The sequence below is a fragment of the Curtobacterium sp. MCLR17_055 genome (assembly GCF_003234305.1).
In the GTDB taxonomy this organism is placed as follows: Bacteria; Actinomycetota; Actinomycetes; order Actinomycetales; family Microbacteriaceae; genus Curtobacterium; species Curtobacterium flaccumfaciens.
This window is the reverse complement of the sequence record NZ_QKSX01000022.1, coordinates 1-53,148: the sequence shown is the minus strand read 5'-3', so window position 1 is coordinate 53,148 and position 53,148 is coordinate 1. Positions and strand designations below refer to the sequence as shown.

Genomic DNA, 53,148 nt, shown 5'->3' with positions numbered 1-53,148 from the left:
CCAGAAATTCCAACCAGGTACGCCCGATTCGACCAGCTACGCCCGATTCCACCCGGCCCGGCCCACGCCCGCACCCCCACACCCACACGCAACACGGCGCCGGACGGAACGCACCCGTGTCCCGTCCGGCGCCGCGGTCTCTCCCCGACCGAACGCCGGACCCGCTGCCTCAGGCCCGACGCACGCGCAGCGTCACGATCTCGAACGGACGCAGGGTCAGCACGACCGGCTCCCCGGCCGACCACGAGCGCTCCAGCGGCCGCTCGAGCAGGTCGACCTGCGACACCGACGCGACGTCGAACCCGAAGGCGACCCCGACGTCCGTCGCCCGGCCCCCGAGCCCCTCGTACAGGCGCACGACGACGTCTCCGGAGCGGTCCTCGGCGAGCTTGACGGCCTCGACGAACACCTGCGGCGACGACACCGTGACGAGCGGCGCGACCTCGGCCGACCCGGGCACGCTCCGCACCGGCAGGTTCAGCCGGTACCCGGAGTCGGCGGCGTCGAGCACCGAGGCCCCGATCCGCAGCACCGTCCGGAACACGTGGTGCCCCTGGTCGGCGTTCGGGTCCGGGAACGTCGGCCCGCGCAGCAGCGACTCCCGCACGAGCGTGGTGATCCCGCCGTCCGGCCGGGTCTCGCGCGTGATGTCGTGGCCGTAGGTCGAGTCGTTCGCCACGGCGACGCCGAACCCGGGCTCCGCGACGTGCACCCAGCGGTGTGCCGAGGTCTCGAAGCGGGCGTGGTCCCACGAGGTGTTCTGGTGCGTCGGCCGGTCGATGTACCCGAACTGGATCTCGCTCGAGGCCGACGACGCGAGCACGTCGATCGGGAACGCGAGCTTCAACAGCTTCTGGTGCTCGTGCCAGTCGACCTCGGTCTCGACGGTCAGCTCCGGTTCGCCCTGCACGGCGGAGTAGCGCGTGGTGAGCGTCGACGATCCGAAGGACCGTTCCACGACGAGCGAAGAGCCGTCGAACGAGACGGACGACGCCGACAGCACCGTGCCGTTGCGCTGGTACGCGCGGTCGATGTCCCAGGCCTCCCACTGGTTCGGGGTGTCACGGAACACCGTGTACTCCGCCGCCGCAGCGCCTGGTGCGATCGCGTCGCGTCCGGTGGCGTGGTCGACGAACGAGACGACGTGGCCTGCAGCGTCGATGGTCGCGGTGACGACGCCGGTGTCGAAGACGAAGCGGTCGCCGCTCCGGACGGGAGGCACGGGTCGCGGCGCGTGGACGACCGAACCTGCCAGGGCGGTCACGTCCCCTGCCGCGACCGGCGAGGCGTTGAAGCGCACGACCGACGCGGCGTCGTCGGCGGTGCCGGCTGCGGCGCCGCTGACGGCTGCGCTCCCGCCTGCGGCGAGCGCCGTCGTCGCGCTCCCGATCAGCCCCTCGAGCACCTCGGCGACCCGGGCGTACTGCTCCTCGGCGTTCTCGTACACCCACGCGATCGAGGACCCGGGCAGGATGTCGTGGAACTGCTGCAGCAGGACGGTGTGCCAGGCGTCCTCGAGTTCGGCGTACGGGTACTCACTGCCGAGCCGGACCGCCGCCGTCGCCGCCCAGAGCTCGGCTTCGCGGAGCAGGTGCTCGGAGCGGCGGTTGCCCTGCTTCGTGCGGATCTGCGACGTGTAGGTGCCGCGGTGGAACTCGAGGTACATCTCCCCCGACCAGACCCCGGGCGTCGGCAGCTCGGCTTCGAGCTGCTCGAACACCTGTGCCGGCGTGCCGAGTGTCACGTGGGGCGACCCGTCGAGGTCGTGCTGGCGGTGTGCGGCGCCGACCATCTCGCGGGTGGGACCGCCACCGCCGTCGCCGAAGCCGTACAGCAGCATCGAGGTGTTCGCGGTGCCGCGTTCCTTGTTGTTCCGTTCGCCGCGGCGCAGGTCGGCGGGCGAGACGTCGGAGTTGTAGGTGTCGGCCGGGGGCAGGTGCGTCAGGACGCGCGAGCCGTCGATGCCCTCCCAGTGGAACGAGGTGTGCGGGATGACGTTCGTCTCGTTCCACGACGGCTTCTGGGTGACGAACCACTTCGACCCGGCGGCGCGGACGATCTGCGGCAGGGCGCCCGAGTAGCCGAACGAGTCGGGGAGCCAGGCCTCGGGGGTGTCGATGCCGAACTCCTCCAGGAAGAAGCGCTTGCCGGCGACGAACTGGCGGGCCAGGGCCTCCCCGCCGGGCAGGTTGGTGTCCGACTCGACCCACATGCCGCCGACCGGGATCCACCGCCCTTCGGAGACGCGCTGCTTGATGCGGGTCCAGATGGACGGGTACTCGTCGCGGATCCAGGCGTACTGCTGCGCGGACGAGCAGGCGAAGGTGAAGTCGGGGTCGCGGTCCATCAGGTCGAGCACGTTCGAGAACGTCCGGGCGCACTTGCGCTTCGTCTCGCGCACGGGCCACAGCCAGGCGGAGTCGATGTGGGCGTGCCCGACGGCGATCGCGCGGTGGGCGGCGGGGCTGGCGGGGACGGCGAGCACGGGCGCCAGGACCTGCCGGGCGTCCGCGGCGGTGCCGGCGACGTCGTCCGGGTCCAGGGCGTCGGCGGCGCGTTCGAGCGCCCGCAGGATGTCGGCGCCGCGGGTGCCGTCGGTGGGGAGCTCGGCCATCAGCCCGCGCAGCACCCAGAGGTCCTGCTGCAGTTCCCACACGGTGTCGTCGCGCTCGACGACCTCGAGGGCCTTCAGGCGGTAGATCGGGTCGTCGCCGGCGGTGGAGCGCGAGCCGAGCGGCGTCGCACCCTGGAACGAGTCGCCGCCGATGTCCGGGTTCGCCCCGGCCTCGATCCAGAGCTCGAAGGACTCCCCCGGGCCGACCTCGAGCGGCACGGTGTCGTTCCGCGGCTCGATCGCCTTGATCGTGGAGCCGTCGGCACGGAACGCGAGTCCCTCGGCCTGGAACCCGGGCTGCCGCTTGGTGAACCCCAGGTCGACGAGGAGCTCGGCGGTGGTCCCCGGCGCGGTGCCGAAGTCCGCCGGCACGGTCCCGGTCACCCGGAACCACGTCGTGCCCCACGGGCGTCCGCCCCAGTGCGACCCCACCGTGAACGGTGTGTACGTCTCACCCACGGCGGCGTCGAACGGCACCGGTTCGCCCGGCACCTCCCACGCCTCGATCGTCACCGGCGCCGAGCGACGGAGGACGGCGGGATCGACGCGGTCGCGCACGAGGCGGGCGATCCGGGCCTCGACGAGCGGTTCGTCCTGGTGCATGTGCTTCCTTTCTGGTTGCAAGACACCGGTGTTCGCGAACGGAACCGCGGTTCGCGGGTGTTCGACGCGCGAACACCGGTGTCTTGCGGGGCGTGGACCGGCGGATCAGCCCTTGATGCCGCCGGCGAGGGCGTTGCCGCCGCCGAGGCCTCGGGACACGATCACGTAGAGGGCGATGACGGGCACGGAGTAGACGATCGAGAACGCGGCGAGCTGGCCGTACGCCACCGCCCCGTTCTGCCCGAAGAAGTTGAAGATGCTCACCGCGGCGGGCACCTTCTCGGGCGAGAGCAGCAGGACGAACGGGACGAAGAAGTTCCCCCACGCCTGGATGAACACGAAGATGAACACGACCGCGATGCCCGGACGCATGAGCGGGATCACGATGCGGGTCAGCGTGGTGAGCATCGAGGCGCCGTCGGTCCACGCCGCCTCTTCCAGCGAGATCGGCACCGAGTCCATGAAGTTCTTCGCCATCCAGATCGCCATCGGCAGCGACGTGGCGGCGAGGAAGAAGATGCAGCCCCACACGTTGTCGATGAGGTTGAGCGACACGAACAGTGCGTAGACGGGCACCATCATCGCGGTGATCGGCAGACCGGTGCCGAACAGGATGCTGTACAGGAACGGCTTGTTGACCCGCATCTTGTACCGGGACAGCGGGTACGCGGCGAGCAGCGCGAACACCACGGTGACGACCGCGGTGCCGCCGGAGAGCAGCAGGCTGTTCGCGAGCGGGATGAACGACAGCTCGGGGGTGAGCACCTTCGCGAAGTTGTCGAGCGTGAACTGCGAGGGCAGCTTCACCGACAGCGAGGCCTGGGTGTCGAACGAGGCGAGCACGAGCCAGAGCAGCGGCACCGCGAAGCACACCGCGATGACGAGCAGCACGACGTTCGACACCCACCGCATGGTGCGGCCGCGCGGGGACGTCATGTGCATCGACCCCGGTGCGGTCACCGAGCGGGTCGTGGTCTGGTCGAGGGACGGGGCTGTCATGGCCATCAGTCCACCTCCGGCTTGAGGGCCCGGATGTAGATGATCGAGAAGACCGCCCCCACCACGAGCAGGATGGTCGCGATCGCGGTCCCGAAGCCGAGCTGCGAGAACTTGAACGCCTCCTGGTACGCCAGGATCGGCAGGGTCGACGAGTTCGTGCCCGGACCGCCGCCGGTCATCACGAAGATCAGCGTGAAGACCGACAGGGTCTGCAGCGTCGTGAGCATGAGGTTCGTCGAGATGCTCCGGCGGATCACCGGGAGCGTGATGTAGACGAGCCGCTGCCAGCCGGTGGCTCCGTCGACCTCGGCGGACTCGGTGATCTCCTCGGGGACCTCCTGCACGGCGGCCGAGTAGACGAGCATCGAGAACGCGGTACCGCGCCAGATGTTCGCCAGGATCACGGCGAGCATCGGGTACGTGTAGAGCCAGTTCGCGCCGGTGATCCCGATCGACGCGAGGAACGTGTTGAGCGTCCCCTCGTCGTTGAAGAACGCGTACGCCGCGAAGGACGCCACGATCTCCGGCAGGACCCACGCGGCGACCACGAAGGTGCCGACGATCGCCCGGACGGCCTTGTTCGCCGAGCGCATCAGCAGGGCCAGTCCGAGGCCGAGCACGTTCTGTCCCACCACGGCCGAGGCCAGCAGGAAGACGACGGTCAGGATGACGGACTTCGGGAAGTCCGGGTCCTGGAACAGCTCGACGTAGTTCTGGAACCCGACGAACTGCTGGTCGGCCGCGCTGGCGCCGGTCAGGGCCGAGTTGGTGAACGACCCGTAGAACGACGAGATGACGGGGCCGAGCAGGAAGATGACGAGGAGGACCAGGGCGGGCAGGAGCGGGACCGCTCGTCCGACGTTCCGCAGTGGTCGCCGCTTGCGCGGCACGGGTGGATCGGTGCGCTTCGGCGCACCGGGCGCCGACAGCGTCGGCGCGAGGGGGGTGCTGGACACGATGGGTGCCTTCCGGGTGCGGAGGGGTTCCGAAGGTGGGGAAGGACGGACGGGAGGCGCGGCGCGGGACCGCCCCGCGCCTCCAGTCCGTCAGTGGGTGACGTCCGTCAACCAGCGGAGACGGTGTTCTCCTTGCCGACCACCTGCGTGACGGCCTTGTCGTAGGCGGCAGCCGCGTCCTTCGGCGACTGCTGACCGGTCATGACCGCTTCCATCGCGACCTGGATCGCGTTGGACACCTGCGAGTAGTCACTCGTCGCCGGGCGGAAGTTGGTGTTCTCCACCAGCCCCGAGAAGAACTTGAACGTCGGGTTCGCCGCCGTGTAGGCCGGGTCGTCCGCGACGTCCTTCCGGACGGCGATCTGGCTGTTCTCGGTGTCGTACTTCAGCGAACCGTCCTTGTCGAGGAAGCTCGTGATGAAGTCGAACGCCGCCTGCGGGTTCTTCGACTTCGCGCCGACCGCCAGGGTCCAGCCGCCGGACATCGAGTTGTAGCCGGGAGCCTGCCCGTTCTGGGTCGGCATGGGCGCCTGGCCCATCACGTCGTTCCACTCGGGCCACGGCGCGGTGCCGGACTTCAGCCACGTGCCGGACTGCCACGAACCGTCCAGGTCGATCGCGAGCTTGCCCTTCGGCAGCCACGTCTGGGCGATGGTCGTGCCGACGTTCGTGTCGAGCGCCTGCTGCGGTGTCGGGCCGAGGCCGCCCTGGTAGACGTCCTTCACGAACTTGAGCGAGTCCTCGAACTGCTTCGAGCCGGTGACCCACTTCTTGTCCTTGTACAGGGTGTTGCCGGAGCCGTCGGCGCCGTACAGGAGCATCTCGAAGCCCTGCATGGTCGAGGCTTCGCCCTGCGCCTTGCCCGAGTAGATGTTGAACGGGATGACGTCGGGCTGCTTCTCCTTGATGGTCTTCGCCGCCGCGAGCACGTCGTCCCACGTCTTCGGCTTCCACGGGACGTCGAGCCCGGCCTTCTTGAAGATGTCCTTGTTGTACCAGAGGGCTCGGGTGTCGGTGCCCATCGGGACGCCGTAGATCTTGCCGTCGTCACCCTGCCCGGCCTGCTTGGCGTTGTCGAAGAACTGGTCCCACTCGTCCCACTTGTCCGTGTACTTGTCGAGTGGCAGCAGGTAGCCCGCCTCGGCATCGGCCTTGACGAGGAACGTGTCCTCGTACATGACGTCCGGGGCGGTGGCCGGCGCCTTGTTCATGAGCGCGAGCTTCGTGTAGTAGTCGTTGCCCTGCGCCTGGATGGGCACGAGGGTGACCTTCTTGCCGGGGTTGTCCTTCTCGTACTGCTTCTTGACGACCTTCATCTGGGCGTCGAGCTGCTGGAAGGCGCCGAACTTCTGGTACGCGATCTTGATCGTGTCGCTCGAGGCGGACCCCGAGCTCGAGCAGCCAGCCAGACCGACTGCGGCCACGGCCACAGCTGCGAGTCCGGCGATGATGCGGGTGCGTTTCATCGGTGCTCCTTTGCACGGGTGATGTCCGCGGGCACCATCGCCCGCGCGCAGGATTAGTCCACCGTATTGACTTAAACCTGTCAAGGAGTTTCTCGGGTGGATCCGGGCGTACCGAGCGGAATCGGGCGTACCGAGCGGGATCGGGCGTACCGGGTCGGAAGTTTCGACCAGGTACGCCCGATTCCGCTTCCCATCGCGTGCGTTCTGGGAAGGAACGTCCGTCAGGAGATCGGGGTCGCGCTCCCCGTCACCGTGATCCCGCCGGCCTCGGGCACGTCCACGAGCAGCAGACTCGGACGCCCGACGTGTCGCCCCTGCCGGATCGTGATGCGGTCGCCCGGCTGCACTGCACCGATCTGCCGCAGGTACGCCCCGGTCGACGCCGCTGCCGATCCCGTTGCAGGGTCCTCGGTGATGCGCCCGGCGGGGAACAGGTTGCGCGCCTCGTACTCCCGGTCGCCGGTGCGGTGCAGCACCGTGACCGTCCCCGCCCAGCCGGCCTCGCGCTTGAGCTCGGCGAGGGGCCCCGGCGCGAACCGGAACTGGTGGAACAGCTCGCCGTCGTGCAGCACGAGCACCGGGTGCCAGTTGCCGGCGAAGGACTCCAGCACCGGGAACCCCGGAGCGATGTCCGCCGCCGAGAGCCCGAGCAGGTCGAACAGCCGCGCCAGCAGGGCCGACTCGATGTCCCGCGTCGCCGGCTCGACGCTCGTCATCGCGACCTGCACCGCTCCGTCCGCACCGACCGTGGCGTCGAGCGCGACCTCGCCGGCCAGGGTCGTGAACACCCGGCGGCCCGGCCCCTCGCGCTCGGCCAGCGCGACGGCCAGGGCGACGGTGGCGTGCCCGCAGAACGGCACCTCGGCGCTCGGCGAGAAGTAGCGGACCCGCGGCCCGGTCGACGTCGCACCCACGACGAATGCGGTCTCGGGGTACCCGACCTGCCGGGCGATCGCGAGCATCCGGTCGTCGGACAGTCCGGCCGCGTCGAGCACGAGCCCGGCGGGGTTGCCACCGCCCGGCTCGGCGGCGAAGGCGGTGTACCGGAGGATCTCCTGCTGCATGCCCCGACGCTACTGCGGTGTCACGACGGGGTGCGCGGGCCGATCACCGACGGGTGGCCCGGACTGCTGCGGCGCCGCGGGTGGCTCCGAGGGCAGCGCGAGGAACACGGCGAGCACGATGTAGCCGGCGGGCACGAAGCAGAGCAGGACCCACCACCCGGAGCGGTTCGTGTCGTGGAGCCGCCGCACCGCGATGGCGATCCAGGGCAGCAACGCCGCGAGCCCGACGACCACGAAGACCCCCAGTGCGATCTGGGCGAAGACCGGCATCGACGTGAGCAGGAACCACCAGACCGGGAACGGGTTGAAGGACTGCATCGCCTGGTCGAGGACGCGCGCTTCCTCCGGGCTCGGCATCGGTGGGGGCGTCGTGAAGAGTCCGATGCCGTACACGATGTTGATCGCAGCGGAGATGATCGCCCACCACAGCGCCCACCACCAGAACTCGGCACGAGCGGCACGACCGCGGAACACGACGTACCCCCGCCAGAACCGCGAGAACGAGGCGGGGAAGGTGGCCTGGTGCCAGGGGACCCCGACCGGTGGCTGCTGCGTCTGGTGCACCGAACCTGCTTACCGGGGCGACCTGGGCACTCCTGAGCACTCCTCGGCAGGCCCGGCGTACTGCGGCGCCCGGGTGGGGGTAACCCCCGACCGATTCCGGGTGCGCACGTGATGTTTCAGCGTCGCCTCCGTCGTGAGACTGGATCCATGAGCACCGACACGCGCCCCACCACCGCCCGCCGCACCCTCCGGATCGCCCTCGCCTCCACCGCCGCGGTGTCCGCCCTGCTGCTGACCGCCGGCTGCAGCGCGATCCAGGACATCGTGCCGAACAAGACCCCGCAGAAGCACTTCGACGCGTACTCCGACGCTCCGCGCTCCGGGGAGTCCGAGGACCTGGCCTTCTTCATGCCGAAGTGGGTGCCGGAGGACGCGAAGGACATCGACGTCCGCCTCCACGTCTCGCAGCCCGGGTACGTCATCGGGTTCGCGTCGAAGGACGGCGTCGACGTGGACGACTGCACCCCGCTCGACGAGTCGTACGGCGGCACGGCGATGACCGCGGACTTCCTGCCCGAGGAACTCCCGACCAAGGGCCTGGTCACCTGCGGCGACGGTCGCGCGGTCACCGAGATCGACGGCCGCTGGTACGGCTGGACCACGAAGGACGCCATCCCGGGTCAGGACGACACCCAGACCATGCACGGCACCGAGCACTGACCGCAGCCACCCACCGGCCTGGAGGCGCGTGGCGGCCCCGCCCCGCGCCTCCCGTCCGTCGCGCGGTCGCGCCCACCGCGCATGGGTGAGCAGAAGACGTCGGGTCCGCACCGCGAACCCGACGTCTTCTGCACACTCATCGCCCCGACGGGGGGCGTGGGGACTACTCCGCAGCCACAGTCCGACGTCGGCGACGCACGATCAGCACACCCGCACCCGCCGCGAGCAACAGGAACGCCACCAACGCACCGGCACCGAGCCCCGCAGCACCCGTGAACGCGAGCTGCCCATCCACGGTGATCGTGATCGGGGTCCACCCGATCAGACTCCCGTCCGCAGCCGTCACCGCCAGACGGTGCGCACCAGCCACCGTGTCCGCCGGGATCGTCACCCGAACCGTCCCGTCAGCAGCCACCACAGCCGTACCGATCACGGTCGGCTCCGAGAACAACCACACGTTCACGACGTCACCGGCAGACGCGGTGCCGACCGTCACCGTGATCGTCTCCCCCGCACGAGCGGTCGCCGGAGCCGACACCCCACCACGGTTCCCCTCCGTCAACAACGACTCCGACGGCGCCACCGGAACGACCGGGGCAGCCGAGGGACCCGGGGTCGGGACCGCGGTGGGCGTCCCACCCGGGGTCGGCGTCGGCGTCGTGCCGCCGTCGCCCGGGGTCGGGGTCGGGGTCGGCGCCGGCGTGGGCTCCGTGCCCGGGTCGGTGTCGCCGCCCTCGCACGGGTACGTCCCCGCGCGGAGCGAGAACCCGTCCGTGTCGTTGTCGTCCGCGTAGAAGGTCGCACGCTCCCCGTCGGTGCAGACGCCCGAGATCGCGAAGCCCTCGTTGGCGAGCGTGCGGTCGGCGGCCGACGGCGCCTCGTACAGCGTCGAGGCGGCGAAGGCCCCGTCGGTCACCTCGTACAGCGCGGTCCGACCCGAGCACACCTCGTCGCAGACCACCCAGAGCGCGTCGAGCGTCGGGTCGAACTGCACGTCGGCGACGACGGCGAGCGAGGTCGCGATGGTGGCGACCCGCGCCGAGGACCCGTCGTCCATCAGGGCGTAGGCGTACACACTCGCGGTGCCCTCGACCCCGACGAAGAACAGCCCCTCGCCGTGTCCGGCGTAGCTCGACGGTGCGTAGGCGGCGCCGGTGCGCTCGTCGGCGAAGCCGTGCGCGGTGAGCCAGGTGTCCGGGATCCAGGTGACGCCCTCGAGCCCGGCGTTCGCGCCGAGCCCGGGGAAGTCCGCGGCGAGGTTCCACTCGTCCGTGGCCCGCAGGGTGGCCTCGGAGCCGTCGGTCGTGGTGTAGCGCAGGACCGACGGGCGGCTCGTGCTCGACACGTCGTTGTTGCGCTCGGTCGACACGTAGACGGCGCCGGGGTCGTCGCTCGTGACGGTCACGCCCTCGGCGTCCGGGGTGCCCGTGCCGTCGGCGTAGCGCAGGTCGGTGCCCGCGGCGTTCGACGGCGCCCAGCCGCCCGCGCTGTCCGAGGTCAGGTGGTAGAGCAGGCCGTCGCCGTTCTGCACGGCCCAGAGCTGCCCGTCCCGCGAGCTCCCCGAGGTCGTCCAGTCGAGGCCGCTCAGGTCACCGGTGAAGGTGTCCTCGTCGTCGAGCACGGTCTCGTCCGGGCCGCCGGGCCAGGCCTCGGCGGTGACGACGCCGGCGAACCGGTTCGCCGCGCCCTTCGTGGGTGCCGCCGTCTCGGCGAAGTCGCCGGTGCCGTCAGGGTTGCGGCCGTACGTCGTGCTCGCGTGCGCCGTCCACGAGGTCGAGTCGACGACCGCACCGCGGGCGTCGAAGAGCCGCACGGAGTCCGCCTTGCCGAGTCCGAAGCCGAACGCCGCCTCGTCGAGGACGGTGAAGCCCCCGGCCGCGACGGTCGTGCCCGCGGGGATCGTGTACGCGTGGTCGTCCTCGCTGTCGCGCAGTACGTACCCGCCCAGGTCGACGGTGGTGCTGCCGGTGTTGGTCAGCTCCACCCAGTCGCCGGGGGTGCCGTCCTGCGACTCGACCTCGTTGATCCGCACGGGCGAGGAGCAGTCGTTCGCGGCACCCTTGGTCGAGGACGTGGTGTCCACGAGCGGCCCGACGCCGTCGGCGCAGCGACCGTAGGTGACACCCGCGTGGGTCGTCCAGGCGTACCGGAGCACCAGGTCGCCGGCGGGGTCGTAGAGACGCACGGTGTCGGCGCCACCGAGCCCGAAGTCGAAGCCGGGGGCGGTCGCGGACAGCTGATCGACGACGAAGTAGCCGCCGGCGGCGATCGTCGAGCCGCTGGGCAGCACGTACGCGTCGTGCGAGCCGTCGGAGTCGAGGAACGCGTACCCGGTCAGGTCGATCGCGGTGCCCGAGGTGTTCCCGAGCTCCACCCAGTCGGTGTCGTCGCCGTTCGACTCGACCTCGTTGACGACGAGGCCGTTCGCCGCGACGGCGCCGACGGCCGAGTCGTCGTCACCGACGGCCGCGAGGGCGGGGCTGGCGGTGACGACACCGGCGACGACGACCAGGGCGGTCGCGACGGCGGCGCCGATGCGAAGGGTGAGCGGGCGCAGGGTGGGCGGGCGCAGGGCGGGAGCGCGCATGCAGGGTCCTTCTCGGGGGAGCGAGCGGGCGGAGACCTGCACGACTGTTCAGCATCCACGCGACCGGCCGGTGGCCGTCGGGTGAACGGGCGGTGTCCCGGGTCGCGCCCGGCGCCCTGGACGCGCGGCGTGCGGACGGGAGGCGCGGGGCGGGCCCGCACCGCGCCTCCCGTCCGCCCTGCGGTCACGCTCACCGCATCCGGTGCGCAGAAGACGTCGGGTCCGCACTGCGAACCCGACGTCTTCTGCACACTCGTTGCTCGAGGTGTCAGCGCTCGGTGACCTCCGAGAAGTCCGGCGTCCCGTCGGGCAGCGCGGGTAGGGGCGTGCCGTCGACGTAGCGGGGCCAGGCAAGGGCGCGGGAGGCCGACGGACGGGACGCGTAGCGACGCCCGTCGGACGCGACGACCGTCTCGGGCGCGGGGCCGGGGGTGGAGGCGCGAGCGGGAGCGGGCGCAGGAGCGGGCGGCAGCGGCACATCGGGTGCCCGTGCGGGAGCGGCGGGCGTCGGCGTCGCGCTCCACGCCGGCTGCTGCTCGGGCACCGGCCACGTCGCCGACGGCAGCGTGGCTCGCGGACGGAACAGGGCGTTGCTGAGGGGCACCACGACGGTCCCGAGCAGGTCGAGGATCACCACCACCCAGACGAGCCGCCAGTAGCCGCGGGCGTAGTCGACGTCCGGCGCGAGCAGCGGGATCGAGAGCAGTAGCGCGAGCAGGGCGATGACTCCGACGGTGGCCTTCGCGACGACCTGCAGGACGGGCGTCGGGTACCGGCGGTGGATCACGAGGAGCAGGTGGACGTGCAGGAGCGCCACCCGGGCGACGCCGACGAGCCAGATCCAGTGCCAGAAGTGCTCCAGGACGAACCAGATGCCGTCGCCGGAGACGCCCGTCGGCACGATCCACACCTTGTACAGACCGGCGACGAGCAGGTACATCGACGTGGCGATGCTCGCGAACGCGAATATCCCGGACCGCCTGGACGAGACGTCGGCGTCGTACCAGGACAGCAGCGCGAAGACGACGACCACGACGATCGTCAGGAGCAGCTGCACCGCGACCCTTCCGAAGTCGCCGAGGAGCACCGCGGCGATGCCGACCAGGCCCGCGGCGACGACCGCGCCGATGATCGTCCGGAACACGAGCGGGCGCACCCTCGCCCACCGCGGGTCCATCGTGCCGTCCGTGTCGTTCGCGCTGTCCGTGGTGTCCGTGCTGTCCGCGGTGTCCGTGCTGTCCGTCATGTGTCCCCCGTCGATCCCGCACACCTGGCGGCTGCGTCGGATCGCAGCGTAGCGGGCCGGGGCGGAGTGCTCCGGCCGAGCAGGGCGCCGGTCGACGGCGCCGTGCCGTCAGCGCCGGATGAGCAGGGTGCTGGCCCGCGGCGAGAGCGCGGCGTCGAGCACCAGGCAGGCGGCACCCACGGCGGCGACGTCGGCACCGCGGTCGCTCTCCACCACCTGCACGGCGTGCTTCGGCACGAGCAGCGGCGACCCGACGATGGCGGTCCGCGCAGCTGGCAGGGCAGCGCTCGCGATGCGTGACCAGAACGGGCCGCCGAACACCACGCGGTCGATGTCGAGCAGGTTCACGATGAGGACGACGGCGTTGCCCATGACGGTGCCGGCATCGGCCGCGAGCGTGACGGCGGTGTCGTCCCCGTCCGCGATGGCCGCGGCGAGCTCGTCCCATGCGGCGTTCACGGCGTCGACATCGGCGGCGTCGGTGGCGTCGGTGGCATCGGCGGCGTCCGTGGCATCCGCACCAGCACCCGCCCCGCCGGACAACGCGAGCCCCCGTGACCGCGCGACCCGCACCAGCCGGTCCGGCGCGACGGCTGCACCGACCTCGCCGCGCGTACCCGAGCCGTCCGGGGTGCCCGCGAGCGACCCCTGGTCGACCATGATGTGCCCGGCGTCGCCCGCGTTCGACCCCACCCCGCGCACGGGTTCGTGGTCGACGACGAGACCGACGCCGAACCCGGTGCCGAAGTACACGAACGCGAAGTTCCGGGCCGAGGACTCCCCCGCCAGGAACATCTCGCCGACCGCGGCTGCCGTGACGTCCTTCTCGAGCAGGACCGGGTAGCCGGTGGCCTCGGCGAGCGCATCGCGCAGCGGCACGTCCCGCCACCGGGGCAGGAACGGCGGGTCGACCACGATGCCGGCCTCGACGTCGATGGGTCCGGGGCTCGCGATCCCGACGCCGAGCACGCTGTCGACGGCCACCCCGGCGTCGGCGACGAGCCCGTCGACGGCCGAGGCGATGGTGCGCACCACCTCGGACGGGTCGTCGGCGGTGGGGGTCGAGGTGGTGGACGCGGCGACGACGGTGCCGGCGAGGTCGAGCAGCACGTAGGTGACGACGGCCGGGTCGACGTGCACGCCGACCGCGTACCGGCTGCCCGGTTCGAGCCGCAGGATGGTGCGGGGCTTGCCGCGGCCGGACACGACGGTGCCGGACTCGACGATCATGCCGGCCTCGATCAGGAACCGGGTGACGTTCGACACCGTCTGCGCGCTCAGTCCGGTGCGGGCGGCGAGTTCGACGCGGCTCAGGCCGTCGGGCGAGCGGCGGACGGCGTCCAGGACCACGGTGCGGTTGAACCCGCCGATCGACGGGAGGTTCGCTCCGCGTCGATGCTCTGCCATGCCGCGACCATACCGCGACGCCGCTCGGGCACCCGCTCGCGTGGTCCGGTCAGAGCGCCCTGTCCTGGATCAGCCCGCCGGACGTCCGGTCGACGACCGCACCACGAGCGAGACCGGGAGCGTCGCTCCCTGCAGTGCCCCGTCGCCGATCGCCGCGAGCAGCCGCTCGACGGCCACGGTGCCCATCAGCGCGGTCGGTGAGTGCACGGTCGTCATGGGCGTGGGCAGCTGCGCCACGACCGAGATGTCGTTGTAGCCGACGATCGACAGGTCGTCGGGCACGCGGAGACCGCGTTGCCGCGCGGCGCCCATCACGCCGATCGCCGCGGTGTCGTTGACGGCGAAGATCGCGGTCGGCGGGTCCGACAGCGAGAGCAGCGTGTGCGCGCCGACCACGCCTCCCTCGACCTCGAAGTCGCTGTGGACGACGAGCGCGTCGTCGACGGCGAGGTCCCGCTGCTCGTGCGCCAGGCGGAACCCGGCCACCCGCTCCACGGCGGTGCTGGCGTGGCGCGGACCGGCGATGACGCCGATGCGGCGGTGCCCCAGCGCGAGCAGGTGTTCCGTGGCCATCCGGCCGCCCTCGACGTCGTCACCGACCACGGCGGGCATCCAGTCGCCGGGGTGGCGGTTCGTCGCGATGACCGGCACGGGGAGGTCCGTCAGCCGAGGGTTCGGGGACGACAGGTGGAGCGAGCTGACGATGAGGCCGTCGACCTGTCGGGAGAGCAGGAAGTCGACCGCGTCCAGTTGCGCGCCCATGTCGTCCGGGGGCGTCGTGAGCAACAGCTGGTACCCGGCAGAGCGGGCGGCCGACTCGACGGACTGGCAGATCGTCGCGATGACCGTGTCGGCGAGCCGTGGCATCACGACGCCGATGGTGTTCGACCGCCGGGTCCGGAGCGATGCTGCGAGTCGGTTGGGGCGGTACCCGAGCTCGGCCGCCGCCGCGATCACCCGCTGCGCCGAGGCGCTCCACCCCTTGGTCGGCTCCGCCTGTCGGAGCACGCGCGACGCCGTCGAGATGTGCACGCCGGCGAGCGCAGCGATGGCCTGCAGGTTCACGTCACCACGACGATCCTGCTGACCGTGTCCGGCCGGGTCGTCGCTCGTACTGCCCATCCGTCGAGTCTAGGTGACAGATCGTCGTCACACCGTGCGGCGCGAACGTTTGCAGGCGCCCCGCCCGACGCCAGCCCGGACGAGCCGAAACACACTGGTTACACGGTTGGACGTCGATCGAAACAGTCGACTGTCAGGATTCCGGTCAATGCAAACGATTGCACGAATTGCAGCAACGACGAGAGACGGTGTCCCATGGTGAAAGAGATCTTCGTGTCCTTCGGCGTCGACATCGACGCGGTCGCAGGCTGGCTCGGCTCCTACGGAGGGGCGGATTCCCCCTCGGACATCCAGCGCGGGATCTTCGCGGGACAGACCGGCGTCCCACGTCTGCAGAAGGTGTTCGACCGCGCCGACATCGCAGCGACCTGGTTCATCCCCGGCCACTCGCTCGAGACCTTCCCGGACCAGTGCAAGGCCCTGTTCGACGCCGGCCACGAGATCGGTGCGCACGGGTACAGCCACGAGAACCCCGTGGCGATGACCGAAGCGCAGGAGGACGCGGTGATGGAGCGCTCGGTCGAGCTGATCACGCGACTCACGGGTCAGCAGCCGACGGGCTACGTCGCGCCGTGGTGGGAACTGAGCAGCTACACGCCCACGCTCCTGGAGAAGTTCGGGTTCAGCTACGACCACAGTCAGCAGCACAAGGACTTCGTCCCCTACTACTCGATCGTCGGCGACCAGTGGACACCGATCGACTACTCGCAGGACCCGCACACGTGGATGACGCCGCTCGTCCACGGGAGCGAGATCGACCTCGTCGAGATCGCGGCGAACTGGTACGTCGACGACCTGCCCCCGATGATGTTCATCAAGTCGAGCCCGAACAGCCACGGCTTCGTCAACCCGCGCGACGTCGAGCAGATGTGGAAGGACCAGTTCGACTGGGTGTACCGCGAACTCGACTACGCCGTCTTCCCGATCACGATCCACCCCGACGTCTCCGGCCGGCCGCAGGTCCTGCTCATGATCGAGCGGCTCATCGAGTACATCGGGGGCCACGAGGGCGTCCGGTTCGTCACGATGAACGAGATCGCCGACGACTTCCGCGTCCGCTTCCCGTTCGCGCAGCCCGAGCGCCCACGCGAGTACTGATGTGCGGCGGATGTGGCGGCAACGGCGGGCACCGTGACTGGTACGCCGCCGGTGTCGAGGACACCCCCGCGGCGCGCAAGCGGGCGCAGCTCCGGCTGGCCGCCTGGGCGACCCGGCTCTTCGCGGACGATCGGATCCGCGTCCACGAGGTCCCGGGCACCGTGCGGCTCGTGATCGTCGGGCCGACCGGCAAGCGCGTCGTGGCCCAGGGCGTCGACGGGGTCCTGGACGCGGTCGAACAGGTCGGCGCCGGGCGCACGGACTGGACGGCCGTCGCCACCCGCGTCCGCAGGGCCGACCCGCGTGACGACACCGACTGGGAACACCGCAGCCTCGCCCGCGCGGTCGATCGACGAAGGGACACCCTGCCGTGACGGACCCCACGCTCCCCCGGATCGTGTACCTCGCCCTCGGCGGGACCATCGCGAGCGCCACCTCGGGCGATCCGCGCGACTGCGGCGCCGTTCCGCGGATCGCAGCCCGCGACCTCCTCGCCGGTGTGCCGGCCATCGCGCAGGTCGCACGGGTCGAGGCCCGCCAGCTCGGCATGGTGCCCTCGCCCTCGCTCGACTTCGACGACGTGCAGCGGGCGCTCGACGCCGCTCGGGACGCCGTCGGCTCCGGAGCCTCGGGCGTCGTGCTGTCGCAGGGCACGGACACCATCGAGGAGACCGCGTACCTGCTCGACCTCGCCTGGGACCGCCCCGAGCCCCTCGTGGTGACCGGAGCGATGCGCCACGCCTCCTCGCCCGGTGCGGACGGCCCGGCGAACCTGTTGGCGGCCGTGTGCGTGGCCGCGGCACCGGCAGCAGTGGGACGTGGCGTCCTCGTCGTGCTCGACGACGAGGTGCACGCCGCCGGGACGGTCCGCAAGACGCACACCTCGTCGACCGGTGCCTTCGCCTCACCGGGTTCCGGTCCGCTCGGACGGGTCACCGAGGGCTCGCCCGTCTTCCACGCTCCGGCGTCCCGAGCGCCCGCGCTCACCACACGCGTCGCACCGCTGCCTCCGGTGGCCCTGCACCGGGTCACCCTCGCCGACGACGGCCGGGTCCTGTCGACCCTGGACGGACTCGGGTACCGCGGCGCGGTCATCGAGGGCTTCGGCGGCGGGCACGTCGCCGAGCGCACGGTCGACGCCGTCCGCGCACTCGCCGCGCAGATGCCGGTCGTGCTGGCGTCGCGGACCGGCGCCGGTGCGACGCTCACGACGACGTACGGCTTCGCGGGCGGCGAGATCGACCTGCTCGGCGCCGGACTCGTCCCCGCCGGCAACCTCGACGGCCTCAAGGCGCGTCTCCTGCTGGCTGCCCTGCTCGCCCTCGACGCCCCGGACGACCGCATCCACGCGGCGTTCGCCGCCCACGGCCGGGGCTCTCCCCCGACCGGCCACCCCTGACCGCACCCACGCTCCGCCTCCGCCCGTCAGCCCGCGCCGCGACACCGTCGCAGCGCCGCACCGCCGTACCGAGAGGAAGACCATGTCCACCACGACCATCCACGAGCCCGAGGACCTCGAGCTCGCCACCGGGACGTTCCCGACGATCGGGCCGAAGGAGACCAAGCGCGGCGCGACCCTGGCGTTCTTCGCCTGGACCCTCGCCGTCTACGACTTCATCATGTTCGGAACGCTCCTCCCCCGCATCGCCGAGGACTTCGGGTGGAACGAACAGACCGCCCTGCTCGCGAACACCCTCGTGAGCGTCGGTGTCTTCGTCGTCGTCGTCCTCGTCGGTCTGTTCGTGGACCGACTCGGCCGGCGCCGCGGCATGATGATCACGATCGGTGGCGCGGCCCTGTCGTCGCTGCTGACGGCGGCGTCGACGGGGGTCGCCTCGCTCGTCGGCTTCCGGGCCCTGAGCGGCTTCGGGATGGCCGAGCAGTCGGTCAACTCCACCTACCTCAACGAGGTCTTCGCGCTCACCGAGCTCGAGGGCGTCAAGAAGCGTCGCGGCTTCTTCTACAGCCTCGTCCAGACCGGGTGGCCGATCGGTGCGCTCCTCGCCGCCGCGTTCATCGCCGGCATCAACGGGCTCTTCGGACAGGAGTCCTGGCGGCTCGCGTTCCTCATCGCCACCGTTCCGGCACTGTTCGTGCTGTTCCTGCGCAAGGGCATCAAGGAGACGCCGCAGCACCGTCTGAACACGTACCTGCGGCAGCTGCGGAAGTCCGGTCGCACCGAGGAAGCCACCGAGGTCGCCGCCCGCTTCGGCATCGTCGACGAGGGGCCGAACCCGCTGCGGGCGATCTTCGGCCGACGGTACGCACGCAACACCGTCGTGCTCTCGATCGCGTGGATCGTGAACTACTTCGGCATCACCACCACGAGCGTGCTCGGGACGACGATGCTCGAGGGCGTCAAGGGTGTCGACGCGAGCATGTCGCTGCTCATCATCGTGCTGTCGAACGTGGTCGGCGCCGCCGGCTACCTGTTCCACGGCTGGCTCGGCGACATCATCGGCCGCAAGACCACGATCGTCGTGGGCTGGGTGCTCGCAGGTGTCTGCTGGACCCTCTTCGTGCTCGGTCCGGACGACTTCGGCTACGTCCTGGTCACGTACATGCTGACGCTGTTCTTCCTGCTCGGACCGTACGCGTCGCTGCTCTTCCTGCAGGCGGAGTGCTTCGACTCGAGCTGCCGCGCCACCGGGTCCGCGTTCGTCACCGCGATGGGCCAGCCCGGCACCATCATCGGCTCGGCTGTGCTGACGGCCCTCGTCGCCGGGAGCATCGGGCTCGGCCCGGCCGCCCTCATCGTCGGTGCGGGCGGCATGGTCCTCTCCGGTCTGATCATGCTCGGGACGAAGCGCGTGGCGGTGATCGACCATTGAGCGCCACGACACCGACCGGCGTGTACTCCGAGTTCTCGGGGAGCGTGGTCGTCATCACCGGCGCCGCGAGCGGGATCGGCGCGGCCCTCGCCGTGCAGCTCGCCGAGTACGGCGCGAACATCGTCATCCCCGTGTTCGCGGGTGACCCGCACGATCCCGCACCCGTCGTCGACGCCGTCGAGGCCGCCGGGGGCAGTGCGCTGACGGTCACCGCGGACGTCCGCAGCACCGAGGACGTCGACGCCGTGTTCCAGGCGGCCGTGGACCGCTGGGGTCGCGTCGACCACGTGGTGGCGGGAGCGGGGGTCCTCCGTCGGCAGCCGCTCGACACCATGACCGACGCGGCGTGGGACGACATCCTGCAGGTGGACCTGCACGGTGTGATGCGCACGCTCCGGGCCGGTGCCCGGCACCTCGACCGGGGCGGGTCGATGGTGGCCGTGTCCTCGATCGCGGGCGGGGTGTACGGCTGGGTTGCACACAGCCACTACGCCGCGTGCAAGGCTGCAGTGATCGGCCTCGCCCGGAGTGCGGCAGCCGAGCTGGCGCCGCGCGGGATCCGGGTGAACACCATCGTCCCGGGGCTCATCGAGACGCCGCAGTCCTCGGACGCCCAGAACTCGCTCGGCCCGGCGGGCCTCGCCGCCGCGGGTGCGCGGATCCCGTGGGGTCGTGTCGGCTACGCCGACGAAGCCGCCGCGGCCATCCGGTTCCTGCTCAGCCACGAGGCGCGCTACGTCACCGGGCAGGAACTCGTCGTCGACGGCGGCCTGACCATCTTGATGGCCGACTGATGAGCGACGGGACGGTGTTCGACCTCACCGGGACGACCGCCCTGGTGACGGGTGGCGCGAGCGGCATCGGTCTCGCGATCGTGGAGACCTTCGTCGCCGCCGGAGCGCGGGTGGTCGCCGCGGACCTCGACGCCGACGGCCTGGCGGACCTCGCCGAGCGGCTGGGCGTCCGGACCATCGTGCTCGACGTCACCGACGAGGACCGGGTCGAGGCCGCCGTGGCGTCGGTCGACGAGGAGTCCGGCGGGATCCAGGTCCTGGTGAACGCCGCCGGCGTGCTCACGCAGGCCCCGCTCGAGGAGCTCACCACCGCTGACTGGGCGCGCGTCATGGCGATCGACCTGACCGGGGTCTTCCTGGTGATGCGAGCAGTCGGTCGGCGGATGCTCCGCGACGGGCACGGGCGCATCATCAACCTCGCCTCCCAGCTGGCGATCAAGGGCGGCTCCGAGGTCGCGCACTACGCGGCCGCGAAGGCCGGCGTCATCGCGCTGACGAAGAGCGCCGCGATCGAGTGGAGCGGACGAGGCGTGCTCGTCAACGCGATCGCACCCGGCCCGATCGTGTCGCCGATGACGGACCGGATGACGGCGCAGTGGCGGACGGACAAGGCCGCGGAGCTCCCGATCGGACGTTTCGGGGTCCCCGCCGAGGTCGCTCCGACCGCGCTGCTGCTCGCGTCGTCGCCAGCGGGCGACCTGTACACCGGGCAGACGCTCGGCCCGAACTCGGGTGACGTCATGCCGTGAGCACCACACGCCGGTCGGCCGCCCGGTTCCGCCGCGGCAACGGTGCGGTCTCGGTCTGCCGTCGTCACTGGCTTCCGCAGGGTCTGCACCGTTAGCCTGGCCGCATGTCCGACCTGCGCCTGGAAGAACTCTCCGCGAAGACCGCTGCCGCGGCCAACTCCCTGACGCTCAAGCCGGGCCAGGAACAGTTCGTGCAGCCGACCACCTACGGGGTCGCCGAGTCCGACGTCAAGCCGAGCTCCGCGTGGACCCGTGTCGTCCTCGACGACGACGAGGTCCTCGGCCTGATCATCGGTTCGTTCGACGCCGACAACGCGCAGGAAGAGCTGCGGAGCTGCATCTGGCGCGTCAACGTGGCGGCGAGCGCGCAGGGCCGGGGCGTCGGTCGCTTCGCCGTGCACGGTCTGGCGGACGAGGCACGCAGCCGCGGGTTCGAGCGGCTGACGGTCGTGTACGAGCCGGGCGGCGACGACAGCCCCGAGGCGTTCTTCCGCGCCGTGGGCTTCGAGGTCGTGCGCGAGACCCAGTACGGCGACCACTTCGCGGTCCTGACGCTCTAGCACTCCCCGTACGACGTGCCCTCCGACGACGTGGCATCCGACGACGCCCCCGTCGACTTCGGCGCCGCCGTCGCCGAGGTGGTGCGGATGATCCCGCCGGGTCACGTCATGACGTACGGCGACGTCGCCGCAGCCCTCGGGTCGCGGGCGTCGCGTGCCGTCGGCAAGGTGATGGCGCACGAGGGCGCCGACCTGCCGTGGTGGCGCGTGGTGCGCGCGGGTGGGCACCCGCCGCTGCACCACGAGGCCCGGGCGCTCGAGCACTACCGCGTCGAGGGGACGCCGCTCGTGCAGGGGACGACGGCCTGGAGGCTCGACATGCGTCGTGCCCGCTGGTCACCCACCACGGACGCGGACGACCCGTTCTGATCCCCGGCCGCGCAGGCCGGCCCGCCAGGGTGCTCCGCCAGGGTCCACCGTCAGCGGTCGAAACGCGCACCCTTCGGGTTCGCGGGCAGCAGGCACAGCACGTACACGATGAGTGAGCCGAGGCCCGGCAGCACGTGCAGGAACTGCCAGAAGCCGGACAGGTTGGCGTCGTGCAGTCGTCGGGCGCCGAGGGCGAGGGAGCCGATGAGCGTCGCGAGCACCCACAGCATGAACAGGTACGAGCCGACGGGGTTCTCGAGCACCGGGGTGTCCGGCGTGAACACCTGCGGCACGAGCTGCAGCACGAGCCCGATCGCGAACGACGTCAGCCACCACCACCAGAACTCGGCGCGCGATGCCCGTCCGGTGAACACGGTGCACTTCCGCCAGAACCGTCGGACGGCCTCGGTGAAGGGGGCACCGTAGAAGGGGTCGTGCAGGGCGACGCCGCCGGGCTGCACCACGCTGTCGTTGCTCATGGAGCAAGCCAACCACGTGGTGCAGCCCGTTCGGGGCCTAGACGAGCGAGTCGCGCCAGGCCGCGTGCAGCTGGGCGAACCGCCCGGTGCCGGCGATGAGGTCGGCGGGGGTGCCGTCCTCGACGATCCGGCCGTGTTCCATCACGAGCACCCGGTGGGCGATCGCGACGGTGGACAGTCGGTGCGCGATGATCACCGCGGTGCGGTCGGCGAGCAGGGTCTCCAGGCCCTCCTGCACGAGTCGCTCCGAGGGGATGTCGAGCGACGCCGTGGCCTCGTCGAGGATGAGCACCTTCGGGTCCGCGATGAACGCCCGCGCGAACGAGAGCAGCTGCCGCTGACCCGCCGAGACACGGCCACCGCGCTTGTTCACGTCGGTGTCGTACCCGTCGGGCAGCGCCATGATGAACTCGTGCGCGCCGACGGCCTTGGCCGACGCCTCGATCTCCTCACGCGACGCACCGGGCTTGCCGAGCGCGATGTTGTCCGCGACGGTGCCGGAGAACAGGTAGGCCTCCTGCGTGACCATGACGATCGCGCGGCGCATGTCCTTCGTGTCGAGGTCGCGCAGGTCCACACCGTCGAGCTTGACCGAGCCCTGGGTCGGGTCGTAGAAGCGCGCCATGAGCTTGGCGAGCGTCGACTTGCCGGCACCGGTGGACCCGACGAGGGCGATGGTCTGCCCCGACGGGATGTGCAGGTCGAACTCCGGCAGCACGACCTTGCCCTTGTTGTAGGCGAAGACGACGTCGTCGAAGTCCATCTTCCCGGTGGCGTCCGCCAGACGGGTGGGCTTCACGGGGTCCGGCACGCTCGGCCGTTCCTCGAGGACACCGGAGATCTTCTCCATCGCCGCCGAGGCCGACTGGTACCCGTTGTAGAACATCGCCAGTTCCTGCGCCGGGTCGAAGAAGCGCTTGGCGTACAGCGCGACCGCGAGCAGCGCACCGACCTCGAGCGTCCCGCCGACGATCCGGAAGCCGCCGACGATGACGACCGCGGCGAGTGTGGCGTTGCCGATGAGCACGAGCACCGGGTCGAAGGTCCCGAACAGGTTGAACACCCTCGTGTTCGCCACCCGGTAGTCCTCGACGTAGCCGCCGTACTCGTCACGGTTGCGGGACTCCTTGCGGAACGCCTGCACCGCCCGGATGCCCGTCATCGTCTCGACGAAGTGCACGATGACGCGCGCCGAGGTGACACGGGTGGAGCGGAACAGCGTCTGCGAGTTCGTCTGGAACCAGCGGATCAGGAACCAGAGCGGCACGAGCGACACCGCGAGCACGAGCCCGGACGTCGGGTCGAGCAGCACCAGGGCCACGGCGGTGAACGCCATGTACAGCACGCCCTGGATGAGCTGGTTCAACCCGGAGTCGAGCAGCTCGCGGATCGAGTCGAGGTCACTCGTCTGGCGCGAGATGATCCGGCCGGACGTGTAGGTCTCGTGGAACTCGAGCGAGAGCCGCTGCGTGTGCAGGAACACCCGCTTGCGCAGGTCGAACAGGATCGCCTGGCTGATCCGTGCCGCGAGCACCGTGTACCAGGCGGTGAGCACCGCACCGAGGACGGCCACGACGATGTACGTCGCGACGACCCCGAACGCCGGCACCCAGTCGTTCTGGTCCATCACCGCGGGCAGGGCGTTGTCGATGCCCCACGCGATGAGCGCCGGACCCGCGACGGTGCCGGCGGTCGAGACCACGACCACGATCCCGAGCAGCACGAGCCGGAGCTTCAGCGGTGCGGCGAGGGACCCGAGCAGGGCGAGGGACCGGCGCCGCAGGCGCTTGCTCTCGGCCTTCGTGAAGTCCTCACGCTCCTCGCCGCGCACGCCCATGGTGGTGATCGAGGCGGTGACGGGGGCGGCAGCCTGCTCGTCCGGAGCTTCCTGCGGGACGGACGCCGTGCCTCCCGGCAGGTTCTGGTCGGTCTGCTGGCTCATGCCATCGCCTCCTGTCGTGCGGTCGCGTCGTCGTCGTCGAGCGACGAGATGACGTAGCGGTAGTGCTCGTTGGTGGCCATCAGGTCGTGGTGGGTCCCGACGGCCGTGACGACGCCGTTCTCCATCAGGGCGACCCGGTCGGCCAGCGTCACCGTCGACGGACGGTGCGCCACGATGAGCGACGTGGTGTCGGCGAGCACGCGTCGCAGGCCCGCCTCGACCCGCGCCTCGGTGTCGACGTCGAGCGCCGACAGCGGGTCGTCGAGCACGAGCACCGACGGCCGTGCGGCGATCGCGCGGGCGAGCGCCAGGCGCTGGCGCTGCCCACCGGACAGCGACAGCCCCTCTTCACCGACCCGGGTGTCGACGCCGTCGGGCAGGTCGTCCACGAAGGACGCCTGCGCGATGTCGAGCGCCTCGCGCATGAGCGCTTCGGCCTCGGCACCCTGCACGTCCGGTCGACCGAGCAGCACGTTCTCACGCACGGTCGACGAGAACAGGGTGGCGTCCTCGAAGGCGACGCCGACGTGCCGGCGCAGCTCTTCGCGGGTGAGGTCGCGGATGTCGACCCCGTCGATCGTCACCGAACCGCCGGTCACGTCGTACAGACGCGGCACGAGCGAGAGCAGCGTCGTCTTGCCGCAGCCGGTGAGCCCGACGAGCGCCATGGTCTCGCCCGGCTGCAGCTGCAGTTCGACGCCGTTGATCAGGTCCGGGTACTGCGGTGCGGAGTCCTGGTACCGGAAGTGCACGCCGTTGAACGACAGCGCACCGTGCGGCTCCGCGATCGTCTTCGGGTGCTCCGGGTCCGTGATGGTGTTCTCGGAGTCCATGACCTCGAAGAAGCGGTCGACCGCAGTGCGGGTGTCGAACGTCATCGAGAGCAGGAAGCCGATCGACTCGATCGGGAACCGCAGCACCGTCGCCGTCGCGAAGAACGCGAACAGCTGCCCGACACTGAGCTGCCCCTGCGACGCCAGCCAGATGCCGGCGAGCAGGCACAGCGCGAACGCGACGTCCGGCACGAGCAGCAGCCACAGCCAGATGCCCGCGATGGCCTTCGCCTTCTTGATCTCGGTGCCGCGCAGCGCCTCGGCCTGCTCGCTGAACTCCTCGAGCTTGGCGCCGCCGCGACCGAACGCCTTGAGCACGCGGATACCGTGCACCGACTGCTCGACGCTCGTGGCGAGGTCACCGACCTGGTCCTGGCTGCGGCGTGCGACAGCGGAGTACCGGCGCTCGAACAGCAGGCCGTTGATCCACAGCGGGATCGACGCGATCAGGAAGATCAGCCCGAGGATCCACCCGAAGGTGAACAGCACGACGAAGCCGACGACGATCGTCACGATGTTCACGACGAGCAGGACGACGCCGAAGGCCAGCCAGCGCCGGATCAGCGACAGGTCCGACACGGAGCGGGACAGCAGCTGCCCGGACTCCCAGCGGTCGTGGAACGCGACCGGCAGGTCCTGCAGCTTCGCGTAGAGCGAGTTGCGCATGCTGGTCTCGATGCGGGTCGAGGGGCGCATCACCAGCCGGCGGCGCGAGGCGATGAAGAACGCCTCGAGCACACCGAGGGCGAGCACCCCGAGCCCGGCGGGCCAGATCTGTGCCGAGTCGCGCGACGACAGCGGACCGTCGACGAGCCACTGCAGCACGTAGGGGATTGCGAGCGCCACCAGGGAGGCTCCCATCGCTGCGGCCATGCCGCCGATGAGGCGCCCCTGGTAGGGCTTCACGTAGGGGTAGATCCGCGCGATCGCGCGGAAGGTGGACGGGCGCGCCGTGGTGGGCGACTTGGACATGCGTTGCGTCCTCATGCGTCTGCCGGGTCCCCGGGTCGCGCTGCGCGGTGCTTGCTCGCTGCTTGCTTGCTTGCTTGCTGCTTGCTTGCTTGCTCGCGTCGCGCGGCTTCGGCCTGGAGGCTCGGTGTGGCGTTGCGTGGTGATCATCGGCCGGGCGCGTGGTCGCGTCTCCGCCGTCACTCGCGTGACGTCGGTCGGGCCGGAGGCACCGAGGGACAGTCGTCCCCCGGGTTCAGGCGGGTGGTTCGCGGACGCCGGTGGTGCTGCGTCGCGGGGCCGTGGGAACGGCCCGACTAGACGGCGGCCGCGGCGCGGGGCCGCGGTGCGATCAGGGATCGCCGTGCGGGAGTGGTCCCCACGACGGACACGAGACCTGCACGGGCGGCCGTCGCCACGGTTCCGGTCATGTTGTCCATCGTCACTCCAGTCGTCGTCTTCGTCACCGTTGTGTCCGCGGTGCCGCCGGTCCCGAGGGATCGTCGGCTGCCTGCCGCGGAGCCTTACAGACTATTCACAGTGACTCACGGCGCGCAATGGTTCGTCACCGATTGTTCACATCAGTGGAAGAAGTGGCGCTCGCTCGTGAAGTACATCGTGACGCCGACGGCCTTCGCCGCGGCGATGACCTCGTCGTCGCGGACGCTGCCACCGGGCTGCGCCACCGCACGGACACCGGCGTCGAGCAGCACCTGCAGGCCGTCGGCGAACGGGAAGAACGCGTCCGACGCCGCGACACTGCCGGTCGCACGGTCACCGGCACGGTTCACCGCGAGGTGGCAGGAGTCGACCCGGTTGACCTGGCCCATGCCGACACCGACGCTCGCGCCCTGGTTCGCCAGCAGGATGGCGTTCGACTTCACCGAACGGCTCGCACGCCACGCGAAGGCCAGGTCGGCGAGGGTCTGCTCGTCGGCGGGCTCGCCGGCGACGAGGGTCCAGGTGGCCTGGTCGAAGCCCGTGAAGCGGTCGGCGTCCTGCACCAGGAAGCCGCCGGAGATCTGCTTGACCTCGCGGTCGGCGAGCGCGAAGTCGGCCGGCAGCGTGAGCAGGCGGATGTTCTTCTTGCGCGACAGGATCTCGAGCGCCTCGGGGTCGAACCCGGGGGCGACGACGACCTCGGTGAAGATGTCCTTCACGGTCTCGGCCATCGCCACGGTGACCGGGCGGTTCGCGGCGATGACCCCACCGAACGCCGAGAGCGGGTCGCAGGCGTGCGCGGCGGCGTGGGCCGAGGCGATCGGGTCGGCGGCGTCGGCCGGGGCGATCGCGATGCCGCACGGGTTGGCGTGCTTGATGATCGCGACGGCGGGCTCGTCGAAGTCGAAGGCCGCACGGACCGCTGCGTCGGCGTCGACGTAGTTGTTGTACGACATCTCCTTGCCGTGCAGCTGCGTCGCCTGCGCGATGCCGGTGCCGTCCGACGTCGTGTAGAGCGCCGCGGCCTGGTGGGCGTTCTCGCCGTAGCGCAGGGTCGCCGACAGCTCGGCCTCGACCGCCAGGTGCTCGTCGAACGCACCGGGGGTCCGGATGTCGCCGGCGGTCGTCGGGGCCGCGGCGGCGGTGACGACGTCGCTCGCGAAGTAGGACGCCACCGCGGTGTCGTAGGCGGCGGTGTGCGCGAAGGCCTGGGCGGCGAGGCGCTTCCGGAGCTCGAGCGTGGTTCCGCCGGCACGGACGGCCTCGACGACCTCGGGGTAGGACGCCGGGGAGACGACGATCGCCACGTTCGGGTGGTTCTTCGCCGAGGCACGGACCATCGCGGGGCCGCCGATGTCGACGTTCTCGACCACGGTCGCGGTGTCGGCACCCGACGCGACGGTCTCGACGAACGGGTAGAGGTTCACGACGACGAGCTCGAACGGCGCGATGTCGAGGTCGGCGAGCTGCTGCTCGTGCGACTCGAGCCGCAGGTCGGCGAGCAGGCCGGCGTGCACCGACGGGTGCAGCGTCTTCACGCGACCGTCGAGGGACTCGGGGAACCCGGTGACGCTCGCGACGTCGGTGACGGCGTAGCCCGCGTCACGGATGGTCTGCGCGGTGGAGCCGGTCGACACGATCTCGACCCCGGAGTCGGCCAGGGCGCCGGCGAGCTCGAGCAGGCCGGACTTGTCGCTCACCGAGATGAGTGCACGGCGGACCGGGACCACGTCACGGTCGCGGTAGAGGCTGGGGTCGGCTGCGTGCACGCTCATGCGCTCGGGGTGCCCTTCAGGTCGGTGGTGCCGTTGGCGATGTCGAGGATGGTCTGGATGAGCAGGCGGCGCTCGACCGGCTTGATGCGGTCGTGCAGCGTCGACTCGGTGTCGCCCGGCAGCACCGGGATGCGCTCCTGCGCGAGGATCGGCCCCGTGTCGACGCCGTCGTCGACCGCGATGACGCTCGCACCGGTCTCGGTGACCCCGGCGGCCAGGGCGTCCCGCACGCCGTGGGCGCCGGGGAACTCGGGCAGGTACGCCGGGTGGGTGTTGATGATCCCCGGGGCGAACTCGGACACCACGGCCGGGGGCAGCAGGCGCATCAGGCCGGAGAGCACCAGCAGGTCGGGCGACCACGGGCGGATCTGCTCCGCCAGGGCCTGGCCCCACTCGGCGCGGGAGTCGTAGCGGGTGAAGGGCACCGTGAAGGTCGGGATCGAGAACTCCTCGCCCAGGCCGAGACCCTCGGCGTCACGGTCGGCACCGATGGCGACGACACGGGCGGGGTACTCGGCGTCGAAGGTCGCTTCGAGCAGGGCTCGGAGGTTCGACCCGGTACCGGAGATCAGGACGACCAGTTCGAGCACGGCACCAACCCTACCGGCAGGCACGCACGCGACGGGCGCTGTTACCGGTCGTCCTTCGGCTGCCGCCACCAGGGCAGCTCGTCCTCGGGGATCTGGTCGGTGACGTCCCACTTCGCCGGGCGGGACGGCTCCGCCGGCTTCGAGGCGGGCGCTCGGGTGTCGGGCGCGACGTCCACGCGGTCCGCCTCGGCCGTTTCGTCCACGTCGTCGCGGCCGGCCACGAACTCCTCGGTGCTCCACGGGAACGCGGGCTGGGCGTCGGTCGGCACCGGGGTGGGTGCGGATGTGGACGCGGCTGCCTGGGCTGCGGGCCGCTCGGGGCCGGGCTGCTCCGGCTCGGCGTCGGAGCCGGTCATGCGGTCGCGGAGTGCACCGGCTCGTCCCCGGACGCCCTCGGCCGCACCGGCCAGGCGGTCGCGGAGGCCACCCAGCGCTGCTCGTCCGGCACTGCGGCGCTCCGGTTCGGGGTCGGCGGCCAGGCGGTCGGCGGCCACCGCGTCGGTCTTCGCCCAGTCGGGGAGCTCGACGTCGTGGTCGGTGTCGCCGGCGCGCGGTGCGACGGGCGCGGGTGCAGAGGCAGGCCGTGCGGGCGCGGAGGCGGGTCGTGCGGGTGCGGAGGCGGGCTCGCTGCCGATCGGCGCGCTGCTGACCGGCTCACTGCTGACCGGCTCGGTCGCGTGTTCGGCCGTCGCACGGGGCCGTGCAGCGGTCGACCCGTCGTGGGACTCCTCGACCACGAAGCGGTGCACGTCGGTGGTGCGCCCGGCGCCGGCCTGGTCGAGCGCGGCGAGCAGGGACCCCTCGCCGACGTCGACCCCGGCGCGCGCCGTGTGCTGGTCATCGTCGGGTTCGTCGGACTCGGTCCAACGCTCCCGCGTCCATCCACGGTCCGGCAGCCGGACCAGGTCACTGCCCGCGGCGAGGGCGATGATCGCCGGCAGGCCGACCTCGAGTGCGGCGAACCCGCCGACCGCGAGGGCGTTCGGGCCGACGTCGGCCAGGCGCCCGGGGCCGAACGAACCGGAGGACACCCAGGCGATGAGCCCCGTGAGCACCCCGGCCACGAGTCCTGCGACGACACCGCCGAGCGCACGGTGCAGCGCGGAGTCGGCGGCGCCCAGGGCCCGCACCAACCGCGGCCGCATCGAGCCGCCGATCGCGAACCCGGCGATGACCGGCACGAGGATCCAGACGAGCCCGAAGGTGTGACCAGAGGTCGGCAGCGCGCCGAAGACCGGCAGGCCGGGGATCGGGCCCAGGGTCGTGGCGATCGGGGACACGCTCGACCCGGTGCCGATCGCGAACCCGGGGCCGATCAGCCACGAGGTGGCCCACCCGACGAAGTCCGGCAGGAACGCGAGCTGCCCGACGGTGAGCGCGACGCCGCCGATGACCCCGGCGTGCGACTGCTCGTACAGGGTGATGACCTCGGCGAACGAGGTGAAGAGGAGCAGACCGACCAGCACCGCGGCAACCCCGACAACCACGGCGGTCGCGGCGGTCCCGGCGCGCAGGCCGAACCCGGCGACGGTCCGCCAGACGGCGGGGATGCGGTCGACCAGGTCGATGACCCGCTGGGTGCCGGCGTCGGCGGGCAGGTCACGGCGACGACGGCAGACCTCGGAGGCGGCGAGTGCAGGGATCCCGAACCAGAGCGCCGGCAGCACCACGGCCTGCCAGAGCGTGGGGCGGGTGGCAGCCGAGGTCGACGACAGTGCGACGGCCAGACCGAGGAGCGCGACGACGGCGGTCCCGACCAGCAGCCCGGTGGTGCGGTGCTCGGTCTCCGCGAACCGACGTCCGGCACGGGCGCCGAGCCAGGCCGTCACGACCGCGAACCCCAGGGCCGCCAGGGTCACGTGGATGGGGTCGGCTGCGCCGCTGACCCCGGTGCTCTTGGCGAGTGCGGACCCGAGCAGGAACGAGACGTCGACGCCGTGCCCGACGAGCCAGACGCTGCCGGTGGCCTTCCAGAACACGTCCCAGTCGACCTGCAGGCCGTACTCGAACCCCCAGAGCAGCGTCAGGGGCACGAGGGCGATCCCGATGCCGACGCCGACCGTCACGACCGCCTCGATCGCGGCGAGCAAAGCGGTTCCCAGGCGGTTCATCGCAGCGAGGATACGTGCCCCTCGCGCGGCCGCCCCGGAGCCGCGCGGCTGCCGACGCAAAACACCGGTGTTCGCAGGACGAACACGCGCAGGACGCGGTTCAACCGACGAACACCGGTGTTTTGCGGAACGGGCTAGCCGCTAGCGAGCGGCGACGACCTCGCGCAGCAGCGCGGCGGTCTCGGACGGCGTCTTGCCGACCTTGACGCCGGCGGCCTCGAGCGCCTGCTTCTTCGCCTCGGCGGTACCGGCCGAACCGGACACGATCGCGCCGGCGTGGCCCATCGTCTTGCCCTCGGGAGCGGTGAAGCCCGCGACGTAGCCGACGACGGGCTTCGTGACGTGCGCCTTGATGAACTCGGCCGCACGCTCTTCGGCGTCGCCACCGATCTCACCGATCATCACGATGGCCTCGGTCTCGGGGTCGGCCTCGAACGCGGCGAGCGCATCGATGTGCGTGGTGCCGATGACCGGGTCGCCGCCGATGCCGATGGCGGTCGAGAAGCCGAGGTCTCGGAGCTCGTACATCATCTGGTAGGTCAGGGTGCCGGACTTCGAGACGAGCCCGATCGGGCCCTTGCCGGTGATCGTCGCCGGGGTGATGCCGACGAGGGACTCCCCCGGGGTGATGATGCCGGGGCAGTTCGGCCCGATGATCCGGGTCGTGCCGCCCTTCGCCTTGGCGTGCGCCCAGAACTCGGCCGAGTCCTGCACGGGGATGCCCTCGGTGATGACGACGACGAGCGGGATCTCGGCGTCGATGGCCTCCATCACCGCGTCCTTCGCGAACGCCGGCGGGACGAAGACGATCGAGACGTCGGCACCGGTGGTGTCGATGGCCTCGCGCACCGAGCCGAAGACCGGCAGCGACACGTCGCCGTGGGTGACGGTGGTGCCGGCCTTGCGGGCGTTCACGCCGCCGACGACGCTCGTGCCGGCCTTGAGCATCAGGGCGGTGTGCTTCGTGCCCTCGCCACCGGTGATGCCCTGGACGATGACCTTGGAGTCCTTGTTGAGGAAGATCGACATGGTCAGTCCCTTCAGGCCGCTGCGGCGGCGAGTTCGGCGGCCTTCTCGGCCGCATCGTCCATGGTCGCGGCGACGGTGACGAGCGGGTGCGCTGCCTCCGCCAGGATCCGACGACCCTCTTCCACGTTGTTGCCGTCGAGGCGCACGACGAGCGGCTTGGTGGCTGCGTCGCCGAGGATGCCGAGCGCGGCGACGATGCCGTTCGCGACGGCGTCGCACGCGGTGATGCCGCCGAAGACGTTCACGAAGACGCTCTTCACCTGCGGGTCGCCGAGGATGACGTCGAGGCCGTTGGCCATGACCTCGGCCGAGGCGCCGCCGCCGATGTCGAGGAAGTTGGCGGGCTTCACGCCGCCGTGGCGCTCACCGGCGTAGGCGACGACGTCGAGCGTCGACATGACGAGCCCCGCGCCGTTGCCGATGACGCCGACCTGGCCGTCGAGCTTGACGTAGTTCAGCCCGTGGGCCTTCGCCTTGGCCTCGAGCGGGTCCTCGCTGGCGGTGTCCTCGAGGTCCTTGTGGCCCTCGTGGCGGAAGTCGGCGTTCTCGTCGAGCGAGACCTTGCCGTCGAGTGCCAGGATCTGGCCGTCGCCGGTGCGGACGAGGGGGTTCACCTCGACGAGGGTCGCGTCCTCGCCCTTGTAGACGTCGTAGAGCTTGACGAAGACGTCGGCGACGGCGTCCTGCAGCTCCGATGGGAAGTTCGCCTGCCGAGCGATCTCGAGCGCGGCGGCCTTGTCGATCCCGGTCAGCGGGTCGACCTCGACCCGGGCGAGCGCCTCGGGCTTCTCGACGGCGAGCTGCTCGATCTCCATGCCGCCCTCGACGCTGGTGAGCGAGAGGTAGGAGCGGTTGGCCCGGTCGAGCAGCACGGAGAAGTAGAACTCCTCGGCGATGTCGGCACCCTGGGCGACCATGACGCGCTGGACGGTGTGGCCCTTGATGTCGAGGCCGAGGATGGCCTGCGCATGCTCGAACGCCTCGTCCGGGGTCTTCGCGACCTTCACGCCGCCGGCCTTGCCGCGACCGCCGACCTTCACCTGCGCCTTGACGACCACGACGCCACCGATCTTCTCGGCCGCCGCCTTCGCCTGCTCGGGGGTGTCGGCGATGATCCCCTGCAACACGGGGACGCCGTAGGACTCGAAGAGGTCCCTGGCCTGATACTCGAAAAGATCCACGCTGTTCTTCTTCCCGCACGGTTCGTGCGATCGGCATCGGTTTCCCGGTCGCGCACTCCACATCGAGGGTCGCTCGATGTCGAGACAACGGCCGCCACGCAGCCTAGCGCTGCTCGGTGGACGGCCGGTGCACGGATGCCAGGCCCCGGTCCGCTCAGACGCGCATGAGCCGCTGCGCGCACCGCTGGGACCGACCCGAGCTGGCGCTCGGCACTGTGGATCGGTGCACCCCGAACTCCGTACCCGCGCCACCGAGGTCTTCGGCTGGAAGCTCCGCCCCGACCAGGAGTCCGTCATCGACGCGGTGCTCGAGGGCCGCGACGCCCTGGCGGTCATGCCCACCGGATCGGGCAAGTCCGCGATCTACCAGGTCGCCGGCCTCGGACTGGACGGCCTCGTCGTGGTCGTCTCCCCGCTCGTGGCGCTGCAGGAGGACCAGGTGGTCGGGCTCGAGCACCATCCCGACGCCCCCCGCGCCGTCGCCCTGAACGCCACGAAGAAGGCACGGGACGTCGCCGATGCATGGGACGCCGTCACCGCGGGCGAGGTCGGCTACGTGTTCCTGGCCCCCGAACAGCTGGTGAAGGACGACGTGCTCGAGCGCCTCCGCGACGCCGGGGTCGCACTGGTCGCCGTCGACGAGGCGCACTGCATCTCGTCGTGGGGCCATGACTTCCGACCCGACTACCTGGCGCTCGGCGAGGTCGCGGAGCGCCTGGGCCGCCCGCCGGTGCTCGCCCTGACCGCGACGGGGTCCGCTCCGGTCCGGGACGACATCGTCGAGCGGCTCGGCATGCGCGACCCGTTCGTGCTCGCCTCGGGGTTCGACCGTCCCGGTATCCGGCTCGAGGTGGTGCGGCACGCCGAGGACGCCGAGAAGCGCCAGGCCGTGGTCGACCAGGTCGCCGAGCTCGACGGTCCCACGGTCGTCTACGTCGCCACCCGCGCGGCAACGACGGAGTACGCCGACGCCCTCGCCGCCCGCGGTCGTCGTGCGCAGCCGTACCACGCCGGCATGCGGGTGGCGGAGCGCGAGGCCGTGCACACCGGGTTCCTGGACGGCGACGTCGACGTGGTGGTCGCGACGAGCGCCTTCGGCATGGGCATCGACAAGCCCGACGTCCGGTACGTCGTGCACGCCGACGTCCCCGAGTCGATCGACGCCTACTACCAGGAGATCGGGCGGGCCGGGCGGGATGCCGAACCGGCCGGCGCCACCCTGCACTACCGCGCCGAGGACTTCGGCCTGCGCACGTTCTTCGCGTCCGGCTCGCCGCGACCGGCCTCGGTCCGGGCCGTGTTCGACGCCGTCCCGGTGACCGGTTCGATCGCCCGCTCCGCACTGGTGGAGGCCGCCGGCCTGTCGGCCCGCACCGCTGGACGAGCACTCAACGCCCTGCTCGACGCCGGCGCCCTGCGCGACGACGTGGACGGTGTCTCCCGGGTGCCGGACGGCCCGCAGGACGCCGACCGTGCGGCACGTGCCACCGCCGACCGTGCTGCCGAACGGGAACGGGTCGAGGAGTCCCGCATCGCGATGATGCGTCAGCTCGCCGAGACGACGGGGTGCCGCCGGCAGTTCCTGCTCGGCTACTTCGGCGACGAGCTACCGGAGCCGTGCGGCAACTGCGACACCTGCTCGTCCGGCACGGCACACGAGGCCTCCGCCCACGTCGCCGACGGTGCGAACGACGAAGCGTGGCCGCCGGATGCGCGCGTCGAGCACGCCGAGTGGGGCACGGGCGTGGTGATGAGCACGGAAGAGGACCGCATCACGGTGTTCTTCGAGTCCGCCGGCTACCGCACCCTCGCACTCGCCGACGTCGAGCAACGCGACCTGCTCGAACGCGTCTGACAGCGGCACGGACGAATCGCACCGACGGCCAGCGCACGGGCCCGGACGGCCCGGACGACCCGGGCGGGGAAGGCGCGGTCGCTCGACCACCCGTCGGCGACCGCGCTCCACTCCCCCGAGCATCGGCGATGCTGCCGTGGCGGTGTGACCGGAAGGTGACGCCCGGGTGAACACGACACGAAACCGGACGGCCGCCAAGCGCCGGCGGGTAGGCAGGAAGCCCGCAACGGAAAGGAACCACCATGAGCGACCCCGGCATCAGCCCCGTCGACGACTTCGAGTCCCAGCAGCGTCGCGACGACGACATCGACCGTGAGCACGTCGGCCCGTACGAGGTGGACGAGGCCGAGGAGTCCCTCGAGACGGTGACGAACGACGCGGTCGCCGGCGAGACGGTGGAGCCGCAGCCCGGTGACGGCTCCGACGACGGTCCGACCGGCGGATCCCCGCGCGAGGGCTCGCCCGACCTGTGGGAGCACGAGAACGAGCAGGACGAGGACCGCGCCGACCTCGGCAACGACCTCGGCACGAAGCCGCTCTGAGCGCTGACCTGATCAGGCTCCCCCGGAACACGGCTCGGTAGCATCGGGCCGTGTTCCGACGAGTCCGCTCCAGCGTCCGCAGCATGCCCTCGGCAGCGCGGCTGCTGGCGGTCGCGGCGATGCTGCTGGTCGCCGCCGCGGCACACCTCGCCGCCCGCTCGGAGCCCGGTGGCCGCTGGGTCCCGCTCCTCGTCGTCGGTGTCGTCGGTGCGGTCGTCACCGGATCACCGACCCGCCTCTGGCCGCTCCCCGCGATCTGGCTCGTCGCGACGCTCCTCGCCCTGACCGGTGACGCGCCCGTTGACGCCTCGTACGCACTGGTCGCCCTGGTCGTCGGCGCGGTCGTGCTCCTGGCGGCGATCGCCGTGGACCTCCGGCCCGTCCTGCGGGTGCGACGCCGACGGGGTGCGGCGTGACCACCCCACGGCCTGGAGGCGCGACACACGACCCGCACCGTGCCTCCCGTCCGCCTGCTGGTCGCGTCCACGACCGTCACCTGCGTCGGTTCCTCGCCGACAGCACCCCCGTGGCCGCGGGCGGCCGCGCCATCCTGCTGCAGATCGCCGACCCGGTCGTCGCGGCCGGTGTCCGACGGCACTCGGACTTCGCCAGGCGACCCCAGCAGCGGCTCGCCCACACCCTGATGTTCGTCTACGCCGTCGTCATCGGCACGGAGACCGACTCGGCGACCGCAGCGGGCTTCGTCAACCGTGCGCACCGGCCCGTCGCCGGCGCCGACGACGTCGACCGGCAGCTCTGGGTGGCCGCGACCCTGTTCGACTCCGCGCGGCGGGCGCACGACCTGTTCGGCACACGCGTCTCCGCGGCCCGCGCCGAGCAGGTCCTCGCCGCCTACGCTCCGATCGCCACCGCACTGCGGGTGCCGCCGGAGCGTTGGCCGACCTCGGTGGCGGCGTTCGACCGGTACTGGCAGCGGACGCTGGAGGGGCTCGAGGTCACCGACGACGCCCGCGGGGTCGTCCGCGACCTGCTGCACCCGCGGTTCGCGCCGCTGTGGGTGCGGGCGGCGATGCCCCTCGTCCGCATCGTGACCGTGGGGATGCTGCCGGAACGGGTGCGCACGGCGTACGGCTTCGCGTGGGGGCCGCGAGAGGAACGGCGTTTCCGGCGCACCGTCCGGGTGGTGGCCGGGGTGCGGGCGCTCGTGCCGAGGGTGCTGCTGCGGCTGCCGGGGCCGTTGCTGCTGCGGGCGATGCGGCGGACCGCGGAGCGGTACGCGACGGCCGCTGCTGGTGCTGGTGCTGGTGCTGGTCAGCCTGCGAGTACCCGCACGGCGTAGTCCCCCACCATCACGACGTCACCGGGCCGGGCGATGACCTGTGCGCCGCCCACGCTGGGTTCCTGCGCACCGGATGCGCGGACGACCACCGTGCCGTTCGAGGATCCGAGGTCCTCGACCACCAGGCCGCCGTCCCCGGTCGGCCGCATCGCGGCGTGCTCGCGCGACACCGACTTCCCCGGGTCGTCGAGCAACACGGCTCGTCGCCCCGGCGCGGTCGGGACCCGTCGCCCCACGACGACCGGCTGGTCGAGCGGCACGACGGTGCCCGGCGCGACCTCGAGCACGAGTCGCGGCACGATGCCGATCGTCGGCAGCGGCTGCTCCGTCCGGACGACGGCGTCCGGTTCGTCGTCCGACACCGGAGCCGCGGGCAGCACCCAGGCACGGGACAGGTACCCGGCCTGCCGGTCGCGCTCGACGTCGGCACGCGTGACCACCGGGCGCTTCGGAGTGTCGTCGTCCTTCCGGCGTCGAGCCACCGTGTACCCCTCGTTCTGGTGATTGTTCAGAAGTGGTGCGAGATGCAACGCGATCAAGTATGGTCGAACCGCGCCGGGGGTCGCCCGGTACTTCACATACGCATCGGGAGGGCATGCGCCATGGCCAATGTCAACGTCACCTACGACGATCTTCGCAACCAGGCTTCGCAGCTTCGCAACGGCCAGAAGGCCATCGAAGACCAGCTGAGCCAGCTCAAGAGCCAGATCGACAACCTCGTCTCGTCGGGCTACGTCACCGACAAGTCCTCGAAGGCCTTCGACTCGACGTACTCGGAGTTCAACTCCGGCGCGACGCAGACGATCCAGGCCATCGACGGCATGGCCGGGTTCCTCGAGAGCGCGGCGAACACCCTCGAGTCGACCGACGAGCAGCTCGCGTCCAGCATCGGCTGAGACCGGCTCGGAACGGTGGTGGCCGGCGTCTTCGGGCGTCGGCCACCGCTCTCGCTGCTCCGGCAGCACACACTTCGAATGACGACTTGACCAACGGGGGGACCGTGGGCGGCACGCTCAAACTCGATCTCGACATGATCGGCGGCCTGGCAGCTGATCTCTCGCGGCTGCACGGCGACTTCGAACACGTCGCCTCGACTGCTGCTGACTACAAGTCCGGAGTCGGCTCGTCGACCATCGTCAGTGCGATCGATGAGTTCGCCAGCAACTGGGACATCCGCCGGGGGCGACTCCAAGAGTCCATCAAGGCGGTCGCCGAGATGGCTGAGAGCGCACACGACGGTTTCACGCAGACCGAGGTCGAACTCGCCAACAAGATCCTCGGGAAGGACAGCTGATGGCGCGTCCCACCGACTGGAGCGCCGTCGACCTGCCGATCGACCCGGTGCCCGGCGATCCCACGGAGATCCGCCAGTCCGCATCGGGCGCTCGTTCGATCGAACGGGCCATCACCGAGCAGGTCAACCGCCTCAATTCCCTCAAGGACGGCGAGGGTTGGGAGAGCGAGTCGGGTACCAAGTTCCGCGACTCGGCCGGTGACCTCGCCGGCGCCATCGAGAAGGCAAAGGGTCGCTACACCCAACTCGCCGCGGCGCTCGACGACTGGGCGAACGGGCTCGAGGGCATCCAGCAGGAAGCCGATGCTGCCCTCGCCCGGGCGCAAGAGGCCCAGGACGCGCACCGAGCCGCCGCCGGCCAGACCCTGACCGCCGCGCCGGACACGCCGGAGCACCAGGACCAGGTCGACGCGCAGGACCGGGCGGTGGACGCTGCGCAGAGCGACATCGACGCAGCGAAGGCGATCATCTTCCGTCTCGCGGGGCGGTTCGGCGAGGAAGGCGAGTACGGGGACCTCGCGAGCCGGGTCGCCGATCGCATCCGTTCCGGCGCGGACGACGGGCTGAAGGACGGCTGGTTCGACCACGTGAAGCAGGCGATCCACGATGCGCGGGGGGTGCTCAACGTCATCAAGGACGCTCTGGACTTCGTCAGCACGTTCGTCATGCCGGTTCTGCTCCTGGCTGGCGTCATCTTCCCTGCGTTCATGCCGATCGCCCTCGCAATCGGGGTCGCTGTATCGGCATTGTCCTTCGGCATCACGGCTCTGCAGGGTCTCGCCGGGGACGTTTCTGGCGGCGAGGTCGCGAAAGCGGCAGGCATGCTGGCGCTCTCCGCTGTCGGGGGCGCGGCCGGCAAGCTCGTGATGAAGGCGATGCCCGCCCTCCGGACCGCCGTTGCCGAATCTGGCGGCCTCATGGGAGCGAGGACCACCGCGGCGCGGGGCGGCTCGATCGCCGATGAGGCTTCGTCCTTCCTGCGGGCACGCTCATCGACGCTGGACGCCGTCGACGACGTGCTCGGTAGCAAGAAGACCGCGCTGATCGGCGAGACGCCGGTCGGCAACGTCTACAAGATCCACGAGCTCAAGTCGCTGGCTGAGCCGACCGAGGCAATCAAGAAGCTGACGATGCCCATGAGCGTTGGCGCCTGGGGTCAGGCCGGTGTCGGGGGAATCGGAGCATACGACCAGCTCAACGGCATGGGCGACCTCGGCAACGACCTTCGTAACGGGTGGCAGGACTACTGGGCGACGAAGTCCGAAGTGCATGTCGGGTCGCTGTGACCGTGCGCTACCGTCTCACCCTCCCCGAGGGCTGGCGTCGCTACGGGTTGGCCGATTCGACCGCGGCGAAGCGATTCATCGCTGCGTGGGCTCCCGAGGTCATGACCGGCGATGACCCGAGGATCGTCCAAGCTCGACACCGTTTAATCGATGATGCCCGACGAGCGTTCGCAACAGCGCTGGACGCGGGTTCGGTTGACATTTACACCTTCAGCGCCGTCGTGGCTGGTGCGCGTCTCGCGATGATGTTCACAGTCGGCCTGACCTACTTGGGCCCGGGCTTCGGCATCGCCGAACTCGAAAAGCTCGCCGACGGGATGTCTGTCACCGATGAGGACGTGTTCGCCCTCGACATCCCGGCAGGCCGCGCGGTCCGCATGCGTCAAGACGACGTACTCGACCTCGAGCCCTCGACGGCAGCGGAGCGGGTCAGCCTCGTGGCAGCGGCCGCAGAAGCTTCCGCTGCTCTCGGCGAGATCGGCCGAGCACTTGGGGAGCTCCCGAAGCACGAGTCACGGACTGCTGTGACGTACCTGCTCCCGGCGCCGGGGGCGGCACACTTCTTCGCAGTGCTCAGCGGTCGCTTCGTCGGAGCCGAACACCTGGAGGCTCGGGTGAACCATTTCGACCTCCTGATGGCTGGCTTCACGTGGGACGGCGACGATTGACCGTGCAACTGGTTCTCCCTACGTCCCTCCCGATCGTTCTCGGGGGCAGCGGGGCGCTAACGATCGACTCCAGTGTGGCCGACTCGGACGATGCACAGGCCCGGTGGTCGGTGGTTCTGTCTGACCACGAGGTCGGTGAGATGGCGGCGTGGTGGGTCGAACTCGAGGGCAAGACGCCAGGAGAAGTTCGCAACACGCTCCGAGGGAACCGGGCTGCTACGAGCTCTGACGAGGAGTACCGAGACACCGCGGCAGGCCCGGCGCTCCGATTGCGCGGGCGATCCACGCTCACGCGCGACGAAGGTCTGCCAGTCGTCGTCGATGAGGTGCTGTGGTCCTGGGTCAGTGGTACCCATCTGCTCGTGCTCTCTTCCCATACGCTGTTCCTCGTGCTTGCGGACTACGTTGCCGAGATCGTCGACCTTGCAGCGGCTGCACTCCGCGTGGAGTTCGATGACTGAAACGATCGCGCACGCAGCGCTCCTCAGCGACCGCCGCTCGTCTCGGGGCCAGTACGAAGTGCTCTTGCTCGTCGATCACTGCCTTGTGGCGCAGACGACGGAGGGGCTTGTGCCGCTCACGGGCAAGATCGTTTCCGCTCGAGTTCTCGACTGGATGGACGTGCCGCGAAGTCTCCTGTCCAAACCAGGCAACGGTGCGGTCGCCGTGCAAGACGACCGAGGTCAGACGTTCGTCATCCCGATCGATGCGTGGTGGATGGCGCCACCATTGGCCGCGAGCTTGCCAGTTGCTCTCGAATCGAGCGGACTCTCCACGCTCGTCGAGCGTTTCGGGGCCACGCCCTCCACGTCCGCGATCGATCAGCGTGCATCCGTCATCCTCCCGCTGCCGAAATCGGCGGTCAGCCGGGCGGAACGAACCACACGTGTCTTGCTCCTCGGAAGTGGCGTGCTCCTTCCACTTTCGGCTGCAGCCGCTCTGCTGGTCGCTGCCTTTGCGCATGTCCTCCCTCCCGCACTGTGGAGCGTGCCCCAGCTCGTGATGTCGTTGGCCACGATCGCTGCGAGCGTCAGCGTCGTGCGCGGGCGGAAGCGGGTCACAGAAGCGGCGGTCGCTTTCCGCCGTGAGGTGAAGCCATCCGGTCCGAGATGGTTCGCAGAAAACGCATCGATCGGAGTCGACGAGCGAGGCCGTCTTGTAGTCGTTGACGGTCAGGGGCTGTGGCACCGCATGGAGACGGCGCGGTCGACCTCGGCATCGGCCGCGGTGTCCAACGTCGTCTTCTCGGATCAGAACGGTGGTTGCGCCCTCCTTCTCGACGCCACCGGCACCGTGCGTCTCCAGCTCGGCGCGGCTTTGTGGTACCCGGAGGGGAGCGACAGGCTCCGGTCCTTCTTCCACGCAAACGGGATCCTCACCAAGGCGGCGTCCGACTCACGACATTCGCCAGATGTGGCACTCGGTTTGCTCACGCACGTCGATGAACCGAAGCGTTCCCTCTCCGAGCAGAACGCCTTGTGCGTCGCGCGGGTGACCCCGCTTGCCGGAGGGGTGCTCGTACCCATCGTCGCGGCGGCCATCTCGGCGAGCGCAGGCCAGGTTTGGGCTGCGGTGCTGTGTGTGCTGGCCGCTGCCGTGAATATCGGTGTCATTGCCCGAATCAGCTGGGTCGAGACCTCTGTTCGAGTCGGGGATAATCCGGTCCGGCGCAAGCGATTCCCCGGCGTGCACCTCCGCGGGCGGGCGCTCCTGCTCGTGGCCTTGGTGGTCGTCTGCCTTCTCGTCGCCATCTCGGCAGGACGCTCAGCTCGTTGGGACCTCGTCGGCATCGCGATCGCGATCCTCATCTCGGTTCCAACCGTGATGTGGGTTGCCTACCGCCGTCGGTCGCTCATAGAGGGCGTCGGATTCCTTCGGTTGCCGTCCTGGTGGGCAAGCGGAGCACCGCCGGTTGAAGGGACAGGCAGATGACGATCTACTTCCGTACGAGTCCAGCTTGGACGTTCATGGCGCCGGGCTCGCCGGAATACGAGGCCGATCTCATTGCATCAGCACTCGAGAAGGACTCCCCCAAACCACTCAAGCGGCGCGACAGCGAACAGCTGCGCGGACGACTCACTGAACTCGCCCGTTACCAGGAACGAGTGAGCGCGCCTGACTTCGCGGTCTTGACGTCGATCACGCCGACGACCCGCGTCCTCGCTTCCGTCTCCGTACACTTCGTCGACGACGAGAACAGCCTTGAGCGAATCGTCGAAGATGCTTGGGACGAGCGTCGCGTCGGGCGTTTGCTCGCCGACCCCGCCATCTCAAGCACCCAGACATTGCTCGGGCTCGGTACAAGAATCCATCTGAGGCACAAACCGGAGGCGGGCGGCCTCTTCCGTCGCGCGCCGACGATGGTATCCGTCCGTTGGGTTCTGCCGTACCAAGAAGGCGTCCGTGACCGCGTGTGCCTTGTCACCGGGATGATCCCCGATGAAACAGACGCAGAGATCGCGGTACCGGAGATCGATCGCTTCGCCCTCGACATCAGTCAACGGCCTCATGGATCCGCCGACGAGTCCCACGCTCGAGGCGACAAGTGAGTGGATTCGAGCAGTGCGGTCCCCGTCGTGCGAGGGGTGGACGACGACACTCGGCCCTTCAGCGGGGTGGCCCAGGGAGTCGACGAGGCATGGCTGCCCGGACCGAACAACCTCGGCGACGTCCACAGCAAGAAGATCATGAAGTGGGCGCGACTGACGGTGCGGGAAATCCTGCCGCGCCGGATGTTCAGCACAGGATGCCGAGGGACCGAACACTCGACGACGGAGGCCTGATGGGGCTCGAATTCGACTACGTGAACGCCTGGACGAAGTTCATCGACGGTGATCCTGAGACGACGGGACGAGACGCCGCCGCGAACGCGATCCGGCACGCACAGTGCCGGGTCCCGAAGCGGGCCGCCGCCATCGAAGCAGAGATGCGCGAACTGGCACACCTCCGTGATGCGTTCGATGCCCACGACTTCTTCGTCCTCACAACCGACGCCCCGACCGTCGAGATGATTGCCTACACGATCGTCCAGTACGAGCGCGGTCTCGAGGCGGCTGACCGTGCGGTCGACGAGGCGATTGCGCCCGTTCCCAACCGAACCGGACAGCCGGATGTCTCGACGGTGACGACGGCGCTCAGGACGGCGACACGGATCCTCGACCGGACGGAGACACCAGCATCTTCCCGATTCCGACGCGCGGCCCCTTCCACGATGATCCGCTGGGTCCAGCCCATCGAGCAGCTCACCGAGCCCATCACCGCGGTCCTGACGACGGTCATCCCGAAGCGCACGGACGAGTCGTTCGCTGCGCCGCTGGTCGGTCAGTTCGCCCTCGGGCTCGTGGTGACCCCGGGCGCAGAGTGACAGCCGTCAGGTTGACCCACCGGGTCTCGTTGTACGTACCCGGAGCAGAGGAGGACTGGATCGTCGTTCCGAACGACTTCCAGAACGCTTCTGACCGGAAGATCGCCAAGTGGGCTGCATCTGCTGCCCGGTCAGTTCTCCCGAAGCGGCTCTTCGGGCAGGATCCACAACAGTTCCCGATACAGGCTTCGCTCGCCGCCGCTGCTGCCATGACCAGCCGCAACGAGCGAGCCTACGTCCTCCGGGCAACTCTTCCGGACCAGTTCCTGCCGGTTCGGCTGCGGTGGGTGAGGTTGGGAAACTCCCCGCGGCAGACGCTCCTCGAGCTCGCAACGCCGGACTTGAAGCAGACCACACTCGGCACTCCCGCGGAGTGGTTGTCCCCGTTGGGAACCAGTGGACTTCGCACCTCGATCACTCGCGATCACTCCGAGCACGGCTACATTGCAGCGTTCCCGCTCGACGACATCGGCGTGCAAGTCAAGGTGGACGTCGACGGCCGCGCGTTGCGCGCCATCCAAGGGGCAGTTGCTGATCTCCTCCAGCGCATTCGCCTGGCGGGCTGATGAACTCCTCTCGCCGTGGTCAGGAGAAGCCCTGAACGCCGTAACCCTCGCGCAGGGTCACAGGTCTCGCTCTGCCTCGCGACCTCCGAAAGCGAATCAAACAGGCAGGGGACGACTGAATTGGAGATCGTAGCCCGGGGAGTCGACGGAGCATGGCTGCCCGTACCGAACAACCTCGGCCACGCCCCCAGCAAGAAGATCATGAAGTGGGCGCAACCGACGGTGCGGGACATTCTGCCGCGCAAGGTCTTCAGCCCGCATCCGAAGCAGATGTTCCTCCAGACGCTCTTCGGTTCAGTGGCACAGGCGACCCAACCGAACGAGCAGTACTTCATCCATCGGGCAGCGCTCCCGGCCGAGGTCCTCTTGGTCCGCGTCCGGTGGGAACCGGCCGAGCCGGACCTGACCGCGCATCTCCGCCGCCTCGTCGGCCCAGGGTACAGCAGCGACGTCGTGGTCGGCCTCGCATCACCGGCAGTCATCGCTCCAGGCATCGAGGGGTGGCGAGCCGAACTCCAGCGCGGTCAGGACGTCGTCGGTCATGTCGCTGGGTTCCGGTGCGACCGCCTGTCCGTCCAACTCCGTGTCGAACTCCCGCCGGAGTACCTCGAGCCGGTCCAGCCCGATGTCGAGCAACTCGCCCGATCCCTCAAGGCGGTCTGATCCCCGTGTATGTCGATCGTCTCACTGCGCTGACCGAGCGACCGATGTCACAGCCCGCGCGATTGCGGTGGTTCTGGACGGTGGCCGCGGTCAGTTGGAGCGCTGTGGCGGCGTGGATAGCGTTCCGCGGCGACGCTCCACGGTGGCCGGCTTCCATCATCCTCGCCTTCGTCTGCGGCGCCATCGGACTCTGTTTCTTCGTCATGCTGCTCTTCGGCGGCCGGCCAACGCGTCGGCAGTTCCTCCGAGCAGCGTGCACCATCGTCGCCGGCCACGCCCTGATCGTGCTCGCGCTCGACTTTGCCCTCATCCCCGCGCCGAGCCGCTTGGCCGTCGCCGTCGACGCGGTGCTGATAGACCCCGGACTCGGCATCGTCTTCGCGAGCTTCGGTGTGCTCGCGGTCGTGTCCGCGGTGGCCGTGGCCCTGGGGATCGCATTCACCCTCGATCTCGTCAACAAGGCCGTCCGAGAGTCCGGCGAGAACCCACGCAAGCGCGTCCGGACGCTGTCCCTGGCCGCCGGGGTGCTGGGCATCACGCTGGCGTTCCTCAGCGTCACCATCACGCCGCACCCTCTCGCCATGCCGACGAGCATCCGCGGACGCGGTGCCGGAGCTGCCGAGCTCTTCTACCTGTTCTTGCAGTCGTTCGGGATGACCGAGACACGCCCCGGCTGGTTCCCGCTGACCGTCAACGTGCTGTTCGTCGTTTCGCTGGTCTTGATCGCCCAGTTCGCCACCAGCCCGCTGTGGTCGCGGTTGATCCCTGAGAAGCGCACGACGTGACCCGACCCCGATTCCTCCACCGCGCCTCCAGACCGCACTCGGTCTCCACAGGGACGACCGGGCCGCGCCTGCCGGACCGGAGAACCTGCGAGAATCAGGCCATGAGCGGCAGCATGACGCTGCGGGGGGCCTCGTCCGACCACCGCGCTGCGACCACGACGACCACGATCTCCGGTGCGGGGCGCTCCACGTGCGCCTGACGTTCACCGCGAGCCACCTTCCGTCGAGCGCCTCCGCCGACTTCGTGGTGGAGTGCGACGAGGACACCCTGCTCGGCGAGATCGTCGAGATCGTCGCCAAGCGGCTCGGGCAAGGGGCCACGTCGATCGTCGACGTCGCGGTCGACTCCGTCCCGACCACCCCGCACGCACGCATCGGTGACGGTGTGCTGCTCGAGGGCGCTCGGCTGACGTTCGGCGCACCGGCACCGGTGCTGCCCCTGCCGGGGGACCTGCCGAGCGTGCGGATCGTCGGCGGACCGGGTGCCGGCACGGTGGTGGTGCTCGATGCGGGCATCGCGCACGTCGGTTCGGCGCCCGATGCGACGGTGCCCCTGCCGGACCGGAGCGCACCGGAGTACGCCGCGATCCTGCGGCTCGACCTCAACCGTCGGTTCACGATCACGCCGACCGAAGGCTCCACGGTGCTGGTGGACCGCACCGAGGTCGACGACGAGACCCCGGTCGAGCCGGGCAGCATCGTCACGATCGGCGACACCCTGCTGTCGGTCGCGGTGCCGGACGCCGACCGAGCGGCGATCACCCTGACCGCCGGTGGCGGCTCGCTCGACTACACCCGGCCGCCGCGGCTCCTGCCCGAGGACCACCCGTCCGTGTTCAAGCTGCCGGCCGTGCCGGCGCAGCAGTCACGTCGGTCCATCCCGATCATCGCGGCGCTCGCGCCGCTCGGCATGGCCGCCGTGATGATCTCGATCTTCCACAACGTTGCGTACCTCGCGTTCGGTCTGATGTCGCCGATCATCATGTTCGGCAACGCCTGGTGGGACCGTCGGAACGGCAAGAAGACCCACAAGCAGCGCGTTGCCGAGTACGAAGAGACCAAGAAGGCGGTCGAGGCCGACGCCCTGGAGGCAGTGGTCCGGTACCAGCGCGAGCTGCGGACGAGCGCACCAGACCCCGCGACCGTCCTCGACGTCGCGTTGCGGCGTCGCGCTCGCCTGTGGGAGCGCCGCCGGACCGATCCCGACTACCTGACGCTCCGCGTCGGGACCGCTGACGTCCCGTCCGGCGTCGTGCTCGAGGACCCGTCGGCGCTCGAGCACCGTCGCGCGGTCGACAAGCTGGCAGAGGACGTGCCGGTGATCGTCGACCTCGGCGTGCAGGGCGTCGTCGGCGTCGCGGGCCGAGACGAGCACACGCGGCACCTGACGTCGTGGTTCGTGGCGCAGCTCGCGGTGCTCCAGAGTCCGCGTGACACGCAGTTCGTCGTGCTGACGGACGCCCGGTCGGCCGATGAGTGGGCGTGGTTGCGGTGGATCCCGCAGGCCCGACCAGGCTTCGGGCAGGACGCCGTGATCGCGATCGGCAACGACGCCGAGACGCTCGGCGCCCGGGTGGCCGAAGTCGGTCAGCTGATCGACGCGCGACAGCGGGCGATGCGTGAGTCGAACATGCGCGGGATCCCCGGTCCGGACATCGTCGTCGTGCTCGACGGCGCCCGGCGGCTCCGAGCGCTGCCCGGTCTGATCCGCATCCTCAAGGAAGGGCCGGCTGTCGGCGTCCGAGCGATCTGCATCGAGGAAGAGGCACGGCTGCTGCCCGAGGAGTGCTCCGTCGTCGTCACCGTCGGGCCGGAACGCATCCGGGTCGCCGCGCAGCGCCAGGCGACGGTCACCGACGTGCGGCCCGACCGGATCCCGGACGGCTGGTTCGAGACGGTCGCCCGAGCGGTGGCGCCGATGGTCGACGCCGATGACGAGAGCGACGCCGGCGGACTGCCCACGTCGTCGCGGTTGCTCGACGTCATGCTGCTCGAACCGCCGACGGCCCGGGCGATCACCGGGAAGTGGTCCGTGCGCCCACGCACCACCGAGGTCGTCGTGGGCGAGAGCCTCGACGGACCGTTCGCGTTCGACCTGCGGAAGGACGGCCCTCACGGCCTCGTCGCCGGCACGACGGGTTCGGGCAAGTCCGAGCTCCTGCAGACGATCGTCGCGTCGCTCGCGGCGACCAACACTCCAGAGGGCATGAACTTCGTCCTCATCGACTACAAGGGCGGGGCTGCCTTCCGCGACTTCGCGCCGCTGCCGCACACCGTCGGCATGGTGACCGACCTCGACACGCACCTGGTGGAGCGAGCGCTCGAGTCCCTGGGTGCCGAACTCCGTCGTCGTGAGCACCTGTTGGCCGATGCGGCAGCGAAGGACATCGAGGACTACCTCGACCGCCTCGGTCGTGGTGAACCGCTGCCGCCGATGCCGCGGCTGCTCATCGTCATCGACGAGTTCGCGAGCCTGGTGCGGGAGCTGCCCGACTTCGTGACCGGCCTGGTGAACATCGCCCAGCGCGGTCGATCCCTCGGCATCCACCTGATCCTCGCCACGCAGCGTCCGACCGGTGTCGTCTCGAACGACATCCGCGCGAACACGAACCTGCGGATCGCACTGCGGGTCACCGACTCGAGCGAGAGCACCGACGTGATCGACGCCGGCGACGCGGCCCAGATCCAGAAGAGCACCCCCGGCCGCGGGTACATCCGTCTGGGCGCCGGGGCGCTGCTGCCGTTCCAGTCGGGTCGCGTCGGTGGCCGTCGCCCCGGACAGTCGACCCAGCGCAAGCAGGTCTGGGCAGGTGCGGTCTCGTGGTCGGCGCTCGGTACCGCACCGCCCGCACCACCGAAGTCCGAGGTGCAGCACACCGACGAGCGAACCGACCTGCAGGAGCTCGTCGGCGCCGTGACCGAGGCCGCGGTGGAGCTCGGCGGTCCGGCTCCGTACCGTCCCTGGCTCGATGCCCTGCCGGAGACGCTGCTCTTCACTGACCTCAACGACCGCGCGTGGGAACTCGACGACAGCACCGCCACGGATGCACGGGTGGGTCCGCTGCCGTTCGCGCTGCAGGACTTCCCCGGTGAGCAGGCGCAGCGTGTGCGCAGCCTCGACCTCGACTCCGACGGGCACCTCTACGTCGTGGGTGCCCCGCGGAGCGGCCGGTCGCAGGTGCTCCGGACCCTCGCGGCAGCCATCGCCCGAAACACCTCGGCGGCCGACGTCCACGTGTACGCGCTCGACTGCGGCAACGGCGCGCTGCTGCCGATCCAGGCGCTCCCGCACGCCGGCGCCGTCGTCCAGCGTGTCCAGACCGAACGAGCGCAGCGGCTGCTGACCAAGCTGGCCCAGGAGCTCGCCCGGCGCCAGCAGGTGCTGGCTGACGGCGGTTTCGCCAGCATCGTCGAGCAGCGTGCCGCGGCCGTCGTGCCGGCGGAACGTCTGCCGCACATCGTCTTCATGCTCGACCGCTGGGAGGGCTTCGTCGGCTCACTCGGCGAGCTCGACCACGGCGCTCCGACCGACCAGGTGATGACGTTGCTCCGCGAAGGCGCCAGCGTCGGCATCCACCTGGTCGTCACCGGAGACCGACAGCTGCTCTCGAGTCGGATGGCCACCCTGGTGGAGGACAAGCTCGTCCTCCGGCTGTCGGACCGGGGCGACTACGGGCTGGCGTCGCTCAACCCGCGGAAGCTGCCGGAGCAGGTCCCCGACGGACGCGCGTTCGCCTCCGAGTCCGCGACGGAGACACAGATCGCGCTGCTCGCCGCAGCCGGCACCGGGCAGTCGCAGGCCGCCGCCATCACGGCCCTCGCCACCTTCGCGAACGAACGCGACCTGGCCGTCGAACGCAGCCGACGTCCCTTCCGCGTCGACCAGCTGTCCGGCCCGGTGCCGTTCGAGCGGGCATGGGAGATGCGCGATGACGACGCCGGCCTGTTCGGTCTGGTCGGCATCGGCGGCGACGACCTCACCGCGATCGGGCCTGACCTGGCCGCGGCCGGTTCGTTCGTCGTCGGTGGACCCGCGAAGTCCGGACGGAGCGCCGTCCTGCTCTCGATGACCCGTTCGGTCCTGCGCGAGGGTGGCGAGGTCGTGCTCGTGACCCCGCGGCAGTCCCCGCTCCGTGCGCTGGCCGCGGAACCGGGTGTCCTGGCGGCACACGAGGGTGCCGATCTGACCGAGGACGACCTCGCACCCCTGTTCGACGGGCAGCCCGGTCGACGCGTCCTGGTGATCGACGACGCCGAGCTCGTCAAGGACGCCCCGGCGAAGAGCTGGCTGCAGGGGTTCGTCAAGCGTGCGGCCGACAACGGTCAGGCGATCGTCGCAGCCGGACTGACCGCCGAGTTCGGTGTCGGGTTCACCGGCTGGCAGGTCGACATGAAGCGCAACCGCTCGGGAGCGCTGCTGAGCCCCCAGGCGATCACCGAGGGCGACCTGCTCGGCATGCGCCTGCCGCGGAGCAGCATCGTCGAGCGCGTCCAGGTCGGTTCCGCGATCGTGCACCTCGGCAACGGTGAGCTCGTGTCGGTGCAGGTCCCGACGCCGTGACACGTCGACACGGCAAGCGGCGATGACGACGCACGACCGGATCGCGTACCGGAACGGCACGAGCGCGCCGGCGACCGTGATCGTCGAGATGGACCTGACGAACCCCGATCATCAGGTGCGCTACACCGTGACCGTGTTGCTGCTGGGCGCAGAGCACACGGCCACGGCGTACGACGCCTTCGAGGCACTGAGCCTGGTGCGCGAGGCGCTCGACGACGAGGGCTGGCTCCTGGGCGTGCAGGGGGCACGCGTCGACGTGTGGCCGAGTGGGATGGCGCGACAGCAGGGCGGTGGCATGCGGGCGTACCGACTCCGCCGCGGTCGTCGGCCTCGGTTCAAGGACCTCGTCGATGTGTTCGCCCCGGCCGACGAACACCTCGGCACCGTGCAGGCGCAACGCGCGTTCGTCGAAGCGAAGTTCCCCGACGCCTGACCGGGTGCCGGCGACGACCGTCCGTTACTCCCTGAACACCGAGCCCCCGCGCACGGTTGGGTGGGTACATGTCCTCTGCCCCACTCTCCGGTGACGACTCCCTGCACCTGCCCGAGTTCGACAACCCGCCAGCGTCTCCGCTCGACCTCGCTCGCGAGTGGCTGTCCGCGGCGAAGGACCGGGAGGTCTCCGAGCCACTCTCGATGACCCTCGCCACGGCCGGTGCCGACGGCCGCGTGTCCGCTCGCACCGTCGACGTGAAGGGGATTGCGACCAACGGACTGGTCTTCGGTACGTCGGAGGACAGCCCGAAGGGCCGGCAGCTCGCCGAGAACCCGCACGCAGCCCTGCAGGCGTACTGGCGCGAGACGATGCAGCAGCTCCGGTTCGAGGGCCACGTGGTCCGGCTGTCGGATGCCGAGTCCGACGCCCTGTTCGCGGACCGCTCCCCGAAGTCTCGCGCCGCGACGGCCATCGCCGATCAGTCCGCCGTGCTCGAACCCCGCACCCTGCAGGACCTGATCGACGACGCGAACGACCTGCTCGACGACTCCGGCGACGACGTCCCCCGACCTGCACGATGGGTTGCCTGGCGTCTCGAGCCCGACATCGTGGAGTTCTGGCACGGCAGCCGTGACCGGATGCACCGACGACTGCAGTACGCACTCGCCGAGGGCGCCTGGACGGCCACACGCCTCCAGCCCTGAGGCCGACGGTCGGCGTTCAGTCCCTGGACCACCACGCCGGCTGAGCGGGTTCGACTCGGACCGTGAGCGTTCGAGCATCGTTCGATCGCTCCGCGATCACGAAGTGGCTCTCCGCTGGGTCGACGGTACCGATCCGCCACACCGGCCACGAGTGCGGCCCGAGTTCGGGATCGAACCACGGCGCGGGCCCGTTGTCGTCCTCGCGCAACGCGCGCCGGACGCTCTTCGGATCGAGCTCCGGGAATCCTCCGGCGCGTGTCGCCACGAGCATGCGCTCTGCTGCGGCGTCGGACCGTTCCGCCCGTGGGTTCCGGGTGATCCAGTGGGCGGCGAGGTACCCGATCACCACGAGGCCGATCGCCGCAACGGTCACGACCCACGGTCCAGCGTCGGGATCGACCGTGGGGATGCGATCGATGCCGGAGACCCCGACGATGAACCCCAGGACGCCGAGCACCCATCCGATGCCCGCGACGCGTTCGGCACGGTGCGACGCTCGAGCGAGGACGCAGCGTGCCTCGGCGACGTCCTCGATCGCAACCGAGATCGCCCCCACACCCGCGCCCGCACCGGTCTCCATCGGACCAGTCTCGCTCACGCCGCGTGCCCCTACCGCCCGATCGGGTTCACCATCTCCCCCGCCCGGATGAGCGACGCCGACTGGTCCGCCAGGTCCACCATCGACAGGGTGTTCCGCAGCTGCAACCGGTTCAGGCACGAGTGCTCGAACGTCGGCACCCGCAGGTCCAGGGGACGACGGCGGTCCGGGTGCGCGGCGGCGTGGGCGTCGATGCACTCCCCCACGACCTGCCAGAAGCGGGACTCCGGCAGCACCGCGTCGTCGTCGAGGATCGCGGCGACGAACCGCAGCACCCCGTCGAACACGTCGGTGAACACCGCGAGCGTGGCCTCGTCGTCGGACACCGGGTGCACGATCCGGTCGATGTCGGCGGGGACCGGACGGTCGTCGTGCCGACCGAGCACCGCGGCCTCCTCGCCGATGTCCTTCATCACGGCCCGGACCACGACGCCGTCGCGCACGACGAGCACCAGGTTCTCGCCGTGCGGCATGAACACCAGGTCATGCACGGTCAGGCAGTGCACGACGGGCAGCAGGTAGGCGTCGAGCCAGCGCCGGACCCAGACGTCGGCGGGCAGACCGGAGGCCTCGATCAGCGCTGATACGACGGCGTTCCCCGAGGCGTCCCGGTGCAGCAGCGCCGCCATCGTCAGCAGTCGCTCGCCGTCCGCCACCCGTGGCAGCGGACTCTCCCGCCACAGCGCCGCGAGCATCTTGCGCTGCGGCGAGGACACGTCGACCCGGTGGTAGGCGTCGCCCGTGTAGCCGATGGCGGCGTGCTCCCGGAGCACCGAGAACCCGGCGGCGGCGAGCGTGGGGTCGGCGGAGACGATCGACTCGACCCAGTCGTTCACGGCCGGGGTGTTCCGCATGTAGGCGGGCGACATCCCCCGCAGGAACCCCATGTTCTGCACGGCGAGCGCCGTCTTCACGTACGAGCGTGCCGGGTCGGTGCGGTTGAACGCGGTGCGGATGGACTGCTGCGGCTGGTACTCGTCGGGTCCCTCGCCCAGGTCGACCAGGTCTTGTCGGCCCAGGTCGGGTGCGAAGGTCACGGCGATCCGGTGCTGCCACTGCCAGGGGTGCACGGGCAGCCAGACGTAGTCGTCGGGGTCGAGCCCGCGCCGCTCCAGGGTGGCACGGAACCCGGCCAGGACCGCCGCCGACAGCTCGGACTCCCAGTGCGCCTGTTCGGTCCGGTCCGCGGCGAGCGCCAGGTGCGTGTGCTCGCGTCGGGCGGCGAGCCACCGGTACCGGAACCGGCCGCCGGACTCGGGCGCGAACGCCCGGTACTCGTCGAGCCCGAACCCGATCCGCCCGTTGGCGGCGACGAACGCCGGGTGCCCCTCGGTCATCGCCGCCTCGACGTCCTGGAACGACGCGACGACGTCCTCGACGGCCCCGGTCGAACCGGACGAACCAGCCGAATCGGTCGCACCGGACGACCCGGACGCGTCGGCGGACCCGGCCCCGCCCCGCCCCCGTGCCAGCTGCCCAGCCGACGCGTCCGGGTCGTCCGGTGCGAC

Annotated in this window: 48 protein-coding genes; 27 read left to right on the top strand and 21 right to left on the bottom strand. The window is 70.5% G+C overall.

Features of this window, described 5'->3' with window-relative positions; translation table 11 throughout:
* Window positions 1-169 precede the first annotated feature (169 nt).
* The 6 genes from DEJ09_RS16345 to DEJ09_RS16320 form a co-directional block, all read right to left on the bottom strand.
* Window positions 170-3,217, bottom strand: a complete 3,048-nt coding sequence (locus tag DEJ09_RS16345; RefSeq protein WP_111089256.1) for a glycoside hydrolase family 38 C-terminal domain-containing protein — start codon at window positions 3,215-3,217, stop codon at window positions 170-172.
* Between the two features lie 105 nt (window positions 3,218-3,322).
* The gene (locus DEJ09_RS16340; RefSeq protein WP_371830315.1) at window positions 3,323-4,216 is read right to left on the bottom strand and encodes a carbohydrate ABC transporter permease; all 894 of its coding nucleotides are present in this window, start codon (window positions 4,214-4,216) and stop codon (window positions 3,323-3,325) included.
* A 5-nt stretch (window positions 4,217-4,221) separates the two neighbouring features.
* Entirely contained in the window at window positions 4,222-5,172 is a 951-nt protein-coding gene (locus DEJ09_RS16335; RefSeq protein WP_110894824.1) for a carbohydrate ABC transporter permease, read from the bottom strand.
* A gap of 107 nt (window positions 5,173-5,279) precedes the next feature.
* The gene (locus tag DEJ09_RS16330) at window positions 5,280-6,638 is read right to left on the bottom strand and encodes an extracellular solute-binding protein (RefSeq protein WP_071404684.1); all 1,359 of its coding nucleotides are present in this window, start codon (window positions 6,636-6,638) and stop codon (window positions 5,280-5,282) included.
* Window positions 6,639-6,859: 221 nt separating this feature from the next.
* On the bottom strand, window positions 6,860-7,702 hold the full coding sequence (locus DEJ09_RS16325; protein WP_111089255.1) for a PhzF family phenazine biosynthesis protein: 843 nt from the start codon (window positions 7,700-7,702) through the stop codon (window positions 6,860-6,862).
* Between the two features lie 9 nt (window positions 7,703-7,711).
* Window positions 7,712-8,266: a DUF805 domain-containing protein gene (locus DEJ09_RS16320; RefSeq protein ID WP_111089254.1), complete on the bottom strand. Its 555-nt coding sequence runs from the start codon at window positions 8,264-8,266 to the stop codon at window positions 7,712-7,714.
* Between the two features lie 147 nt (window positions 8,267-8,413).
* Between DEJ09_RS16320 and DEJ09_RS16310 the strand changes: the two genes are divergently transcribed.
* Window positions 8,414-8,926 carry a hypothetical protein gene (locus DEJ09_RS16310; RefSeq protein WP_071245384.1) on the top strand — a complete coding sequence of 171 codons (513 nt, stop codon included), beginning with the start codon at window positions 8,414-8,416 and terminating at the stop codon, window positions 8,924-8,926.
* Window positions 8,927-9,089: 163 nt separating this feature from the next.
* Here the strand turns inward: DEJ09_RS16310 and DEJ09_RS16305 are convergent, their stop codons facing one another.
* From DEJ09_RS16305 to DEJ09_RS16290, 4 genes are all read right to left on the bottom strand, one after another.
* Complete coding sequence (locus tag DEJ09_RS16305; RefSeq protein WP_111089253.1) at window positions 9,090-11,513, bottom strand: lamin tail domain-containing protein; 2,424 nt, start codon at window positions 11,511-11,513, stop codon at window positions 9,090-9,092.
* Between the two features lie 268 nt (window positions 11,514-11,781).
* Window positions 11,782-12,759, bottom strand: coding sequence for a hypothetical protein (locus DEJ09_RS16300; protein ID WP_146245759.1), 978 nt, complete (start codon window positions 12,757-12,759; stop codon window positions 11,782-11,784).
* Between the two features lie 108 nt (window positions 12,760-12,867).
* The gene (locus DEJ09_RS16295; protein WP_111089251.1) at window positions 12,868-14,166 is read right to left on the bottom strand and encodes an ROK family transcriptional regulator; all 1,299 of its coding nucleotides are present in this window, start codon (window positions 14,164-14,166) and stop codon (window positions 12,868-12,870) included.
* Window positions 14,167-14,235: 69 nt separating this feature from the next.
* On the bottom strand, window positions 14,236-15,288 hold the full coding sequence (locus tag DEJ09_RS16290; RefSeq protein ID WP_209080989.1) for a LacI family DNA-binding transcriptional regulator: 1,053 nt from the start codon (window positions 15,286-15,288) through the stop codon (window positions 14,236-14,238).
* A 195-nt stretch (window positions 15,289-15,483) separates the two neighbouring features.
* Here DEJ09_RS16290 and DEJ09_RS16285 point away from each other — a divergent pair, with 195 nt between their 5' ends.
* The 8 genes from DEJ09_RS16285 (at window position 15,484) to DEJ09_RS16250 (ending at window position 21,689) form a co-directional block, all read left to right on the top strand.
* Complete coding sequence (locus DEJ09_RS16285) at window positions 15,484-16,386, top strand: polysaccharide deacetylase (RefSeq protein ID WP_111029019.1); 903 nt, start codon at window positions 15,484-15,486, stop codon at window positions 16,384-16,386.
* Window positions 16,386-16,760, top strand: a complete 375-nt coding sequence (locus tag DEJ09_RS16280) for a hypothetical protein (protein ID WP_111089250.1) — start codon at window positions 16,386-16,388, stop codon at window positions 16,758-16,760. Before DEJ09_RS16285 ends, DEJ09_RS16280 begins: the two co-directional genes overlap by 1 nt.
* Window positions 16,757-17,785: an asparaginase gene (locus DEJ09_RS16275; RefSeq protein WP_111089249.1), complete on the top strand. Its 1,029-nt coding sequence runs from the start codon at window positions 16,757-16,759 to the stop codon at window positions 17,783-17,785. Before DEJ09_RS16280 ends, DEJ09_RS16275 begins: the two co-directional genes overlap by 4 nt.
* Window positions 17,786-17,867: 82 nt before the next feature.
* A complete protein-coding gene (locus DEJ09_RS16270) occupies window positions 17,868-19,217 on the top strand; it encodes an MFS transporter (protein ID WP_175330793.1) in 1,350 nt (449 codons plus the stop codon).
* Window positions 19,214-20,011: an SDR family NAD(P)-dependent oxidoreductase gene (locus DEJ09_RS16265; RefSeq protein ID WP_258373931.1), complete on the top strand. Its 798-nt coding sequence runs from the start codon at window positions 19,214-19,216 to the stop codon at window positions 20,009-20,011. The genes DEJ09_RS16270 and DEJ09_RS16265 overlap by 4 nt, the downstream gene beginning before the upstream one ends.
* Entirely contained in the window at window positions 20,011-20,760 is a 750-nt protein-coding gene (locus DEJ09_RS16260; RefSeq protein WP_111089248.1) for an SDR family NAD(P)-dependent oxidoreductase, read from the top strand. The genes DEJ09_RS16265 and DEJ09_RS16260 overlap by 1 nt, the downstream gene beginning before the upstream one ends.
* Before the next feature lie 104 nt (window positions 20,761-20,864).
* Window positions 20,865-21,320: a GNAT family N-acetyltransferase gene (locus DEJ09_RS16255; protein WP_027466669.1), complete on the top strand. Its 456-nt coding sequence runs from the start codon at window positions 20,865-20,867 to the stop codon at window positions 21,318-21,320.
* A 15-nt stretch (window positions 21,321-21,335) separates the two neighbouring features.
* On the top strand, window positions 21,336-21,689 hold the full coding sequence (locus tag DEJ09_RS16250; protein WP_258373930.1) for an MGMT family protein: 354 nt from the start codon (window positions 21,336-21,338) through the stop codon (window positions 21,687-21,689).
* A gap of 50 nt (window positions 21,690-21,739) precedes the next feature.
* Here the strand turns inward: DEJ09_RS16250 and DEJ09_RS16245 are convergent, their stop codons facing one another.
* From DEJ09_RS16245 to sucC, 8 genes are all read right to left on the bottom strand, one after another.
* Complete coding sequence (locus DEJ09_RS16245) at window positions 21,740-22,168, bottom strand: DUF805 domain-containing protein (RefSeq protein WP_111089247.1); 429 nt, start codon at window positions 22,166-22,168, stop codon at window positions 21,740-21,742.
* Window positions 22,169-22,205: 37 nt separating this feature from the next.
* Entirely contained in the window at window positions 22,206-24,005 is a 1,800-nt protein-coding gene (locus DEJ09_RS16240; RefSeq protein ID WP_111089258.1) for an ABC transporter ATP-binding protein, read from the bottom strand.
* 101 nt (window positions 24,006-24,106) lie between these two features.
* A complete protein-coding gene (locus DEJ09_RS16235) occupies window positions 24,107-25,915 on the bottom strand; it encodes an ABC transporter ATP-binding protein (protein ID WP_027466673.1) in 1,809 nt (602 codons plus the stop codon).
* A 557-nt stretch (window positions 25,916-26,472) separates the two neighbouring features.
* Window positions 26,473-28,107 carry a bifunctional phosphoribosylaminoimidazolecarboxamide formyltransferase/IMP cyclohydrolase gene (purH, locus tag DEJ09_RS16230; RefSeq protein WP_111089246.1) on the bottom strand — a complete coding sequence of 545 codons (1,635 nt, stop codon included), beginning with the start codon at window positions 28,105-28,107 and terminating at the stop codon, window positions 26,473-26,475.
* A complete protein-coding gene (gene purN, locus DEJ09_RS16225) occupies window positions 28,104-28,697 on the bottom strand; it encodes a phosphoribosylglycinamide formyltransferase (protein WP_071404669.1) in 594 nt (197 codons plus the stop codon). Before purN ends, purH begins: the two co-directional genes overlap by 4 nt.
* Before the next feature lie 41 nt (window positions 28,698-28,738).
* Window positions 28,739-30,808, bottom strand: coding sequence for a DUF6350 family protein (locus DEJ09_RS18245; RefSeq protein WP_181433392.1), 2,070 nt, complete (start codon window positions 30,806-30,808; stop codon window positions 28,739-28,741).
* 141 nt (window positions 30,809-30,949) lie between these two features.
* Window positions 30,950-31,837, bottom strand: a complete 888-nt coding sequence (gene sucD, locus DEJ09_RS16215; protein WP_111089245.1) for a succinate--CoA ligase subunit alpha — start codon at window positions 31,835-31,837, stop codon at window positions 30,950-30,952.
* An 11-nt stretch (window positions 31,838-31,848) separates the two neighbouring features.
* Window positions 31,849-33,018, bottom strand: coding sequence for an ADP-forming succinate--CoA ligase subunit beta (sucC, locus tag DEJ09_RS16210; protein WP_111024796.1), 1,170 nt, complete (start codon window positions 33,016-33,018; stop codon window positions 31,849-31,851).
* Window positions 33,019-33,241: 223 nt separating this feature from the next.
* On the opposite strand from sucC, the gene DEJ09_RS16205 reads away from it, so the two are divergent.
* From DEJ09_RS16205 to DEJ09_RS16190, 4 genes are all read left to right on the top strand, one after another.
* Entirely contained in the window at window positions 33,242-34,873 is a 1,632-nt protein-coding gene (locus tag DEJ09_RS16205; protein ID WP_111089244.1) for a RecQ family ATP-dependent DNA helicase, read from the top strand.
* A 242-nt stretch (window positions 34,874-35,115) separates the two neighbouring features.
* The gene (locus tag DEJ09_RS16200; protein ID WP_035809242.1) at window positions 35,116-35,415 is read left to right on the top strand and encodes a hypothetical protein; all 300 of its coding nucleotides are present in this window, start codon (window positions 35,116-35,118) and stop codon (window positions 35,413-35,415) included.
* 50 nt (window positions 35,416-35,465) lie between these two features.
* Entirely contained in the window at window positions 35,466-35,831 is a 366-nt protein-coding gene (locus DEJ09_RS18240; RefSeq protein WP_181433391.1) for a hypothetical protein, read from the top strand.
* A complete protein-coding gene (locus DEJ09_RS16190; RefSeq protein ID WP_111089242.1) occupies window positions 35,828-36,715 on the top strand; it encodes an oxygenase MpaB family protein in 888 nt (295 codons plus the stop codon). The genes DEJ09_RS18240 and DEJ09_RS16190 overlap by 4 nt, the downstream gene beginning before the upstream one ends.
* Here the strand turns inward: DEJ09_RS16190 and DEJ09_RS16185 are convergent.
* Complete coding sequence (locus DEJ09_RS16185; RefSeq protein ID WP_181433390.1) at window positions 36,688-37,197, bottom strand: FHA domain-containing protein; 510 nt, start codon at window positions 37,195-37,197, stop codon at window positions 36,688-36,690. The genes DEJ09_RS16190 and DEJ09_RS16185 overlap by 28 nt on opposite strands.
* Before the next feature lie 120 nt (window positions 37,198-37,317).
* Between DEJ09_RS16185 and DEJ09_RS16180 the strand changes: the two genes are divergently transcribed.
* From DEJ09_RS16180 to DEJ09_RS16110, 14 genes are all read left to right on the top strand, one after another.
* A complete protein-coding gene (locus tag DEJ09_RS16180; protein ID WP_111089241.1) occupies window positions 37,318-37,611 on the top strand; it encodes a WXG100 family type VII secretion target in 294 nt (97 codons plus the stop codon).
* 104 nt (window positions 37,612-37,715) lie between these two features.
* Window positions 37,716-38,009, top strand: coding sequence for a hypothetical protein (locus tag DEJ09_RS16175; protein WP_111089240.1), 294 nt, complete (start codon window positions 37,716-37,718; stop codon window positions 38,007-38,009).
* A 47-nt stretch (window positions 38,010-38,056) separates the two neighbouring features.
* Window positions 38,057-39,295: a putative T7SS-secreted protein gene (locus DEJ09_RS16170; protein ID WP_146245757.1), complete on the top strand. Its 1,239-nt coding sequence runs from the start codon at window positions 38,057-38,059 to the stop codon at window positions 39,293-39,295.
* Entirely contained in the window at window positions 39,292-39,963 is a 672-nt protein-coding gene (locus tag DEJ09_RS16165; protein WP_111089238.1) for a hypothetical protein, read from the top strand. Before DEJ09_RS16170 ends, DEJ09_RS16165 begins: the two co-directional genes overlap by 4 nt.
* 74 nt (window positions 39,964-40,037) lie before the next feature.
* Window positions 40,038-40,424: a hypothetical protein gene (locus DEJ09_RS16160; protein ID WP_146245755.1), complete on the top strand. Its 387-nt coding sequence runs from the start codon at window positions 40,038-40,040 to the stop codon at window positions 40,422-40,424.
* The gene (locus DEJ09_RS16155; protein ID WP_111089236.1) at window positions 40,417-41,895 is read left to right on the top strand and encodes a hypothetical protein; all 1,479 of its coding nucleotides are present in this window, start codon (window positions 40,417-40,419) and stop codon (window positions 41,893-41,895) included. Before DEJ09_RS16160 ends, DEJ09_RS16155 begins: the two co-directional genes overlap by 8 nt.
* Complete coding sequence (locus DEJ09_RS16150; RefSeq protein ID WP_146245754.1) at window positions 41,892-42,512, top strand: hypothetical protein; 621 nt, start codon at window positions 41,892-41,894, stop codon at window positions 42,510-42,512. The genes DEJ09_RS16155 and DEJ09_RS16150 overlap by 4 nt, the downstream gene beginning before the upstream one ends.
* Before the next feature lie 143 nt (window positions 42,513-42,655).
* Window positions 42,656-43,327 (top strand): hypothetical protein, encoded by a 672-nt coding sequence (locus DEJ09_RS16140; protein ID WP_146245753.1) that lies wholly within the window; start codon window positions 42,656-42,658, stop codon window positions 43,325-43,327.
* Window positions 43,328-43,338: 11 nt separating this feature from the next.
* Window positions 43,339-43,893, top strand: a complete 555-nt coding sequence (locus DEJ09_RS16135) for a hypothetical protein (RefSeq protein WP_146245752.1) — start codon at window positions 43,339-43,341, stop codon at window positions 43,891-43,893.
* Window positions 43,894-44,013: 120 nt separating this feature from the next.
* Window positions 44,014-44,556 carry a hypothetical protein gene (locus DEJ09_RS16130; RefSeq protein ID WP_146245751.1) on the top strand — a complete coding sequence of 181 codons (543 nt, stop codon included), beginning with the start codon at window positions 44,014-44,016 and terminating at the stop codon, window positions 44,554-44,556.
* 104 nt (window positions 44,557-44,660) lie between these two features.
* Window positions 44,661-45,341 (top strand): hypothetical protein, encoded by a 681-nt coding sequence (locus DEJ09_RS16125; protein WP_111089230.1) that lies wholly within the window; start codon window positions 44,661-44,663, stop codon window positions 45,339-45,341.
* A gap of 190 nt (window positions 45,342-45,531) precedes the next feature.
* Window positions 45,532-49,902: an FtsK/SpoIIIE domain-containing protein gene (locus DEJ09_RS16120; RefSeq protein ID WP_111089229.1), complete on the top strand. Its 4,371-nt coding sequence runs from the start codon at window positions 45,532-45,534 to the stop codon at window positions 49,900-49,902.
* A gap of 22 nt (window positions 49,903-49,924) precedes the next feature.
* Window positions 49,925-50,335, top strand: coding sequence for a hypothetical protein (locus DEJ09_RS16115; protein ID WP_111089228.1), 411 nt, complete (start codon window positions 49,925-49,927; stop codon window positions 50,333-50,335).
* Between the two features lie 68 nt (window positions 50,336-50,403).
* Window positions 50,404-51,042 (top strand): pyridoxal 5'-phosphate synthase, encoded by a 639-nt coding sequence (locus tag DEJ09_RS16110; protein WP_111089227.1) that lies wholly within the window; start codon window positions 50,404-50,406, stop codon window positions 51,040-51,042.
* Window positions 51,043-51,058: 16 nt separating this feature from the next.
* On the opposite strand, the gene DEJ09_RS16105 is transcribed toward DEJ09_RS16110, so the two are convergent.
* A complete protein-coding gene (locus DEJ09_RS16105) occupies window positions 51,059-51,640 on the bottom strand; it encodes a hypothetical protein (protein ID WP_146245750.1) in 582 nt (193 codons plus the stop codon).
* An 11-nt stretch (window positions 51,641-51,651) separates the two neighbouring features.
* Window positions 51,652-53,148, bottom strand: a 1,497-nt coding sequence (locus DEJ09_RS16100; RefSeq protein WP_309146932.1) for an IucA/IucC family siderophore biosynthesis protein, incomplete at its 5' end; no start/stop codon positions are given.

What these genes read in the sequence shown, in the direction of transcription:
- DEJ09_RS16345 (WP_111089256.1), bottom strand. Translation starts at nt 3,217, where the DNA reads ATGCACCAGGACGAACCGCTCGTCGAGGCCCGGATCGCCCGCCTCGTG.
- DEJ09_RS16340 (WP_371830315.1), bottom strand. Translation starts at nt 4,216, where the DNA reads ATGACAGCCCCGTCCCTCGACCAGACCACGACCCGCTCGGTGACCGCA.
- DEJ09_RS16330 (WP_071404684.1), bottom strand. Translation starts at nt 6,638, where the DNA reads ATGAAACGCACCCGCATCATCGCCGGACTCGCAGCTGTGGCCGTGGCC.
- DEJ09_RS16325 (WP_111089255.1), bottom strand. Translation starts at nt 7,702, where the DNA reads ATGCAGCAGGAGATCCTCCGGTACACCGCCTTCGCCGCCGAGCCGGGC.
- DEJ09_RS16310 (WP_071245384.1), top strand. Translation starts at nt 8,414, where the DNA reads ATGAGCACCGACACGCGCCCCACCACCGCCCGCCGCACCCTCCGGATC.
- DEJ09_RS16305 (WP_111089253.1), bottom strand. Translation starts at nt 11,513, where the DNA reads ATGCGCGCTCCCGCCCTGCGCCCGCCCACCCTGCGCCCGCTCACCCTT.
- DEJ09_RS16300 (WP_146245759.1), bottom strand. Translation starts at nt 12,759, where the DNA reads ATGACGGACAGCACGGACACCGCGGACAGCACGGACACCACGGACAGC.
- DEJ09_RS16295 (WP_111089251.1), bottom strand. Translation starts at nt 14,166, where the DNA reads ATGGCAGAGCATCGACGCGGAGCGAACCTCCCGTCGATCGGCGGGTTC.
- DEJ09_RS16290 (WP_209080989.1), bottom strand. Translation starts at nt 15,288, where the DNA reads ATGGGCAGTACGAGCGACGACCCGGCCGGACACGGTCAGCAGGATCGT.
- DEJ09_RS16285 (WP_111029019.1), top strand. Translation starts at nt 15,484, where the DNA reads ATGGTGAAAGAGATCTTCGTGTCCTTCGGCGTCGACATCGACGCGGTC.
- DEJ09_RS16280 (WP_111089250.1), top strand. Translation starts at nt 16,386, where the DNA reads ATGTGCGGCGGATGTGGCGGCAACGGCGGGCACCGTGACTGGTACGCC.
- DEJ09_RS16270 (WP_175330793.1), top strand. Translation starts at nt 17,868, where the DNA reads ATGTCCACCACGACCATCCACGAGCCCGAGGACCTCGAGCTCGCCACC.
- DEJ09_RS16260 (WP_111089248.1), top strand. Translation starts at nt 20,011, where the DNA reads ATGAGCGACGGGACGGTGTTCGACCTCACCGGGACGACCGCCCTGGTG.
- DEJ09_RS16255 (WP_027466669.1), top strand. Translation starts at nt 20,865, where the DNA reads ATGTCCGACCTGCGCCTGGAAGAACTCTCCGCGAAGACCGCTGCCGCG.
- DEJ09_RS16245 (WP_111089247.1), bottom strand. Translation starts at nt 22,168, where the DNA reads ATGAGCAACGACAGCGTGGTGCAGCCCGGCGGCGTCGCCCTGCACGAC.
- DEJ09_RS16240 (WP_111089258.1), bottom strand. Translation starts at nt 24,005, where the DNA reads ATGGGCGTGCGCGGCGAGGAGCGTGAGGACTTCACGAAGGCCGAGAGC.
- DEJ09_RS16235 (WP_027466673.1), bottom strand. Translation starts at nt 25,915, where the DNA reads ATGTCCAAGTCGCCCACCACGGCGCGCCCGTCCACCTTCCGCGCGATC.
- purH (WP_111089246.1), bottom strand. Translation starts at nt 28,107, where the DNA reads ATGAGCGTGCACGCAGCCGACCCCAGCCTCTACCGCGACCGTGACGTG.
- DEJ09_RS18245 (WP_181433392.1), bottom strand. Translation starts at nt 30,808, where the DNA reads ATGAACCGCCTGGGAACCGCTTTGCTCGCCGCGATCGAGGCGGTCGTG.
- sucD (WP_111089245.1), bottom strand. Translation starts at nt 31,837, where the DNA reads ATGTCGATCTTCCTCAACAAGGACTCCAAGGTCATCGTCCAGGGCATC.
- DEJ09_RS16200 (WP_035809242.1), top strand. Translation starts at nt 35,116, where the DNA reads ATGAGCGACCCCGGCATCAGCCCCGTCGACGACTTCGAGTCCCAGCAG.
- DEJ09_RS16180 (WP_111089241.1), top strand. Translation starts at nt 37,318, where the DNA reads ATGGCCAATGTCAACGTCACCTACGACGATCTTCGCAACCAGGCTTCG.
- DEJ09_RS16155 (WP_111089236.1), top strand. Translation starts at nt 40,417, where the DNA reads ATGACTGAAACGATCGCGCACGCAGCGCTCCTCAGCGACCGCCGCTCG.
- DEJ09_RS16150 (WP_146245754.1), top strand. Translation starts at nt 41,892, where the DNA reads ATGACGATCTACTTCCGTACGAGTCCAGCTTGGACGTTCATGGCGCCG.
- DEJ09_RS16115 (WP_111089228.1), top strand. Translation starts at nt 49,925, where the DNA reads ATGACGACGCACGACCGGATCGCGTACCGGAACGGCACGAGCGCGCCG.
- DEJ09_RS16110 (WP_111089227.1), top strand. Translation starts at nt 50,404, where the DNA reads ATGTCCTCTGCCCCACTCTCCGGTGACGACTCCCTGCACCTGCCCGAG.